General features: G+C 73.0%; 35 protein-coding genes and 2 pseudogenes. 19 read left to right on the top strand and 18 right to left on the bottom strand.

The features are described from left to right. The first annotated feature begins 296 nt into the window (after window positions 1-296). Window positions 297-4,190 (top strand): type I polyketide synthase, encoded by a 3,894-nt coding sequence (locus tag ACIBJE_RS30690; protein WP_396753769.1) that lies wholly within the window; start codon window positions 297-299, stop codon window positions 4,188-4,190. 209 nt (window positions 4,191-4,399) lie between these two features. On the opposite strand, the gene ACIBJE_RS30685 is transcribed toward ACIBJE_RS30690, so the two are convergent. The 3 genes and pseudogenes from ACIBJE_RS30685 to ACIBJE_RS30675 form a co-directional block, all read right to left on the bottom strand. Beyond that, a complete protein-coding gene (locus ACIBJE_RS30685) occupies window positions 4,400-5,239 on the bottom strand; it encodes a BTAD domain-containing putative transcriptional regulator (RefSeq protein WP_396753771.1) in 840 nt (279 codons plus the stop codon). Window positions 5,240-6,709: 1,470 nt separating this feature from the next. Beyond that, a pseudogene (locus tag ACIBJE_RS30680) lies at window positions 6,710-6,997 on the bottom strand (transposase); the annotation flags it as partial. 208 nt (window positions 6,998-7,205) lie between these two features. Further along, complete coding sequence (locus ACIBJE_RS30675; protein ID WP_396753768.1) at window positions 7,206-7,634, bottom strand: hypothetical protein; 429 nt, start codon at window positions 7,632-7,634, stop codon at window positions 7,206-7,208. Between the two features lie 373 nt (window positions 7,635-8,007). Between ACIBJE_RS30675 and ACIBJE_RS30670 the strand changes: the two genes are divergently transcribed. After that, window positions 8,008-9,546, top strand: coding sequence for a multicopper oxidase family protein (locus ACIBJE_RS30670; protein ID WP_396753767.1), 1,539 nt, complete (start codon window positions 8,008-8,010; stop codon window positions 9,544-9,546). A gap of 141 nt (window positions 9,547-9,687) precedes the next feature. Here the strand turns inward: ACIBJE_RS30670 and ACIBJE_RS30665 are convergent, their stop codons facing one another. Beyond that, window positions 9,688-11,286 carry an FAD-binding oxidoreductase gene (locus ACIBJE_RS30665; protein ID WP_396753766.1) on the bottom strand — a complete coding sequence of 533 codons (1,599 nt, stop codon included), beginning with the start codon at window positions 11,284-11,286 and terminating at the stop codon, window positions 9,688-9,690. 222 nt (window positions 11,287-11,508) lie between these two features. Between ACIBJE_RS30665 and ACIBJE_RS30660 the strand changes: the two genes are divergently transcribed. After that, entirely contained in the window at window positions 11,509-12,498 is a 990-nt protein-coding gene (locus ACIBJE_RS30660) for a pirin family protein (protein WP_396753765.1), read from the top strand. A 60-nt stretch (window positions 12,499-12,558) separates the two neighbouring features. Here ACIBJE_RS30660 and ACIBJE_RS30655 read toward each other — a convergent pair whose 3' ends face one another. Then, window positions 12,559-12,687, bottom strand: a complete 129-nt coding sequence (locus ACIBJE_RS30655; RefSeq protein ID WP_269780459.1) for a hypothetical protein — start codon at window positions 12,685-12,687, stop codon at window positions 12,559-12,561. A gap of 128 nt (window positions 12,688-12,815) precedes the next feature. On the opposite strand from ACIBJE_RS30655, the gene ACIBJE_RS30650 reads away from it, so the two are divergent. After that, window positions 12,816-14,405: a phospholipase D family protein gene (locus ACIBJE_RS30650; RefSeq protein ID WP_396753764.1), complete on the top strand. Its 1,590-nt coding sequence runs from the start codon at window positions 12,816-12,818 to the stop codon at window positions 14,403-14,405. Window positions 14,406-14,734: 329 nt separating this feature from the next. Continuing rightward, window positions 14,735-15,559 (top strand): SigB/SigF/SigG family RNA polymerase sigma factor, encoded by an 825-nt coding sequence (locus tag ACIBJE_RS30645; RefSeq protein WP_396753763.1) that lies wholly within the window; start codon window positions 14,735-14,737, stop codon window positions 15,557-15,559. Between the two features lie 223 nt (window positions 15,560-15,782). Here the strand turns inward: ACIBJE_RS30645 and ACIBJE_RS30640 are convergent, their stop codons facing one another. Continuing rightward, entirely contained in the window at window positions 15,783-17,318 is a 1,536-nt protein-coding gene (locus ACIBJE_RS30640; RefSeq protein ID WP_396753762.1) for an APC family permease, read from the bottom strand. A gap of 36 nt (window positions 17,319-17,354) precedes the next feature. Next, the gene (locus ACIBJE_RS30635; RefSeq protein WP_396753770.1) at window positions 17,355-17,975 is read right to left on the bottom strand and encodes a GPP34 family phosphoprotein; all 621 of its coding nucleotides are present in this window, start codon (window positions 17,973-17,975) and stop codon (window positions 17,355-17,357) included. 141 nt (window positions 17,976-18,116) lie between these two features. Between ACIBJE_RS30635 and ACIBJE_RS30630 the strand changes: the two genes are divergently transcribed. The 3 genes from ACIBJE_RS30630 to hrpB are packed head-to-tail and all read left to right on the top strand — an operon-like array spanning window position 18,117 to window position 21,780. Further along, the gene (locus ACIBJE_RS30630; protein ID WP_396753761.1) at window positions 18,117-18,959 is read left to right on the top strand and encodes a helix-turn-helix domain-containing protein; all 843 of its coding nucleotides are present in this window, start codon (window positions 18,117-18,119) and stop codon (window positions 18,957-18,959) included. Window positions 18,960-18,996: 37 nt separating this feature from the next. After that, the gene (locus tag ACIBJE_RS30625; RefSeq protein WP_396753760.1) at window positions 18,997-19,191 is read left to right on the top strand and encodes a DUF397 domain-containing protein; all 195 of its coding nucleotides are present in this window, start codon (window positions 18,997-18,999) and stop codon (window positions 19,189-19,191) included. Window positions 19,192-19,242: 51 nt separating this feature from the next. Further along, on the top strand, window positions 19,243-21,780 hold the full coding sequence (gene hrpB, locus ACIBJE_RS30620; RefSeq protein WP_396753759.1) for an ATP-dependent helicase HrpB: 2,538 nt from the start codon (window positions 19,243-19,245) through the stop codon (window positions 21,778-21,780). A 34-nt stretch (window positions 21,781-21,814) separates the two neighbouring features. On the opposite strand, the gene ACIBJE_RS30615 is transcribed toward hrpB, so the two are convergent. Further along, window positions 21,815-22,543 (bottom strand): PP2C family protein-serine/threonine phosphatase, encoded by a 729-nt coding sequence (locus tag ACIBJE_RS30615; RefSeq protein WP_396753758.1) that lies wholly within the window; start codon window positions 22,541-22,543, stop codon window positions 21,815-21,817. 211 nt (window positions 22,544-22,754) lie between these two features. Between ACIBJE_RS30615 and ACIBJE_RS30610 the strand changes: the two genes are divergently transcribed. The 3 genes and pseudogenes from ACIBJE_RS30610 (at window position 22,755) to ACIBJE_RS30600 (ending at window position 26,506) form a co-directional block, all read left to right on the top strand. Then, complete coding sequence (locus ACIBJE_RS30610; protein WP_396753757.1) at window positions 22,755-25,370, top strand: glycoside hydrolase family 9 protein; 2,616 nt, start codon at window positions 22,755-22,757, stop codon at window positions 25,368-25,370. Between the two features lie 128 nt (window positions 25,371-25,498). Beyond that, window positions 25,499-25,744 (top strand): annotated as a pseudogene (locus tag ACIBJE_RS30605) (helix-turn-helix domain-containing protein); the annotation flags it as partial. Window positions 25,745-26,332: 588 nt separating this feature from the next. Next, window positions 26,333-26,506, top strand: coding sequence for a hypothetical protein (locus ACIBJE_RS30600; RefSeq protein WP_396753756.1), 174 nt, complete (start codon window positions 26,333-26,335; stop codon window positions 26,504-26,506). 195 nt (window positions 26,507-26,701) lie between these two features. Here the strand turns inward: ACIBJE_RS30600 and ACIBJE_RS30595 are convergent, their stop codons facing one another. The 4 genes from ACIBJE_RS30595 to ACIBJE_RS30580 all read right to left on the bottom strand — a co-directional run bounded on the left by ACIBJE_RS30595 (window position 26,702) and on the right by ACIBJE_RS30580 (window position 31,038). Then, entirely contained in the window at window positions 26,702-27,904 is a 1,203-nt protein-coding gene (locus ACIBJE_RS30595) for a snapalysin family zinc-dependent metalloprotease (RefSeq protein WP_396753755.1), read from the bottom strand. 413 nt (window positions 27,905-28,317) lie between these two features. Then, window positions 28,318-29,280 (bottom strand): TIGR03885 family FMN-dependent LLM class oxidoreductase, encoded by a 963-nt coding sequence (locus tag ACIBJE_RS30590; protein WP_396753754.1) that lies wholly within the window; start codon window positions 29,278-29,280, stop codon window positions 28,318-28,320. A 69-nt stretch (window positions 29,281-29,349) separates the two neighbouring features. After that, entirely contained in the window at window positions 29,350-30,762 is a 1,413-nt protein-coding gene (locus tag ACIBJE_RS30585) for an NADP-dependent succinic semialdehyde dehydrogenase (protein WP_396753753.1), read from the bottom strand. Window positions 30,763-30,774: 12 nt separating this feature from the next. After that, window positions 30,775-31,038 carry a DUF6343 family protein gene (locus ACIBJE_RS30580; RefSeq protein WP_396753752.1) on the bottom strand — a complete coding sequence of 88 codons (264 nt, stop codon included), beginning with the start codon at window positions 31,036-31,038 and terminating at the stop codon, window positions 30,775-30,777. A 183-nt stretch (window positions 31,039-31,221) separates the two neighbouring features. On the opposite strand from ACIBJE_RS30580, the gene ACIBJE_RS30575 reads away from it, so the two are divergent. Beyond that, the gene (locus ACIBJE_RS30575; protein ID WP_396753751.1) at window positions 31,222-32,085 is read left to right on the top strand and encodes a GDSL-type esterase/lipase family protein; all 864 of its coding nucleotides are present in this window, start codon (window positions 31,222-31,224) and stop codon (window positions 32,083-32,085) included. A 33-nt stretch (window positions 32,086-32,118) separates the two neighbouring features. On the opposite strand, the gene ACIBJE_RS30570 is transcribed toward ACIBJE_RS30575, so the two are convergent. The 3 genes from ACIBJE_RS30570 to ACIBJE_RS30560 all read right to left on the bottom strand — a co-directional run bounded on the left by ACIBJE_RS30570 (window position 32,119) and on the right by ACIBJE_RS30560 (window position 33,946). Continuing rightward, window positions 32,119-32,880, bottom strand: a complete 762-nt coding sequence (locus ACIBJE_RS30570; RefSeq protein ID WP_396753750.1) for an EcsC family protein — start codon at window positions 32,878-32,880, stop codon at window positions 32,119-32,121. Between the two features lie 44 nt (window positions 32,881-32,924). Continuing rightward, entirely contained in the window at window positions 32,925-33,071 is a 147-nt protein-coding gene (locus ACIBJE_RS30565) for a hypothetical protein (protein ID WP_396753749.1), read from the bottom strand. Window positions 33,072-33,133: 62 nt separating this feature from the next. Beyond that, window positions 33,134-33,946 carry a peptidase M23 gene (locus ACIBJE_RS30560; protein WP_396753748.1) on the bottom strand — a complete coding sequence of 271 codons (813 nt, stop codon included), beginning with the start codon at window positions 33,944-33,946 and terminating at the stop codon, window positions 33,134-33,136. Window positions 33,947-34,461: 515 nt separating this feature from the next. On the opposite strand from ACIBJE_RS30560, the gene ACIBJE_RS30555 reads away from it, so the two are divergent. The 4 genes from ACIBJE_RS30555 to ACIBJE_RS30540 all read left to right on the top strand — a co-directional run bounded on the left by ACIBJE_RS30555 (window position 34,462) and on the right by ACIBJE_RS30540 (window position 37,627). Next, window positions 34,462-35,382, top strand: coding sequence for a proteasome assembly chaperone family protein (locus ACIBJE_RS30555; protein WP_396753747.1), 921 nt, complete (start codon window positions 34,462-34,464; stop codon window positions 35,380-35,382). 245 nt (window positions 35,383-35,627) lie between these two features. After that, window positions 35,628-36,425, top strand: a complete 798-nt coding sequence (locus ACIBJE_RS30550; protein WP_396753746.1) for an exodeoxyribonuclease III — start codon at window positions 35,628-35,630, stop codon at window positions 36,423-36,425. A gap of 25 nt (window positions 36,426-36,450) precedes the next feature. After that, the gene (locus tag ACIBJE_RS30545; RefSeq protein WP_396753745.1) at window positions 36,451-36,771 is read left to right on the top strand and encodes an antibiotic biosynthesis monooxygenase family protein; all 321 of its coding nucleotides are present in this window, start codon (window positions 36,451-36,453) and stop codon (window positions 36,769-36,771) included. A 193-nt stretch (window positions 36,772-36,964) separates the two neighbouring features. Next, window positions 36,965-37,627 (top strand): maleylpyruvate isomerase family mycothiol-dependent enzyme, encoded by a 663-nt coding sequence (locus tag ACIBJE_RS30540; RefSeq protein ID WP_396753744.1) that lies wholly within the window; start codon window positions 36,965-36,967, stop codon window positions 37,625-37,627. 116 nt (window positions 37,628-37,743) lie between these two features. Here the strand turns inward: ACIBJE_RS30540 and ACIBJE_RS30535 are convergent, their stop codons facing one another. Beyond that, the gene (locus tag ACIBJE_RS30535; protein WP_396753743.1) at window positions 37,744-38,421 is read right to left on the bottom strand and encodes a class F sortase; all 678 of its coding nucleotides are present in this window, start codon (window positions 38,419-38,421) and stop codon (window positions 37,744-37,746) included. Between the two features lie 9 nt (window positions 38,422-38,430). Continuing rightward, window positions 38,431-38,976: a hypothetical protein gene (locus tag ACIBJE_RS30530; RefSeq protein ID WP_396753742.1), complete on the bottom strand. Its 546-nt coding sequence runs from the start codon at window positions 38,974-38,976 to the stop codon at window positions 38,431-38,433. 128 nt (window positions 38,977-39,104) lie between these two features. Here ACIBJE_RS30530 and trmB point away from each other — a divergent pair, with 128 nt between their 5' ends. Next, window positions 39,105-39,827 carry a tRNA (guanosine(46)-N7)-methyltransferase TrmB gene (trmB, locus tag ACIBJE_RS30525; protein ID WP_396753741.1) on the top strand — a complete coding sequence of 241 codons (723 nt, stop codon included), beginning with the start codon at window positions 39,105-39,107 and terminating at the stop codon, window positions 39,825-39,827. A gap of 91 nt (window positions 39,828-39,918) precedes the next feature. After that, window positions 39,919-42,426, top strand: coding sequence for a DEAD/DEAH box helicase (locus ACIBJE_RS30520; protein ID WP_396753740.1), 2,508 nt, complete (start codon window positions 39,919-39,921; stop codon window positions 42,424-42,426). Between the two features lie 32 nt (window positions 42,427-42,458). On the opposite strand, the gene ACIBJE_RS30515 is transcribed toward ACIBJE_RS30520, so the two are convergent. Then, window positions 42,459-43,502 carry a P1 family peptidase gene (locus tag ACIBJE_RS30515; RefSeq protein WP_396753739.1) on the bottom strand — a complete coding sequence of 348 codons (1,044 nt, stop codon included), beginning with the start codon at window positions 43,500-43,502 and terminating at the stop codon, window positions 42,459-42,461. A 165-nt stretch (window positions 43,503-43,667) separates the two neighbouring features. On the opposite strand from ACIBJE_RS30515, the gene ACIBJE_RS30510 reads away from it, so the two are divergent. Next, window positions 43,668-44,312, top strand: a complete 645-nt coding sequence (locus ACIBJE_RS30510; protein ID WP_396753738.1) for a hypothetical protein — start codon at window positions 43,668-43,670, stop codon at window positions 44,310-44,312. Window positions 44,313-44,431: the final 119 nt, after the last annotated feature.

Raw genomic sequence — 44,431 nt, 5'->3', positions numbered from 1 at the left:
GCCCACCGTGTTCACGGGCGCGGGGGGGGGGGGGGCAGGGCGGCACGGCTGCCCCGCGCCGCCCGCCCCGCCGCGGGGGGGGCGGGGGGGGCGGCCGGCCGCCCCCGGCTTGGTTGCAGGGGCCCCCTGCTACCGCCTGGTGATGAGCAGGGGGCCCCTGCAACCACCCCATCCCGGCTCGGCGCGGCGTCGACACCGCGACGTACGCAGTGCGGTCGGCGCTGCGTACGTCGCCGTGCGCGGCCACGCGCGCAGCGCCGCCCCGCACACCGCCACCGCGTTCCGGAAGGCAGACCGTGAGCGAACCGCAGACCACCGAGGCAGCCGTGGGGCACCGGGAGCCCATAGCGATCATCGGTATCGCCTGCCGCCTCCCGAAGGCACCCGACCCGGATGCCTTCTGGGAGCTGCTGCGTGCCGGGGTGGAGGCGGTCGGCGAGCCGTCGGCGGGCCGGTGGCGTGACGTGGGTGAGCCGTCGATGCCGGTACGCCGAGCCGGTTTCCTCGACCGGGTCGACACCTTCGACGCGGCCTTCTTCGGTGTCAGTCCCCGGGCGGCCACGGCGATGGACCCTCAGCAACGGCTGATGTTGGAGCTGAGCTGGGAGGTGTTCGAGGAGGCCCGGATCGTTCCCGCGTCCGTCCGGAACAGCCGTACCGGGGTCTTCGTCGGCGCGATCTGGGACGACTACGCGACACTGTCCTATCGGGGCGGGGTGGAGACGATCTCCCCGTACACGGTGACCGGGCTCCAGCGGGGCATCCTCGCCAACCGGGTCTCCTACCACTTCGGCCTGACCGGACCGAGCATGACCGTCGACACCGGACAGTCCTCTTCGTTGGTGTCCGTGCAGTTGGCCTGCGAGAGTCTGCGCCGGGGCGAGTCCACCCTGGCCATCGCGGCCGGCGTCAACCTGATCATGGTGCCGGAGAGCACCGCGGGCATGGCCCGGGCCGGGGCGCTCTCACCCGACGGCCGCTGCCACACCTTCGACGCCCGCGCCAACGGCTACGCCCGGGGCGAGGGCGGCGCGGCGGTGCTGCTCAAGCCCCTCGCCCGGGCGATGGCCGACGGCGACCGGGTGCACGCGGTCATCCTCGGCGGCGCGGTCAACAACGACGGGGTGGCCGAGGGGCTCACCGTCCCGAGCCGGGCGGCGCAGGAGGAGGTGCTGCGGCTGGCGTGCGCCGACGCCGGCGTCGACCCGCTGGACGTGCAGTACGTCGAGCTGCACGGCACCGGTACGCGGGTCGGCGACCCGGTCGAGGCGGGCGCGCTCGGGCGCGCGCTCGGTGCGGGCCGACCGGCCGACGCGCCGCTGCTGGTCGGTGCCGCCAAGACCAACGTGGGTCATCTGGAGGGAGCGGCCGGTGTCGTCGGCCTGCTCAAGACGGTGCTCGCCCTGCGCCACCGCTACCTGCCGGCCAGCCTGAACTTCACCCGCGCCAACCCGGCCATTCCCCTCGACGCCCTGCGCCTGCGGGTGCAGCAGCGGGCGGGGGGCTGGCCCCGGCCGGACGTGCCCCTGCTCGCCGGGGTCTCCTCGTTCGGTATCGGTGGCACCAACTGCCACCTGGTGCTGACCACCGCCCCGGAGCAGCCGCCCGGGAGGGACCCGGCGACCGGGCCTGCCGAGGTGACCGCCTGGCCGCTCTCGGCACGCGGCGAGCGCGCGCTGCGGGACCAGGCGGCCAACCTGCTCCGGTACCTCGACGCCCGTCCCGATCTCGACCCGGCCGTGGTCGCGCACAGCCTCGCCACCACCCGGACCCGGTTCGACCACCGCGCCGTGGTGGTCGCCGGAGACCTCGCCGAGGCCCGGGCGGCGCTGACCGCGCTGCGTCGGGGGCAGCCCGACCGGGGTCTGGTCACCGGCACCCCGACCCCGGGGAAGGTGGTCTTCGTGTTCCCCGGCCAGGGATCGCAGTGGGGCGCGATGGCCCTCGGCCTGCTCGACCGGCACCCGGTCTTCACCGCGCGACTGCACCGCTGCGCCGAGGCACTCGCCCCGTACACCGACTGGAACCTGGTCGACGTGCTGCGCGGTGAGCCGGACGCTCCGCCGCTGGACCGGGTGGACGTGCTCCAGCCGGCGCTCTGGGCGATGATCGTCTCGCTCGCCGAGACCTGGCGGGCGCACGGCGTCGAGCCGGACGCGGTGATCGGCCACAGCCAGGGCGAGATCGCCGCCGCGTACGTCGCCGGGGCACTCACCCTGGACGAGTCGGCGCGGATCGTCGCCCGGCGCGCCCAGGCGATCACCGCCATCGCCGGCACCGGGGGCATGGTGTCCGTCCCGCTCCCACCGGGTCAGGTCGACCTGACCCGGTGGGCGGGCCGGCTGCACGTCGGCGCTCTGGACGGACCGTACTCCACGGTGGTCTCGGGCGACCTGGACGCCCTCGACGAGGTCATCGCGACGCACGCGGAGCGGGGGATCACCTGTCACCGGGTGAGCATCGACCACGCCGCGCACACCCACCACGTGGAGCCGCTGCGTGAGCGGTGGGACGAGATGCTCGGCGAGCTTCGGCCGACCGCCACGCGGATCCCGTTCTGGTCGACGGTGGCCGCCGGGCCGGTCGACGGCACCGCGCTGACGACGGACTACTGGTACGCGAACCTGCGTAACCCGGTCCGCCTGGACGAGACCGTGCGCGAGTTGGCGGCGGCCGGACACACCCACTTCATCGAACCCAGTCCTCACCCGGTGCTCGTTGCCGGCATCCAGGACACCCTGCACACCACCGACCGCCCGGGCACCACCACCGGCACCCTCAGGCGCGCTGACGGCGGGCTTCGCCGGCTGCTGCTGTCACTCGCGGCCACACACGCCCGCACCGGACGGACGCCGATCCTCGCCGTCGACCCGCACCGCCTCCCGGACCGCACGGTCGACCTGCCCACGTACCCGTTCCAGCGGGAGTCGTACTGGATCACCACGCCCGGCGGGACGACGCCGGTCCGCGACGGACGGCACCGGTTCCTGGGGACCGGGATCGACCTGGCCGGCGGCGGAATGCTGTTCTCCGGCCGGCTCTCCCGGCGTACGCACCCCTGGCTGGCCGACCACGCGGTGAGCGACACCGTGCTGCTTCCCCCCACCGCCCTGGTCGACCTGGCCTCGTACGCCGCCGACCGGGCCGGCTGCGGCGTGGTCGACGACCTGGTCCTGGAGGCGCCACTGGTGCTGCCGGCCACCGGCGGGGTCGAGCTCCAGGTGGCCGTCTCCCCCGGCGACGCCCCGCAGCGGCGGACGCTGAGCGTCCATTCCCGACCCGACGCGGCGCCCGGAACCGACCGGAGCTGGGTACGGCACGCCACCGGCACCGGCACCGTGGCCGGGCCGGGCGGCGGGCCGCGCCTGGACCAGTGGCCCCCGGAAGGGGCCGAGCCGTGGGACCTCACGGACGTCTACTCCCGCCTGGCCGACGCGGGCCACCGGTACGGGCCGACGTTCCAGGGCCTGCGGCGGGCCTGGCACGACGGCGACGACCTCTACGCCGAGGTGCGACTCGTCGACGCCCAACCGGTCACCGGCTTCCACGTACACCCGGCGCTGCTCGACGCCGCACTGCACCCGCTGACGCTGAGCCTGCTCGACGCGGACCCCCGGGCCGGGGTCGCCCTGCCGTACGCCTGGAGCGGGGTACGGGTGCACGCCGTCGCGGCGACCGCCCTGCGGGTGCACGTCCGGCGTACCGGCCCATGGAGTGCGGGGTTGACGGTGACCGACGAGTCCGGCTCGCCGGTGGCCGAGGTGGCGTCGTTGACCATTCGAACCGTCACCACGGGCCGGCTCGCCGTCACCGGCGCACACGGCGGGATGCCCCGTGGCCTCGTCCGGCAGCCCGGACGGCGGGTGGTCGGGCAGGTGGCGGGTGACGGCGGCTCGACCTTCCCCTGGGCCGACCAGCTCACCCGGTTGCCGGCGGAGCGCCGGCACGACGCCATGGTCCGGCTGTTGAGCACCGAGGTCGCGGCGGTGCTGGGCAGGATCGGCGGGATCGACCGCGGGCAGACGTTCCGCGACCTCAACTTCGACTCGCTCGCCTCGGTGGAGTTGCGCAGCCGGCTACGCACCGCCACCGGTCTCCGGTTGCCCGCCGGAGTGCTGGTGGAGTACCCCCGGGTGGTCGAGCTGGCGGAGCTCCTCCTCGACCGGCTGCTCGGGGCGGGAGAGACGTGACCACGCCGGTGCCCTGTCCCGCCGGACGCCCCGTCCGGTCCCCTGTGCCGCGCGCACGACGGGACCGTCCGGGTGCCGGTCGACCGCGCACGGTGCGCGGGACCGGCCACTCGAACGGCCCGTCGTCGCGGCGGGAGCCGAGGGTCCGTCGGCGGCCGCCGAGGGCGGGGGTGAGCCGCCGAGGGCGGGGGTGAGCCGCCGAGGGCGTCCTACCGCACTACTGCACCGCGCCGACCCGTCGGTGCTCCAGACACCGCTGCCGAGGGGATCGACATCGCCAGGGACTCCAGCCCGATCGACAGCGAACCGGTCTCGCTCAGGCCCGGGTCGCCCTCGAGGATGGCCCGATGCAGGCGCTGCAGGTCGCCCGAGGGGTCCACGCCCAGTTCGGCCACCAGGGCCTTGCGGGCTCCCTGGTAGACACCGAGCGCCTCGGAGCGGCGCCCGGCCCGGTAGAGCGCGAGCATCAGCTTGGCCTGGAATCCCTCGTGCGTGGGCTGCCGCGCGGAGAGTCCCACCAGCTCGCTGAGGAGTTCGTGGTGGCGTCCCAGCAGCAGGTCCGCCTCGATGCGCAACTCCAGGGCGCTCTTGCTCATCTCTTCGAGCCGCAGTACCTCCACCTGGAGGATCGGACCCGGCGTGACGTCGACCAGCGCCGGCCCCCGCCAGAGGGCCAGCGCCTCCCGGAGGATCCGGGCAGCGGCCTCCGTGCAGCCGGACTCCAGTGCCGCACGACCCTGGGCGACGAGTTGCTCGAAGCGCAGCGAGTCGAGCGCCTCGGGAGCCAGCGAGAGCATGTACCCGCCCGCGAACGTCCGCAACGTCGACGTCGACACCGCGCCCGCTCCGGCGTACGCCGGCTGTGGGGCGAGTGCCCGTTGCAGATGTTTGCGGAGTTGGTAGACGTAGGTCTGCAGGGTGGTGGTGACGCTGGTGGGCGGACTGTTCTCCCACAGCTCTTCGATGATCTGCTCGTTACGGACGACGCGATTGGCACAAATTGCGAGAAGCGCAAGCACCCGACGCGGTTTTGGCGCCGTTGGCGTCATATCCATTTGGCCGACATGAACCGACAAGGGACCGAGCACGTTGATCTGCAATGCTGTCACATCCTTCTCTACGCCCTTGGGCCCCGGCCCGAATGATGTCAGCGCAATTCCTGAACGCAATCAGGATCACGTCATCGCCAGGCAATCCCCAATTCAACAACCAGCCTGGCGGATTCATGAGCGCGACAATTCGTGAGCCGTGCGCTACCACACGTAGCGCTGGGCACCGATACGCACAGTGGAATTCGCAGCGACGGGGCGCCCCCCAGCTGCCGCCTCTTGCTATCACTACTCAGTGAGACATGGAGGTAACTCAAGGTGACACTAGCAGCCCCCCAGCTCCGACGGTCAACCATTGACTGAATCATCGATTGTCGAATCAAATATTTCCCGGTGCGGCAACACCGGCCACCCTGATCAACTAATCGATGCATGCCTCTGTTCATCACTATGCCCCACTACAGGTTGCCGCACAAGCATGCACAGAAACCAAGGAGCTTTCGAGCGGGCTTCGAGGCACCCATGCATTGTTGGGGCAAGCTTCACAGGATGTAGTGAAATTGTGCGCGGCAACTCAGGACGGAGCAACCTCAATTACACCTGTCGGCGAGGCAACGCGTCCATCACCAATCAGTCACCGAGGGAGCGTTTGCGCTGATCATGAGGGCACGCCGGGAGTTGCACCGGAGGCGCCCGACACACCCGGGTGAGCCGCCGGCTCCACCGGCGACGAGCAACCGGTCCGTTCCTGGGCGTATACGATCGGTAGTGTTCGATCCTGGCGGCCACGACCCATAGATCATGTATCGGGAAGATAAAGCTGTCAGCTGGCCGACACTGGAACGGCCTCCACCTATCGGAGCGCCCACCGCCCGGAGCGACATACCGCCCGGCAGCCTCGGCCGCGGCCACCCGGAAACCGCAGAGCATCTGGCGATAGCAGGATCTTAAGGCCCAAAAAGTACATCGAACTACATACAAGGCGGCGGAGGTGGGACCGCTCCGGACCGCCGCCCCAGCCTCCTCGCTTCCGCCCGAGGAGTCACCCCGCCGGACGGGTGACACCGCAGACCCACCGGCTCGAAGTGACCCGCCGTCGGCACCGACCCGACTCAGCCGACCGGGGCACCCCCAGCCGTACGGCACCAGACCCAGGCATGGCCGAGCATCTACTCCACGAATGGGAATTCCTGGAAGACCTCTGGACGCTTTCTGAACGCGCGCCGGTGAGCGGAACGTAAGCAGTCAAACACGGATCCGCGCCGCCAGCGGAAAGAACGGAACGGCGGGCTCCACGCCTGTCGTCCAACACGGAGCCCACCGACACACCACACCGGACGGTGAGCCACGGCCAACCGCGACCAGCCGTCGGTCCATAGTCCAAACAGGATAGTGCTAACGGGATGGTCGTGGCGGGGATCGACAACCCAGTGGTCACAGGAGGCGACGCTGCTGGTCCAGTTGTGAGGCGAAGAAGGCACTGGCCGCCGTCAGTATCTCGTTCACCCGGCGGAGTTCGGCGTTCTCGGTCCGGAGTCGGTGCAACTCCTCCGCCTCGGTCTCCGACAAGCGCTCGGCACGAGGGTCGGGGCGCTCACCACGCTCGATCTCGTCCTGCCGAATCCAGGTCCGCAACGCCTCCGGATGGACGTCGAGGTCCCTGGCGAGCTGCACGATCGGGGGTCGCGGGTCGGATCCCCGCCACCGCTCCACCGCGCGGATCCGCAGCTCGTCCGGATACTTCTTGGGCGGTGCCATGAGCATCCCTCCTTCTCGTGCTTCCTGCGGCTCCGCACCGCGCCCGCCTGCAGACCCCCCGTGAGCGGTCCGACCGCTTCCCGGTTGGACCGCCTGCGACGCGGATCATCGGGGTGAACCGCGTGCGACTGACTGACCATGTGCTGTGACCGGATCCTCCGGCCGTGACCCGGCGGATCACGGCCGGAACCCACGGCGGCCGTCGTCGTCAGACCCCGACGAGCACGAGAGTCGACATCTTCGCGGCGACCGCCTCGGGGACGTCGACCGTGGCGGCGGTGCTGCTACCGATCGGCGCGCCGCCGAGCTCGGCCCGGAGCCCCTCGCCATCGGCCGCGTCGACGGCGTCAATGATCTTGCCGACGCCGTCGGCCGAACCGTCGGCGGCCGGGACGCCGTCGACCGGGACGCCGTCGACCGGGACGTCCAGCGCGACGATGGCGTACCCGACGGTGCCCGGCAGGGAGAAGTCGTTGCGGTGGTCACTGCCCACGGCCTGGGTCACGACGGTGACGCCGGCCAGCACGAGCACCCAGAGCACGACCGCGAACCAGCGACGCCGGTACGCCCAGCCGCCCAGCCGATCGAAGACACTCGGGCGCCGCGTCGGCGGGGCTGCGGTGGTTGATCTGGTCATCAGCGCTCGGCCTCCTGGGACCACACCCAGATACATAGGTTGCCTACTTGTAGGTACGCCACCTTAACAGGGAGATCCGTAGCCGCACTACAGCTCCGGTCGCAGGGCCCACGATCCCGCCATTCCAGGCCCAGGATTCCGGGATGACCGGGCACCGGGACAGGACCGCGCTCAGGGCCACCGCATCCCGCCGCCGACCTGGGCCAAATCCTCCGTTCCGGCACCCGGCCCTGACCTGATGCCCGGCGGTCCCCGCCCCGGCTCAGGGTGAACCCTGCGTTTCCCCTGGAGTTGTCGGGGACAGGTGGACACTCCTGCGGATATGCAGCCAGGCTACGTGTACCAACCCCTTGAGACCTGGAGGTAGTTGCCCATGCGCCCGCTCCGGCGAGTGCTGATCGCCGCCACGATCGCCGTCGTGCTCCTCTGCGCGGCCGGCGTGGCGGGAGTGGTCTGGACGTTCGACTCCAGGGCCGTATCCACTGCTGGCACGATCGAGTTCGTCCACGCGCTGCCGGTGCCGCCACTGGCCCCCTCCACGGTGGACGGAGAGGGGCGGCGGGTCTTCGAGCTGCGGGCCCGGACCGGACGGCACGACTTCGGCGACCGCACCGCCGACACCTGGGGCTTCAACGGGGCTTACCTGGGCCCGACCCTGCGGGCCGCCCGTGGTGAGCAGGTGCTGGTGAACGTGCACAACGAGCTGGACGAGGAGACCACCGTGCACTGGCACGGCATGCACCTGCCGGCCCGGATGGACGGCGGCCCGCACCAGATGGTGCCGGCCGGCAGGAGCTGGCACCCCACCTGGACAGTGGACCAGCCGGCCGCCACGCTCTGGTACCACCCGCACCCGCACGGGGAGACTGCCCGGCACGTCTACCGGGGGCTTGCCGGAATGTTCATCGTGGACGATCCGACGAGTTCGGTCGCCGGACTGCCCAACCGTTACGGCGTGGACGACGTACCGGTCATCGTGCAGGACAAGCGGTTCTCCCGGAACGGGAACCTGAACGAGCGCACGCCGCTGTTCAGCGGCGTCGGCCTGATCGGCGACACGATCGTGGTCAACGGCGCGACCGCGCCGTACCTGGACGTCACCACCGAACGGGTCCGGCTCCGGGTGCTCAACGCCTCCAACGCGCGGGTCTTCGACTTCGGGTTCGCCGACGACCGCGAGTTCGCCCTGGTCGGCACGGACGGCGGCCTGCTCGACCAGCCGTACCGGATGAAGCGGCTCATGCTCTCGCCGGGCGAGCGCGCGGAGATCGTGGTCGACGTCCGTCCGGGCGAACGGACGGTCCTGCGCAGCTTCCCACCGGACCTCGGAGCGGACGCCTGGAGCGAGCGGTTCAACGGCGGCGAGGACACCTTCGACGTCCTCCAGCTCCGCGCCGCCGAACGGCTCGAGGAAAGCCCCGAGCTGCCGTCCCGGCTGGTCGACACGCCTCGGCTCGACCCCCGGGAGGCGGCCCGGACCCGGCAGTTCACGCTGACCGGCACCCGGATCAACGGCGACGCCATGGACATGGACCGGATCGACCTCACGGTCACCAAGGACACGACGGAGGTGTGGGAGGTGACGAGCCGGGAGGCTCTCCAGCACAACTTCCACATCCACGACGTCCAGTTCCAGGTGATCGACGTGGGTGGGGCCACGCCACCGCCGCACCTCAGCGGCTGGAAGGACACGGTGTTCCTGCACCCGAACACCACGTTCCGGATCATCGCCCGGTTCGCCGACCACGCCGACCCGGACATGCCGTACATGTACCACTGCCACATCCTGTTCCACGAGGACGAGGGGATGATGGGCCAGTTCGTGGTGGTCGAGCCCGGCCAGAAGGCCGGCACGCCGCCTAGCAGCGGCCACGACGGCGGGCACGGTGGCGGCCAGGAGGGACACGGCTGACCACCCGCCGCCGGCACGTGAACCGGACGCCGACCCTCCCCCGTCGGAGGGTCGGCGTCGGTCGTCGTGGGCACGGTCGCCGGGGCGTCGCGGGCCCGGCGTCGGCCGGTCCGCCCCGGCACGCGTCGGCAGCGACCGGCCTCAGGGCCCCGGCGGGATGTTGTGGTTGCGGTGGAAGATGTTCTCCGGGTCGTAGACGCGTTTGAGGGCGGCCAGCCGGCCCAGGTCCGCCGGGCGGTAGGCCGCCATGGTCCGGCTCGGGTCGCTGAGGAAGTTGAGCAGCACCCCGCCGGTCGCGTACGGACGCAGCCGCCGGGCGAAGGCCGCCATGTGCCCCCGCGCGACGGGGAGTTCGGCGGCACGCAGGTGCGGGGCAACCGCGATCAGCGCGTACGTCGCGTCCCGGTGACCGGACGGCCCGCCGTCGGCCAGCGGCCGGCCCAACGCCCCTCCCACGTGCCGCAGCTCGATGACCGAGATCGGGGAACGGGTCGTCCCGGAGCCGCCGATCTCGGCGAGCAGCACCTCGATCAACTCGTCGCTCAGCCCCCGGAACAGGTCGGTGTGTTCCCGGACGAGCTGCGGGCCGGGCTGCGGGTCCTTCAGGGCGGCGGTCTCCGGCCAGGTCATCGGCGCGTACCCGCCGAACAGGGGTGCGCCGGCCACGGCCAGCAGGGGGGCCAGTGCCCGCCGGCCGTGGGCCACCGGGCCGGTGTGGCAGACACGCACCGCCACCACCGTCCGGTCGCGCAACGGCTCCGGGACACCCGGCGCGTCCGGCAGCCGCAGCAGGGTCAGCGCGGTGGTCAGCTCGTCGGGCAGGTCGGCGGCGTGGTCGCGGTGGCAGGCGAGGATCTCGTCGGCCCGTTCGCCCGGGAAGTACGCCACCCCGCCGTAGACCTCGCGGACCGGGTAGAGGCGGAGCAGGAGTTCGGTGACGACGCCGAAGTTCCCACCACCGCCGCGCAGCGCCCACCACAGGTCGGCGTCGTCGTCCGGGCCGGCGACCAGCCGGTTGCCGGCGGCGGTCACCACCTCGGCACGGAGCAGGCTGTCGGCGGCGAAACCGTGCCGGCGGGACAGCCAGCCCACCCCGCCGCCCAGGGTGTAGCCGGCCACCCCCAGCGCCGACGAGGTGCCGGAGATGGGCGCCAGCCCGAACCGGGCAGCCGCCCTGACCACGTCCCCCCAGCGGGCGCCGCCACCGACCCGGGCGGTGGCCCGGACCGGGTCGACGTCGACGTACGCCATCCGGGAGAGGTTGAGCAGCACCCCGTCGTCGGTGGGGCGTACGGTGCCGTGGCCGGTCGCCTGCACCCCGACCGGTACGTCGAACTCGCGCGCGGTGAGGACGGCCTGCGCCACGTCGGCCGCGTCGGCCACCTCGGCGACGAGGAGCGGCTGCTGGTCGAGGTCCCGCCGCCAGGCCAACCGGCCGGCGTCGTAGCCGATCGCGCCGGGCAGGTGGAGCCGGCCGTCGAACTGTTGGCGCAGCCGCCGGGCCACGGCCTCCGCGCTGCGCGGCCCGGGACAACCGTCCGGCGGGCCGTCGAGCAACCGGTCGATCCCGGTCGACGGCAGGTGAAGTTTGCCCGGCGAGACGGTCGGGACGGGGAGGTAACCGTCGAACGGCACGGCCTCCTCCGGGGGCACCGGACGTCGCCCGGCTCCGGAGCGCATGGCGCGGGCGCAGGGAAACACGAGTTCCGTCCCCACTCGGCCGGTCCTGCGTCGCTTCATGGAACGCACCCCTCGTCGTGTACCGCACCTTGCGTCACCAGATCATGACAGAAGGTGAAAGAGATCGGAATCGCGAGTCACTGGAGCTTGTGTGGACAACCACCACAGGAAGGTGCCGGCAACCCGGTGCCGCCGCCATCCCACATCCCCGCCTGGCGGATGATCCGGAGCTCACACCGGTGAAAGGGGCGACCCGACCCGGCGGTGGCTACATTTGGTGCCATGCCCGCCATCTCCGTCGAGGACGTACTCGTCCTGCCCCGACTTCCCCGGTTGGACGAGTCGACGACCGTGTTCCGGCCGGTCCGTCGCATGATCACCGCTCCCAGCGGCTTCGAGGGCGAGGGTTTCCCGGTCCGCCGGGCCTTCGCCGGCGTTCCCGTGCACGAACTGGACCCCTTCCTCCACCTGGACCAGATGGGCGAGGTGGATTATGCGCCCGGTGAGCCGAAGGGCACGGCCTGGCATCCCCACCGCGGCTTCGAGACGGTGACCTACATCATCGACGGCGTCTTCGACCACCAGGACTCCCACGGCGGTGGGGGCACCATCACCAACGGCGACACCCAGTGGATGACCGCCGGGAGCGGGCTCCTGCACATCGAGGCCCCGCCGGAGCACCTGGTCGTCAGCGGTGGCCTCTTCCACGGCCTCCAGCTCTGGGTCAACCTGCCCCGGGTGGCGAAGATGAGCCCACCGCGCTACCAGGACATCCGGGGCCGCGAGTCGGCGCTGCTGACCACCCCCGACGGCGGCGCGCTGCTGCGGGTCATCGCCGGTGAGATCGCCGGGCACCAGGGCCCCGGGTCGACCCACACCCCGATCACCATCACCCACGTGACGGTGCAGCCGGGCGCGGAGGTGGACCTGCCGTGGCGGCCGGACTTCAACGCGCTCGTCTACGTGCTCGGTGGGCGCGGCACGGTCGGCACCGACCGCCGGCCGATCCACACCGGCCAACTCGCGGTGCACGGGCCGGGCGACGCGTTGCGTTTCGCCGCGGACCCGCACCAGGAGAGCCGGACCCCGGTGATGGACCTGTACATCATGGGCGGGCAGCCGATCCGGGAACCGGTGGCGCAGTACGGCCCGTTCGTGATGAACAGCCGCGACGAACTCGTCCAGGCGTTCGAGGATTACCAGGCCGGTCGCCTCGGGGTCATCCCGACCGACCGTGTGCCGCACACCGACGGCGCGACGGACCGCCCCTGATCCGACGACGGGCGCTACCGGTCACGACCGGTGGCGCCCGTACCGTCTCCCCGTCCGCCGTCAGGAGACGGCGAAGATCCCGGCGACCCCGAGGATCACCATGAGCAGCACCGCGACCAGCGCGCCCCGCTCGCTCTCCACCGCCTGGGGGTGCTGCTCGGGCTGGGCGTTGGGTGTTTCGACCGGCATGGTGCGTGTCCTCCTCGGTGTCCGTCTGCTCCGGGCGTGGTCGGCGGCGGGCGAGGATCGCCCACGCCGTGCAGGCCAACGGTGCTCGTCCTACCGTGAGGGCATCGTCGACCTCGGGAGGCTGGAACGTGACCGTGCGGGAGTGGTTCCTGACCACGGGGGAACGCGCCAACCAGGTCTCAGAGTTACCCGTCTGGACCGACGGAAACCTTGCCGAGCCGTTAATTCACGGCGCGGCGTACTTCGATCGGCTGGTCGACGAGGTCGAGGCGCTCGGAGCCGGCGACCATCTCTTCTTCACGGACTGGCGGGGCGATCCGGACGAGCGGATGCGGCCGGACGGCCCCACGGTGGCCCAGCTCTTCGCCCGGGCGGCGCAGCGGGGCGTGGTGGTGAAGGGCCTTCTCTGGCGCTCCCACCTCGACGTGCTGGCCTACAGCGAGGAGGAGAACCGCAGCCTCGGCGAGGCGATCTCCGCCGCCGGTGGTGAGGTGCTGCTCGACCAGCGGGTCCGCCGGGGCGGGTCGCACCACCAGAAACTGGTGGTGCTGCGTCACCCGGGCCGACCGGAGCGCGACGTGGCGTTCGTCGGCGGGATCGACCTGTGCCACAGCCGCCGCGACGACGCGGCGCACCTCGGCGATCCGCAGGCGGTCCAGATGTCCCCCCGCTACGGCCCCCGTCCGCCCTGGCACGACGTGCAGCTCGCGGTGCGCGGGCCGGTGGTCGGCGCGCTGGACACCGTCTTCCGCGAGCGCTGGACCGACCCGATGCCGCTGGACTCGGAGAATCCGCTCGCGTACCTGCGGGACCGGCTGCGCCGGGCCGACCTGCGCCCGGATCCGCTGCCCGCCCGACCCCCGGATCCGGCGCCCTGCGGCCCGCACCACGTGCAGGTGCTGCGGACCTATCCGGCGGTGCGCCCCCGCTACTCCTTCGCCCCGGACGGGGAGCGCACCGTGGCGCTCGGCTACACCAAGGCGGTACGCCGGGCCCGCCGGCTGATCTACCTGGAGGACCAGTACCTCTGGTCGAGGGAGATCGCCGAGCTGTTCGCGGACGCGCTGCGGGAGAACCCGGACCTCCACCTGGTCGCGGTGGTCCCCCGCTTCCCGGACGTGGACGGACGGCTCGCGCTGCCGCCCAACACGGTCGGCCGGGAACAGGCGTTGTCCCTCTGCCAGGAGGCCGCCGCCGACCGGGTGCACGTCTTCGACGTGGAGAATCACGACGGCGGCCCGGTGTACGTGCACGCCAAGGTGTGTGTGGTCGACGACGTGTGGGCCAGCGTGGGCAGCGACAACTTCAACCGCCGTTCCTGGACCCACGACAGCGAACTCTCCTGCGCCGTGCTGGACGGGACCCGGGACGAACGTGCGCCGGCCGACCCGGCCGGTCTCGGCGACGGGGCCCGCCACTTCGCCCGGGAGCTGCGACTGCGCCTGCTGCGCGAGCACCTGGACCGGCCCGGGGACGGCAGCGGGGACGCCGACCTGCTGGACCCGGCGGACGCGGTGGCTGCGGTCACCGCTTCCGCCGACGCGCTCCAGCGGTGGTACGACGCGGGACGGGTCGGCATCCGGCCACCGGGCCGGCTCCGCCCGCACCGGCCGGAGCGGCTGCCCTGGTACACCCGGCTCTGGGCGCTGCCGGCGTACCGGCTGGTCTACGACCCGGACGGGCGCCCACTGCGGGCCCGGCTCGCCGGCACCTGGTGAAGACCCTCCCGGGCGTGACATGGAGCACTCGCCACCGGACCAGCGACGGTGACGGAAGGTCACGACCTTCGGCCCCTCCGCGACGGAGAGCGCGATCCTGCGGGGCGCACGGTGACGGGAGTGTGACGGACGTAGCACTGCCTCCCCGCCAACGCCAGCGTTCGGGGCGTTTTGCCCTCCTTGATGCGAACATGAGGCTTAAGTACATCGTACTTTCGGCTAGCTTTTGACGGCACCATCAGGTTAAGGTAACTCTCGAACGGCCTATCTGAAGCTAAACCAAAAGCCTTACGTCTTTATCTGCGGACGAGGTGCAGGGAGGACCACCCATGACCGCGCCAACGATCACGAAGCCGGCGACCACCACGCCCGCCGCCACCGAGAAGCTCGACCCGCGCGCCCTCACCGACAGTGCCGCCGAGTTGCTCAACGCCATGGCCGCACTGCCCGCCGACCACCCGTCGCGGGCCGCCCTGCGCGACCGGGCCATCGAGGCGTGGCTCCCGCTCGCCAACCACCTCGCCCACCGGTACAGCGGTCGCGGCGAGCCCACCGACGACCTGGCGCAGACCGCCGCCGTCGGCCTGATCAAGGCGATCGACAAGTTCGACCCCAGTCGCGGCGTCGACTTCGCCGGCTACGCCATCCCCACCATCATCGGCGAGCTGAAGCGGCACTTCCGCGACCGCACCTGGGACATCCGGGTTCCGCGTCGCCTCCAGGAGCTGCGGCTGGCCATCTCCGACGCCAACAGCTCGCTGCTCCAGACGCTGGGCCGCTCGCCGACGGTCGCGGACATCGCCGCCCACCTCAAGCTCACCGAGGAGGAGGTGCTGGAGGGCCTGGAGGGCGCCCGCGCGTACAACGCGGTGTCGCTGTCCACCCCGACCGGCGACGGCGACCGCGCCACCGAGCTGGGCGACATGCTCGGCGGCGAGGACAACGAGTTCGAGCTGGCCGAGCTGCGGGTGGCGCTCGGTCCGGCCCTGGCCACGCTCGACGAGCGTGAGCAGAAGATCCTCACCCTCCGGTTCTACGGCAACCTCACCCAGTCGCAGATCGCCGAGCAGATCGGTGTGTCGCAGATGCACGTCTCCCGGCTGCTGGCCCGGGCGTTGACCAAGCTGCGCGGCCAACTCGACGGCACCTACTGAGCACGTCGGCCTCGACGGCACCCACCGAGCACACCCGGCGGGGGGGGGGGCCCCCCCCCGGGGGGGGCGCCGCCCCCGGGGGGGGGGCCCCCCCCCCCCCCCCCCCCCCCCCCCCCCCCGCGGGCCCCCCCCCCCCCCCCCCCCCCCCCCCCCCACCCCCCCCCCCCCCCGGGGGGGGGCCCCCCCCCCCCCGGGTGTGCTCCGCCCCGCCGGGCGTCCGCTCCTATCCGCCGGGCGGCGGACCCGGCAGGTCGGCGGCGGCGCTCTCCGGGCCGAGGCCGATCCGCGCGTACGCCCGGGGACGACGTGATCGCAACAGCACCGCCCAGAGCGTGCCCGCCAGCGCGGTCAGCGGGAAGACCGCCGGAACCGCCCAGCGCAGCGGGGAGTCCGGTCCGACCCCGAGAAGCGCGGCGACGTCGGCCAGCGCCAGCACGACCACCGCCACCAGGGCGACGGCGGCCAGGCCGGGGGCGACCGCCCGCCGCCAGAGTTTCTCGTCGGTGGTCTCGCGGGCGAAGAAGGCGAGCACCGCGAACGAGGTCGCCGCGGTCAGCAGCAGCATCCCCAGGGCACCGGTCACGGTGGCCCCGTAGAAGAGGTGACGCACCGGCTCCAGCCCGGCCGACGCGCACCCGGCGATCACCAGGAAGCCGAGGAGGCTCTGCGCGACCGACGCGAACCGGGGGGCCGCGGTGCGCGGCGAGGCCTCGCCGAACGGCGCGGGAAGCAACCGTTCCCGGCCCAGGGCGAAGGCGTACCGGGCGGTGGTGTGGTGCAGCGAGACCAGGGCGGCCAGCACCGACGTCACCAGCAGCGCCCGGCCGATCCCGACCGCGGTCGCCCCGAGCTGGTCACCGGCCAGGGTGAACAGCAGGCCCACCCCCTGTTCTCCGGCGACCGCCGCGACCCGGTCCGGCCCGGTGGCCACGGTCAGCGTCCAGGCGGAGAACGCCAGGACCGCGCCGACGAGCCCCACCGCGAGATACGTGGCGGCGGGCACCGCCCGGGGGTGGCGGCTCTCCTCGCGGAGCAGCACGGCGGACTCGAAGCCGACGAAGCCGACGGCGGCGACGACGAGCAGCGACCCGGCCCCGGGGGTGAGCAGGTGCACCGGGGAGAGGGTGGTCACGTCGACCGTGCCGTCGGCGGCGTGCCGCAGGTGCCCGACGCCGAACACGACCAGCACCGCGACCTCGGCCAGCAGCAGGGCGGCCAGGACGGTCCGGTCGACGGTCACCCCGGCCACGCCCAGCACGGCGACCAGCGACCAGGCGGCCAGCGCCAGCAGCCACCAGGCCGGCGTGCCGCCGGACCAGCGGGCGACCAGCGGGGCGGTGGCCGCGCCGACCACGCCGTAGAGCCCGACCTGCAGGGCGTTGTGCACGATCAGGGCCACCCAGGCCGCGCCCACCCCGGCCGGTCGGCCGAGGCCCCGGGCGACGTACGCGTGGAACGCGCCGACGTGGGTCATCCGCCGGGACATCGCCAGGTAGCCCACCGAGAAGAGGCAGAGCACCACCGCGACCACGAGGACGGCCGCGCCCAGCGCGCCCGCCCCGGTCACCGCGTGGGCGGTCGGGAACACCCCGGCCACCACGGTCAGGGGCGCCGCCGCGGAGAGCGTGAAGAGCAGCACCCCGGGCACCCCGCGTCCGCCCCGGGTCAGCGCCACGGGGACGCCGGGGCGATCCAGGGTCACGGGGACGCCGGCGGGGCGGTCCAGGTTCACGGGCGGGGGCGTCGGCGCAACGGGCATGGCCACTTCCGGTCGAAAGGGGGCGGCGGAGGCGGGTCAGCCGCGCAGCACGGCCGCGCCGACCGCGGCCTCGGTGTGGGCGACCAGTTCCCGCAGCGGCAGCGGTAGCGCCGGCAGGAGCACGCCGAAGCGGTGCTGGGCGCGGGAGTCGGCGTGCCAGAGCACGTCCCGCGTGAGCCCGGTGGCCGAGACCAACCCGCACAGCAGGGCGTCCGGGACGGCCGGCGGATGGGGGCGGTCCAGCAGCGCCAGCAGCCGGGTCGTCGGCCAGGCGAGCGCGTTGAGGTCGGTGGCCACGTAGTCGACCGTGGTACGTAACAACCGGCGCTTCTCCTGCCGACGTACCACACCCGACCGGCTCAGCCGCTCCCCCACCGCGTCCGCGGCGGTCCCGGCGAGCAGGCCCAGCCAGGTGCGGACAGCCCGGTGCTGCCGCTGGCCGAGCAGGTGGGCCAGGACACCCCCGGCCAGTGCGTCGGTCGGGGGCTCACCGTCCAGGACGGACACCTGACCACCGGTCACGGTGATCCGTCCACCCAGGACCAGTTCGCCGAGGAGCGCGGCGGCGAGGCCGAGGCCGGTGGCTGTCGGGTTCAGCCGAGCCCGGCCGCGGCTGTCGCCGTGGGCGATGAGGAAGAACTCGTCCGCGATGAGCAACGAACCCTCCCAGTCGTCCACTGTGCTCGTAACCGGGACAAAGGATGCCCTCACGATCGATCCAATGCAACTCCCGGATCCCGGTTGTTGCATACGCGGGGCCCACCACCTGCGGATAGTGCCCGTGGCAGACTCGGCCGCGTGACCGCCAGCCCCACCGTCCGCCGCCGTCGCATCGCCCGGGAACTCCGGCAGCTGAGGGAGCGCGCCGGGATGACCCTCGACGTCGCCGCGCGGCAGCTCGACATGTCCAAGAGCAACCTCTCCCGGATCGAGAACGCGCAGATCGGCATCAAGCCCCGCGACGTACGCGCCGCCCTGGCGCTGTACCAGGTGACCGGGGCGGACGCCGAGGCGCTGGTCGAGATCGCCCGAGGAGCGCAGCAGCGCGGGTGGTGGCAGAACTACAGCGACGTGCTGCCGGAGTGGTTCGAGTTCTACGTCGGGCTGGAGGCGGAGGCGGCGACGCTGCGGACGTACGAGGCCGAGGCGGTGCCCGGCCTGCTCCAGACCGAGGCGTACGCCCGGGAGATCTACCGGCTGACCGCCGGCGAGGAGGGGCTGGAACGGAAGGTCGCCGCCCGGCTGCACCGGCAGAGCGTCCTGCGTCGGGACTCGCCGGTGCAGATGTCGGTGGTGCTCAACGAGGCGGTGCTGCTGCGTCCGGTCGGCACCCCGGCCGTGATGGCCGACCAGTTGGCCCACGTCACCCGAGTGGCCCAACTACCCAACGTGACCATTCAGATACTTCCATTCATGGCTGGCGGCCATCCCGCCATGAGCACGCCGTACGTCGTGCTGCACTTTGCCGACGCCGCCGACAACGCCGTGGTTTACCTGGACAACCTCACGATGGGACTGGCGCTGGAGGGCGCCGAACACGTGCGGGGGTATACCCTGGTGCACGAGAGGCTGTGCCGGATGGCGCTCACTCCAGCGGACTCACTGACCCGACTTGAGGACGCTTCTCGTTACTTTGCGTGATCATCACATGCTCCTGTGCAGACGAGGGGTACCCACCATGACCGTTCTCGACCTGACCCGTGCGGAGTGGCGAACCAGCACGCACAGCAGCGGCAACGGCAACTGCCTGGAGGTCGCCGGCGTCGACGGTCGGGTGGCCGTCCGGGACAGCAAGGACCGGCCCGGTCCGGTACTGGTCTTCCCGCACGCGTCGTGGCGGCACTTCGTCGCGGGCATCGAAGCGCTGGGCTGACCGACCCGGCACACCGACCGGTGCCGCCGGGCGGCGGTGCGAGACTGGGGCGTGCTCCGCGACGTACCCCTCGAACTGCCGGTCCGGCCGGTCCTGGCCACGCTGACCACGGCCCTGCGCGCGGCGGGCACCGCCGTCCTGGTCGCGCCGCCCGGCACCGGGAAGACCACCCTGACGCCGCTGGCGGTCGCCGACGAGGTCGACGGCCGGGTGCTGATCGCCCAGCCGCGCCGGGTGGCTGCCCGGGCGGCGGCGCACCGGATGGCGGCGCTGCTCGGCGAGCGGGTCGGCGACCGCGTCGGGTACGCCGTGCGCGGCGACCGGCGCACCGGCCCGGCCACCCGGATCGAGGTGGTCACCACCGGGCTGCTGGTCCGGCGGCTGCACCACGACCCGGAACTGCCCGGCGTCTCGGCGGTGCTGCTCGACGAGTGCCACGAGCGGCACCTCGACGCCGACCTGGCGCTCGCCTTCACCGTGGAGGCCCGGACCGCGCTCCGTCCCGACCTGTGGCTGCTGGCCATGTCGGCGACCGCCGAGGCGGACCGGTTCGCCGACCTGCTCGGTGGGGCGGCCCCCGCGCCGGTGGTGCGGGCCGAGGCGGCACTGCACCCGGTGGCCCGGATCTGGGCGCCGCCGCCCCGTCCGGCCGCCGGATACCGGGGCAACCGGGTGGATCCCGCGCTGCTCGACCACGTGGCCGCGACGGTCCGCCGGGCCCTGTCCGAACAGGACGGCGACGTCCTGGTCTTCCTGCCGGGCGCCGGGGAGATCACCGGGGTCACCGTCCGGCTGGCGGACCTGCGCGACCGGGTCGCCCTGGTGCCGCTGCACGGCCGGCAGCGGGGCACCGAGCAGGACGCCGCGCTGCGCCCGGCCGACCGGCGACGGGTGGTGCTGGCCACCGCCGTCGCGGAGAGCAGCCTCACCGTGCCCGGCGTCCGGACGGTGGTCGACGCCGGGCTGAGCCGGGTCGCCCGGACCGACCTGGCCCGGGGCCTGGGCGCGCTGGTCACCGTGCCGGTCTCCCGCGCCGCCGCGACCCAGCGGGCCGGTCGGGCCGGTCGGGAGGCTCCGGGGCACGTCTACCGCTGCTGGTCCCCGGCCGTCCACGAGCGGCTCGCCGCCCAGCCGGAACCGGAGATCGCCACCGCCGACCTGACCGGGTTCGCCCTGGAGCTGGCCGCCTGGGGGCAGCCGGACGGCACCGGCCTCGCGCTGCCCGACCCGCCCCCGGCGGCGGCGATGGCGGTGGCCCGGCAGACCCTCGGCACGCTCGGCGCGGTCGACGCCGAGGGCCGGATCACCGGACGGGGCCGGGCGATCACGGCGACCGGCGTCCATCCCCGGCTGGGTCGGGCGCTGCTCGACGGGGCGGCCCGGGTGGGTGCGGACCGCGCCGCCGAGGTGGTGGCCCTGCTCAGCGAGGAGACCGGGCCGGGCGACGACCTGGTGGCGAACTGGCGGCGGCTGCGCGCCGGCACCGACCCCGCCGCCACCGCGCGATGGCGGACCGAGGTACGCCGGCTGCGCACCGCCCTGCCGCCGGACCCGGAGCCCGCGCGACGGGGGACACGGCACGGCGCGCGGCCGGCGACGCGGTCGGTCCCGGACGACCTGGCCGTCGGGCTGCTGGTCGGACTGGCCCACCCCGAGCGGCTGGCCCGGGTCCGGCGGCCGGGCGGCCCGGCGTACCTGATGGCCGGCGGGACCGCTGCGGAGCTGGCGCCCGGGTCGGCGCTGGCCGGCTGCGACTGGCTCGCCGTGGCGGTCGCGGACCGCTCCCCCGGCGCCCCGGCCGCCCGGATCCGCGCCGCCGCCGCGCTCGACGAGGCGACCGCCCGCGAGGCGGGCGCGGCACTGCTACGCGAGGAGCGTCAGGTCGCCTGGGCGGGCGGGGACGTGCTGGCCCGGGAGCTGACCCGGCTCGGCGCGATCGAGCTGACCGAGCGGCCGTTGCCCCGACCCGACCCGGAGGCGGTGGGCGCGGCACTCCTGGCCGGCCTGCGTCGGGACGGGCTCGCCCTGCTCGATTGGACCCCGGCGGCCCGGTCGCTACGGGACCGGCTGGCGTTCTGCCGGCAGGCGCTCGGCGGGGACTGGCCGGCGGTCGACGACGACGCCCTGCTCGCCACCGCGCCGGAGTGGCTCGGATCGGAGCTGGCCCGGGCGCGCCGACGCGCCGACCTGGCCCGGATCGACGTGGCCGGGGCGCTGCGCCGGCTGCTCCCCTGGCCGCAGGCCGCCCGCCTGGACGAGCTGGCTCCCGAGCGGATCACCGTGCCCAGCGGCACCCGGGCCCGCGTCGGGTACGCCGACCCGGCCGCCCCGGTGCTCGCGGTGAAGCTCCAGGAGACCTTCGGCTGGCAGCGGGTGCCCCGGATCGCCGACGGGCGGGTGCCGGTGCTGCTGCACCTGCTCTCCCCCGCCGGCCGACCGGTGGCGGTCACCGCGGACCTGGAGTCGTTCTGGCGCGTCGGCTACCCGCAGGTACGGGCGGAGCTGCGCGGACGCTACCCGCGCCACCCCTGGCCGGAGGATCCCACCACCGCACCGCCGACCCGGCACGCCACCCCGCGCCGCCGGTGACGCTCCGCCCGCCGAAGGCCCGCAGCGACGGCGGTCAGCCCTCGGCGACCACGTCGGCGACCACCACGGTGACGTTGTCCGGGCCGCCCGCGCGCAGGGCCAGGTCGATCAGCCGGCGGGCGCACTCCTCGCGGTCGGAGTGGCCGGCGAGCACCTCGGCGAGGGTATCCGCGCGGACCACGTTGGAGAGCCCGTCGCTGCACAGCAGCCAGCGGTCCCCGGCCCGGGGCACCATGGTGGCGTAGGCCGGCGAGACCTCGCCGCCCTGGAGGGCCTGGGTCACCACCGCCCGGCGCGGGTGGCTGCTGGCCTGCTCCGGTGTGATGAGCCCCTGGTCGATGAGCATCTGCACGAAGGTGTCGTCCCGGGTGATCTGCTTGAGCACCCCCTCGCGGAGCAGGTAGGCACGGGAGTCGCCGACGTGGGCCAGGGCCAGGCAGCTTCCGGTCCGCGCGAACAGCAGCGCGGTCAGCGTCGTGCCCATGCCCTGCCGCTCCGGGTCCTCCTCGACGGCCCGGCGGATCCGCCCGCTGGCCAGCTCGATGCCACCGCGCAACGCCGCCACCAACGCGTCCTCCGGTGTCTCCAGGTCCAGCGGCGCGATGGCCTGCATGGCGATGGAACTGGCGAGGTCGCCGGCCGCCATCCCGCCCATGCCGTCGGCGACGGCGACGAGCCAGGTGCCGGCGTGGAAGGCGTCCTGATTGCCGCTCCGGATCAAGCCACGGTCGGTTGCCCCCGTGGAACGCAGCTTCAGGGTCATGGGACGCAGCCTGCCAGGAGGAGGGCGGGTTGTCTCTAGTAGATCACCGTCGGCGGGGCGTGGCGCGGTGAATCTCACTCTCCGCACCCGGATCGGGACCCGGCAACCGGAACATCTAGTCCGGTCGATTGACAGGCCGGTCACACCCTGGAAACATCGACCGATACTTGGGAGCGCTCCCAGCTTTCGACCGTCCCCGGAAGGAACCGTCGTGACGTCACCCCCACGCCGTCGACGCCGCCTCGCGCTGCTCGCCGCGGCGACCTCCCTCGCCCTGACCGGCACCCTGTCCCCGGCCGCCCACGCCGCCGGCGACGAGGAGCCTCCGGAGCAGATCCGCAACGGCGACTTCGCCACCGGCACCTCCCCCTGGTTCTCCTTCGGCACCGGGGACCTGACCAACCCCGACGGGCGGCTCTGCACCACCGTCGCCGGCGGGCTGGCCAACCCGTGGGACGCCGGCATCGGGCAGGACGGCATCCCGCTGCTCGCCGGCTCGTCCTACACCCTCGCCTTCGACGCCAGCGCCACCCCCGGGGCCAACCTGAAGGCGGTGCTCCAGCTCGGCAGCGCGCCGTACACCACGTACGCCAGCGTGGACGCGACGGCGGGCGGAACCCCGCAGCGCACCGAGCACACCTTCACCGCACCGGCCGACGACTCCCGGGCGCAGATCATCTTCCAGGTCGGGGGCAGCCCGGCCGACCAGACCTTCTGCCTGGACAACGTCTCGTTGCGCGGCGGCGAGCCGGTCCCGCCGTACGAGCCGGACACCGGCCCGAGAGTCCGGGTCAACCAGGTCGGCTACCTGCCCGCCGGGCCGAAGAACGCCACCGTGGTCACCACCGCCACCGACCCGCTGCCCTGGCAGCTGCGAACCGCCGACGGCACGGTGGTGGCCAGCGGCACCAGCACCCCGCGTGGCGTGGACGAGGCCTCCGGGCAGAACACGCACACCATCGGCTTCTCGTCGTACCGTGCGCCGGGCGCCGGACTGACCCTGGTCGCGGACGGGGAGACCAGCCACCCGTTCAGCATCTCCGGCGACCTCTACGACCAGCTCCGGTCGGACTCGTTGCAGTTCTTCTACGCCCAGCGCAGCGGCATCGCCATCGACGGCGACCTGATCGGCGCGGAGTACGCCCGTCCCGCCGGGCACCTCGACGTCGCCCCGAACAAGGGCGACACCGACGTGCCCTGCCAGCCCGGCGTCTGCGACTACTCCCTCGACGTGCGCGGCGGCTGGTACGACGCGGGCGACCACGGCAAGTACGTGGTCAACGGCGGCCTCGCCACCTACCAGCTGCTGAACACCTTCGAGCGGACCAAGACCGCGGCCACCGCCGACGGCGGCGCGGCACTGGGCGACAGCACCCTGCGGGTGCCCGAACGGGGCAACGGTGTGCCCGACGTCCTCGACGAGGCCCGCTGGGAGCTGGAGTTCCTGCTGCGCATGCAGGTGCCGGCCGGTGAGCCGCTCGCCGGAATGGCCCACCACAAGATCCACGACCGGAACTGGACCGGCCTGCCGCTGCTGCCGCACGAGGACCCGGAACAGCGTGAGCTGCACCCGCCGTCCACCGCGGCCACGCTCAACCTGGCCGCCGTCGCCGCGCAGTGCGCGCGGCTGTTCGCCCCGTACGACGCGGCCTTCGCCCGCCGCTGCGGCACCGCCGCGAAGACCGCCTACACGGCGGCGAAGGCCAACCCCACGCGGTACGCCAGCCCGACCGACGCCACCGGCGGCGGGGCGTACGACGACACCACGGTCACCGACGAGTTCTACTGGGCGGCGGCGGAGCTGTACCTGACCACCGGCGAGCGGGCGTACCTGACCGACCTGACCGCCTCGCCGCACCACACCGCCGACGTGTTCGAGCCGCGCGGCTTCAGCTGGCAGGGGGTGGCCGCGCTGGGCCGCCTCGACCTGGCCACCGTGCCGAGCGGGCTGCCGGCCGCCGAGCGCACCCGGATCCGTGCCTCGGTGACCGCCGCCGCCGACCGGTATCTGGCCGAGATCGCCCGGCAGGCGTACGGGCTGCCGATGCCCGGTGACCCGGGCAGCTACTTCTGGGGCGGCAACGGCAACCTGATCAACAACGCGGTCGTGCTCGCCACCGCCTTCGACCTGACCGGCGACGTGAAGTACCGGGACGGGGCGGTGCAGACGATGGACTACGTCCTCGGCCGCAACGCGCTGAACATCTCGTACGTGACCGGGTGGGGCGACCACGCGGCGGAGAACCAGCACAGCCGGATCTTCGGCAACCAGCTGAACCCGGACCTGCCGAAGCCGCCCGCCGGCTCGATCGCGGGCGGGCCGAACGCGGCCCTCCAGGACCCGTTCGTCGAGCAGTTGCTCGCCGGCTGCAAGCCGATGTTCTGCTACGTCGACGACATCCAGTCGTACTCCACCAACGAGGTGGCGATCAACTGGAACTCGGCGCTGGCCTGGATCTCCTCCTTCCTGGCCGACCAGGGTGAGGCCGGGGCGGTCCCCCCGTCGGGCTGCGCGGTCCAGTACGTCAACCACGGCTCCTGGTCCGGTGGCTTCACCGCCCAGGTGACGATCCGCAACACCAGCCCGAAGACGATCGACGGCTGGACCGCCCGTTTCGCGTTCACCGGCGACCAGCAGGTGCGCGACGCGTGGCTGGCGACGGTGACCCAGTCCGGGGCCACGGTCACCGCGAGGAACGAGTCGTACAACGCCAGGATCACGCCGGGCGGCACGGTGACCTTCGGGTTCAACGCGTCGACCGGCGGTAACGCCAATCCCGCACCGGGTCTGGTCGCGGTCAACGGAGTGGCCTGCGCGCTCTCCTGACCCGTCGATCCCCGGTCCGGCAGGGGCCTCCCCACGCACGGGGAGGCCCCTGTTCGGCGCGTCACCACACCGCCGCCCTCCGCCACGCCAGGGTCCCGGCTCAGGTCCGACGAATCCGGGAGGTGGGCATGAACGACGTGCTGCGGACGGCGATGCGGGAACGCGGCGAGACCATCGAGTCGCTGGCCCGCCGGGTCGGGGTGGACCCGAAGACCACCGGCCGCTGGGCCAGCCGGGGCGCGACGCCCCAACCGCGCCACCGGGCCGCCGTCGCGCAGACCCTGGGCCGGGAGATCGCCGACCTGCGGCCGGACGCGGTACGCCCCCGCCAGCCGCTCTGGTTCCGGCCGTGGGCCGAGATCGAGACGGAGGCGGGACCCTCACCTTCGCCCCCGTCGCCTGGCGCGCCTTCGTCGGCGCGCTCCGCCAGCGCAGCTGACCACGCCCGCCACCGTCTGTTCCGGACGCTCGTCCGACCGGCCCCGAAGGCAGCCCTGTCCGGCGGTCACCCGATCCGGTCCGGGGCCGGTCCTCCGGCCGGCCCGGCGGTGTTCTGTTTGGACGGTCACCCGATCGGACCGAAGGTGGTCACCGGTCGGCCATTGTCATGTGCGCATAGGCGGGAGCCGGGACTAGAAAGGCCGCATGGCCCGACGAACTCACCGTGCCGCTGCTGCCCTGTGCCTCCATCGACACCGTTGCCGACTTCTACCGCGTCCTCGGATTCCAGGTCACCCACCGGCAGACCCGAACCAACCCCTATGTCGCTCTCCAGCGGGAGGACCTGTACCTGCACTTCTTCGGCCTTCCGGACTTCGACCCGGCGACCTCGTACGGCAGCTGCCTGGTGATCGTCCCCGACGTCGCGGCCCTGCACGCCGCCTTCGCCGAGGGCATGCGGGCCGCGTACGGCCGGGTGCTGGTGGCCGGCATCCCTCGGATGACGCGACCCCGGCCTGGCCGTGGAGGCGCTGGTCTACCGGGCCGAGATCGCGATGGCGCTCGACGACCCGGACACGGCCCGGACGGCGCTGGACCGGGCCCGACGCGTCCCCCTGTCCGACCTGCAACACGACCGGGCGGCCGACACCCTCCGGCACGCCGCCGAGCTGAGCGCCGGCGTACCGCCCGCGTAGCCCGAGCTCACCACGTCGCACCCCCCACTGCCGCACCGCCCACTGCCGCACCGCCCAGCGCAGTGTCGCGCTGGGCGGTGGTTGCAGGCGCTGGACGGTGGTTGCAGGCGCTGGACGGTGGTTGCAGGGCTGGACGGTGGTTGCAGGGGTCCCCTGCTCGGCAGAAAGCGGTAACAGGGAACCCCTCCTACCACCTCAGACCGGCAGGCCGCCGACCTGGGTGTTGATCCAGCTACGGATCGAGGGCAGGTCGCCGTAGATGGACGGACCGGTGGCGCAGGTCGGGTTGAGGTTGCCGGCGCGGCTGGTCGCACCGATCAGGTTCCACACGCCGTTGATCTTGCGCACCTGCGGGCCGCCCGAGTCGCCGTAGCAGGCGCCCGCGTTGCCGTTGGTGTTGTCGGTGCAGATCTCGTACGGAGCGTTGATGCCCCGGCAGCGGGTGTCCGTGACGATCGAGGTGTCCAGCTCGTGGGCGACTGTCGGAGCCGAACCGCAGCCCCGGGTCGGGCAGGTCTGGCCCCAGCCGATGATCCGGGTGGCGGTGCCGACCGCGCCGGAGGTGGTGGGGATGACCGCCGGGGCGTAGCTGACCGAACTGGAGAGCTGGAACAGCTTCACGTCGATGGTCGGGTGGCTGACCGCCCGGCTCACGCCGACCACCGTCCCGCCGCTGGTGCGGTTGATGCTGCCGACCCGGACGGAGGACGGCGTCGGGCAGTGGTCCGCGGTAACCACCCAGTTCGCCTTGATCAGGGTGCCGGTGCAGCCGGAGGTGTAGACCATCCACGGGTAGTTCTCGGTGGCCGGCCGGCCGTTGACGACCAGCGGCGAGATCTCGTCCGCCTCCGGCCAGGTGTAGGTGCCGGCGGCCTCGCTGTCGGCGGTGCGGCTGCCGGCGAAGAGCGAGTTGACGCGGGCGGCCTCGGTGGCGTTCGGGTAGGCGTTGGTGCAGGAGACCGGGGCGCTGCTGCCGGACATCAGGTCCGCGCAGAGACCGGTACGCTTGTCGGGCAGGCCGAGGATGTGGCCGAACTCGTGGGTGGCGATCCGGGTCCGGTTGTAGCCCTCGTTGACCGCCTGCCAGCCCATGTAGATGGTGCCCCGGCCCAGGCCGGCGACGTAGGCGCGGGGCCAGCCGTTGTCCACCCGGATGGTGACGGCGGCCGGCGTGCCGGCCTGGAGCCGGACGTTGCTGACACTGCTGTTCCAGATCGCGGCAGCCTGGTCGAAGTTGGTGCGGAACTCACCGGCCCGGCTGGCGTCGTAGAGGACGGTGCGCACGGCAGTCCCGGGGTCGGCGGAGGCCGGCGTACCGCCGACGGCCTGGACACCGGCGAGGGACAGCGCGAGCGCGAGCGCGGCACCAGCCGCGCGGGACAGTTTCCGTCGGAACATCAACCACTCCCTTGTCCGCGGTGGCGGCACCACCGCAATCGAAGTCAGTCGATTTTACGGCGAGTGGTACACCCGGCACGAATAGTGGTTGGGTCATACGTTCCGGGCCATCCCGATGTGGCCCACCGCCAGGCCGGTGCGGCTACGCCGCAGCGAGGTGCTCCCGGGCCAGGGCGACGAGGGTCCGGGGGTCGTCACCCCGGGGCGCTGCTGCGTACGACGTTCGCCGAGATCCTGCCGCTGGACGACGCCCGGCGGGTCGACGGTCGGGCTGTTGGCGGTGGTGGAGGGGGCTCGGCGTCCACCTGCTCGGCGGCCACCACCCGCCGGAGACCGCGCTGCGCGTCCTCGACGCCCACCTCGACCTGATCTTCACCGGCTGACGCCGTCGGTTGGGTCGACGGGCCGGGGAATCAGCGACCCCGCAGCTTCGGCAGCACCTCGCTGCCGAACGTGTCGACGAACGGGCCCAGCTCCTGCCCGACGTGGTGCAGGAAGATCCGGTCGAAGCCGAGGTCGAGGTACTCCTCCAGCCATCCGGTGTGCCGGCCGAGGTCGGCGGAGATGTTCACCACCTGGCGCAGCCGCTCCATCGGCACCTGCGCGGAGATCACGTCGAAGTGCTCCACCGTCTCCAGGTCCCAGCAGACCGGCGGGGCGAAGACGTTGCTGCGCCACTGGTCGTACGCGATCCGCTCGGCCTCGTCCTCCTCCGGCGCCCAGCTCAGGTGCACCTGGAGACTCAACGGTCCCCGGCCACCGGCGTCCCGGTAGGCGTCGATCATGGCCCGCAGGTGCGGCACCGGAGCGTTGACGGTGATCAGGCCGTCGGCCCACTCGGCGCACCAGCGGGCCGTTGCCACGCTGACCGCCGCGCCCACCAGGGCCGGAGGCTGCTCCGGCCGGGTCCACAGCTTCGCCCGGTCCACCCGGACCAGGCCGTCGTGGCTGACCTCCTCCCCGGCCAGCAGCGCGCGGATCACGTCCACGCACTCCCGCAGCCGTGCGTTGCGGACGTCCTTGCGCGGCCAGGGGTCGCCGGTGATGTGCTCGTTGGCCGCCTCACCGGTGCCGAGCGCGGCCCAGAACCGGCCCGGGTACATCGCGCCGAGGGTGCCGATGGCCTGCGCGATGATCGCCGGGTGGTAGCGCTGGCCGGGAGCGTTGACCACGCCCAGCGGCAGGCTGGTGGCCTGGAGGGCGGCACCGAGCCAGGACCAGGCGAACGCGGACTGCCCCTGACGCTCGCTCCACGGAGCGAAGTGGTCCGAGCACATGGCCGCGTCGAAGCCCGCCCGCTCGGCGTGGACCACCGACTCCAGCAGCGCGGTGGGGTGGATCTGCTCATGGGAGGCGTGCACGCCGAACACCGTCATGCCCCGCACCCCTACCCAGAACGGCCGCCCGGCAATCGGCGCCTCAACCGCCTACCACCTGAGCCCGCGTCACTCGGCGTGGGCGCCGACCCCGGCGGAGGGTGCGCCCTCGCCGACCCAGACCGTCTTGACGTTGCAGAACTCGCGCATGCCCAGCGCCGACAGTTCCCGTCCGTAGCCGGAGTTCCGTACGCCACCGAAGGGCAGTTGCGGGTAGGAGGTGGTCATCCCGTTGACGAAGACGCTGCCGGCGTCCAGGTCGGTGGCGAAGCGCTCCTGCTCCTCCGGGTCCCGGGTCCAGGCGTTCGCGCCGAGGCCGAAGCTGGTGCCGTTGGCGACCTCGACCGCCTCGTCGTACGACGACACCCGGTAGAGGCCGGCGACCGGGCCGAAGACCTCCTCGCCCCACATCCGCATGTCGGGGGTCAGGTCGGTGACCACGGTCGGCGGATACCACCAGCCGGGCCGGTCGGGCACCTCGCCGCCGCAGAGCACCCGGGCACCCTGTCCGGCCGCGTCGCGGACCTGGGCGGCCACCTCGTCCCGGCCCCGCTCGCTGGCCAGCGGTCCGACGTCGGTCCGCTCGTCCATCGGGTCGCCGACGCGCAGCGCCGACATCCGGTCGACGAACCGCTCGGTGAACGCGTCGAAGACGTCGGTGTGCACGATGAACCGTTTCGCGGCGATGCAGGACTGGCCGTTGTTCTGGCAGCGCGCGGTGGTGGCGACCTCGGCAGCCCGGTCCAGGTCGGCCGAGGGCATCACCACGAACGGGTCACTGCCGCCGAGTTCGAGCACGGTCTTCTTCAACTCGCGGCCGGCGATCGCGGCGATGGACCGGCCGGCCGGCTCGCTGCCGGTCAGCGTCGCCGCGCGGACCCGGGGGTCGGTGAGGATCCGCTCGACGGCGGACGAGCCGACCAGCAGCGTGGTGAAGGCGCCTTCGGGGAAACCGGCCCGGCCGAACAGTTCCCCCAGCCAGAGCGCGGTCTGCGGCACGTTCGAGGCGTGCTTGAGCAGGCCGGGGTTGCCGGCCGTCAGGGCCGGCGCGGCGAACCGGACCACCTGCCAGAGCGGAAAGTTCCACGGCATCACCGCGAGTACCGGCCCGATCGGCTGGTAACGGACGAAGGCCCGCCTCGCGCCCACCGCCGCCGCGTCGGCCGGCTCGTCGGCGAGGAAGCGCTCCGCGTTGTCGGCGTAGAACCGGCAGGCGGCGGCGCACTTGGCCGCCTCGGCCTTCGCCGCCGCGTACGTCTTGCCCATCTCCGTGGTCATCACCCGCGCGATGTCGTCGCGTTCGGCGTCGAGCAGGTCGGCCGCCGCGGTCAGCCACCGGGCCCGTTGCGCGACCGAGGTGCCGCGCAGGGCCGCGAACCCCCGGGCCGCAGCGGCGATGGCGGCGTCGACCCGGTCGGGCGGCATCTCGTCGTACGTCCTGAGCACCTCACCGGTGGCGGGGTTGGTGGTGGCGATGGACATGTCGTACTCCTGTCACTCGAAGAGCGAGTGGCGCACACCCGGCTCCTCCCGACGGCGGGCGGCCCGACGGCGCTGGACGACGACCAGGTCGACCACCGCCACCACGGCGAGGACGCCACAGACGACGGCCAGCCAGGTCAGGTCGGCGCGGGCGGCCAGGACGGCGAAGACCACCATGGTGACGAGCCCGAAGGAGGCCAGGGCCAGCCGCAGGTTCAACGCGCTGTAGGCGTGGCCGACGGTGCCCCGGGCACCTCGGGGCTGCGATCGCGTCATTCCGGCGAACTACCCGGTGCTCTGCGGGGCTAACCTGCCGCACCGGCCATGGACCGTCATCTACCACACTGACGCCCGGTACCGGACGGTTGTGCCGGATGTCCGACACCGAGCGACCCCGGACGGACGGTGGACGCGTAAGGTGACCCCGCTGTCGCACCGCGCTCCAGAACGGGATGGGTCATGCCTCGACGTTGGGTCGCCGCCGTGGCCAGCCTGTCGGCGCTGGTGGCGCTGGCCTGCGAGAGCGGGAGCGGAGGCGGTGGCGACGGCACGCCCCGTCCACCGCGGGACACCCCGCGCCCCGGCATGCCGGTGGCGATGGCCGCGATCGGCGACTCGATCACCACCGGGTTCGGCACCTGTCTGGTGCTCGCGTCCTGCGAGCGCAACTCCTGGTCGACGGGGGACGGCCGGCGGGTGGAGAGCCACTACCGGCGGCTGGTCGACCTCAATCCGGCGATCCGGGGCAGGGCGTACAACCACGCGAAGGCGGGAGCCCGCGCGTCGGCCCTGCCCGACCAGGCCACCCGGGCGGTGCGCGACCGGGCCGACTACGTCACCGTGCTGATCGGCGCGAACGACGCCTGCCGCGCCGACATCGACCAGATGACCCCGGTCAAGACCTTCCGCCAGCAGGTCGACCGGGCGCTGCGGACGCTGCGCGAGGGGCGGCCCAAGGCCCGGGTGCTCGTGGTGAGCATCCCAGACCTGTACCGACTCTGGGAGGTCGGGCACACCGACGAGCAGGCCCTGCGGTCCTGGCGGCGGGGTGTCTGCCCCGCCCTGCTCGCCAACCCGACCTCGACGGCGGCGGCCGACCGGGAGCGCCGCCGGACATTCCAGGAGCGAATCGACGCCTACAACGACCAGTTGGCCGCCGCGTGCCGGGCGTACGGGTCACGTTGCCGGCACGACCGCGGGGCCGCGCACCGCGTGCGGTTCACCCTCGACGACGTCAACACCATCGACCACTTCCACCCGAACAACGCCGGCCAGGAACGGCTCGCCAAGGTGACCTGGTCCGCCGCCGGCTTCGCCGACTGACCGTCGGCGGTGCCCCCGACCGGCGGCGACCGGTCAGGGGTGGCGCGGAGGCGGGACCAAGCCGGTGCGGTGCTGGGCGTAGAGCGCCCGGGACCGGTTGGCGAGGTCCTTGGTGGCCGAGGAGTTGGCCCAGGTGCCGAGGATGATCGCCGCGCCCGGCACCACCTTGGCGAACATCCGCTTGGCCGCACGCACCCCGGCCATCTGGGCCAGCCGAACCCCGAGCTTGAGCATCACCCGTCCGAGGGCGGGCTGGGAACCACCGCCGAAGAGCGCCCCGGCCCGCTCCCGGCCGGCGGCGACGCCGAGGGCGAGCCGGGCCGTCTCGGCCACCTTGTGCACCTTCTGCAGGACCAGCAGGTCGGTCGCCCGGTCGGTGTGCTGCGGCTCGACCCCGTAGGCCGCGGCGATGTGCAGCACCATCCGGGCCTGGGTCCAGGCGAGCACCCCCACGTCGATCACCGCGCCGGGCAGGCCCGCGGCACCGGAGACCGCGCCGGAGAGCCGGGCCCGGTTGACGAAGCGGCGTACCGCCTGGTCGGCGAGGGCGTCGGCGGAGATGCCGGGCTGCTCGGCCCGGGCCCGGTCGGCCCAGCGGGCCGCCTCCGGCCCGAGCCGGCGAACCGCCTCCAGGGCGAGGTGTTCCGGTGCGTACTGCGGGTCGTCCCGCATCCGGTCCCAGAGCCGGGCCGGGGGCGCCTCGGGGGCGTCCACCGGCTCGGCGGGCTCGGCGGGGGTCGCCGGTGGACGGGGTGCGGGCACGGGCTGGCCGTCGACGGGGGTCGAGTCGGTCACGGGATGGCTCCGGGGGTCAGCGGGACGAGGTACGACGGGAGAGGTCAGCGTCGCTTGCCGAACTTGGCCGCCAGGCCCCGCAGCTTCTGCTGGGTGGCCGGCTTGGCCAGTTCCCGGCGACCACGGTCGACCAGCTGCTGTCCCTTCGGGGAACGAAGGAAACGGCTGAGCTTCTGCATGAGCGGTGACATGGTGTCCTCCTGTCGTGGCCGTACCACTCATGTGTACCCCGAAGGAGCAACCGGCACGCCGACTACGTCGCGGGAGCCACGATCGCGTTGACGATCACCGTCGCCCGGGGCTCGTGCTTCGCGTACGCCTCGGGGAAGCCCGACACCTGTACGGCCTGGGCCGCCTCGGTCAGCCGCATCTGCTGCCAGCCGGGCACGGTCAGCAGGGTGGTGAGGAACTTGCGGGTCGCGTACGCCGGGTCCATCAGCTGCGCGACCGTCCCCCAGCCCATGCTGGAGCGCTGCTGGAACAGGCCGACGGAGTCGTGGTCCCAGCCGAGGCCCTGGTTCGCGTGGTTCTGCGACTCGGGGAGCGCGCCGCTGGCGAGGTTGTAGAGGTTGCTCTCCTGCATCGCGGTAGCCACCGCGATGACCAGCGCGCGTCGGGGCACACCCATGGAGTGGCCGGTCCGCACGATCTTCTTGGCGTTGTTCATCTGGGCGACGGTCAGGCCGGCCACCGGGGCGGGGTCGACCGGCTTGCGCGGGGTGGGCTTCTTCGTCGGGGTGGTCTTCTTGGGGGTGGGTTTGGGAGCGGGGGCGGTCGACGCGCTGGGCGAGGGGGTCGTGGGCGGGGCGGACGGCGTCCGGGCCAGTCCGCGCGAGGCGCTTTCCTGCTCGGCCCGCCGGAGCAGTTCGGCGCTGGCCGCGGAGCTGTCGGTGCCGGACCGCTCGCCCGCCGTCCGCAGCTCGACGACGGTGACCAGGCCGAGGCAGCAGGCGGCGGCGGAGGCGAGGGCGATCGTCGCCCGGCCGGGCCGCACGGAACCGGGCCGGAGGGTGAGGGCTTGCCGCAGCTTCCGGCGGAGCCCGGAACGCTCACCCTCAGCGATCACCGTCCCAGGCGATGCACCATCAACCTTTCGGCCATCTGCACTGGTGGAAGCGGGTCGATAGTGGATCTTGTCATCGTCACGCATCCGCCGAGGCTAAGCAGAGAACGGGGGTCGACCACCCTTAGTGATCTATGGTCCTGCCCACATTTTTCATCACCAAACCCACTAGATCGCCATCTGTTGTCTCCTATATCGCCAAAGCCGGCGAGACGGGCATTTCCCTCGGACAGCTCGGGCCGTTCTCCGACGGGTGGGAAACTCCCCGTCCGGAGGTCGACCGGCGGCACCGACGGCCGCTCCACCGTCCGGTGACCTCACACCGACCGAAGGGACGACTCCGGGGGGCGCTCGCCCCGGCAGCGGCCCCGGGCGGCGACGGGTCGGCCGGGAATGGGAGGGAACCGCCCCCTCCACCGCGCCACGACGGAATGCACGAAGATGGCGAATGCGTTTCCCGTACCGGGTGCCGTTGCCCCACGGCCGCCCGTCCGCACCACTCAGGGAGGTCCAGACCGGTGCTCGACCCACAGGAGCTGTACCAGCTCACCGACGACCTGCCCGACCTCGGTCAGCCGGTGCTCATCCAGGCGCTGACCGGCTTCGTCGACGCCGGCAACGCCACCCGGCTGGCCCGGGAACAGCTGCTCTCCAGCCTCGAGGCCCGGACGGTCGCCACCTTCGACGTCGACCAGGTCTTCGACTACCGCTCCCGGCGCCCGGTGATGACCTTCGTCGAGGACCACTGGGAGCAGTACGACGAGCCCAAGCTGGAGCTGCACCTGCTCCACGACGACGACGAGACCCCCTTCCTCCTGCTCACCGGCCCCGAACCGGACCTGCAGTGGGAACGCTTCGTGGCCGCCGTCGGCGACCTCGCCACCCGGCTGGACGTCCGGCTCACCGTGGGGCTCAACGCGATCCCGATGGCCGTGCCGCACACCCGGCCGACCGGGGTGACCGCGCATGCCACCCGACGCGAGCTGATCGCCGGCTACGAGCCGTGGTTGCAGCGGGTGCAGGTGCCCGGCAGCGTGGGCTACCTGCTGGAGTACCGGCTCGGCCAACAGGGACGGGACGCCCTCGGCTTCGCCGCCCACGTGCCGCACTACGTCGCGCAGACCGAATACCCGGCAGCCGCCGAGGTGCTGCTCGCCTCGGTGTCCCGCAGCACCGGCCTGCTGCTGCCCAACGACGGACTCCGCTCGGCCGCCGAGGTGGTCCGGGTGGAGATCGACCGACAGGTCGCCCAGACCGAGGACGCCGCCACCCTGGTCCAGGCCCTCGAGGAGCAGTACGACGCGTTCGCCCGGGGGCGGGGCGGGAAGAACCTCCTCGCCGCGGAGACCGGTCCGTTGCCCACCGCCGACGAACTCGGCGCTGAGCTGGAGCGCTTCCTGGCCGAGCAGAGCCGGCCGGGCGACAATCCGGGCAGCTGACCCGGTCCGCGCCAGGTCGAAGCACGGGCCCGCGCCGGTCGCGGTCGGCGGTTGGCGCGGATCGCCGACGCCGGGCGGCGATCCGGGGTGGGTGGCCCACGCCGGACAGCAGCCGGGCGGGCCCCACGTCGAGCGGCGGCCGGGCCGGCTGGCCCGGGGGCGGCCGGGGCCGGTGTCCGGAGGCGGTCTGGGTGGTGGCGGCGGGCCGGCGGGCGGGCGGCTCCCGGATCAGGCAGGCTGGAAGCATGCGCCTGGCGACCTGGAACGTGAACTCGGTGAAGGCCCGGCTGCCCCGGCTGCTCGACTGGCTCGCCGGCACCGCGCCGGACGTGGTCTGCCTCCAGGAGACCAAGTGCCCGGACGGCGCGTTCCCGGTGCCGGAGGTGGGCGAGCTGGGCTACACCGTGGCCAGCCACAGCGACGGGCGGTGGAACGGGGTGGCCATCCTCTCCCGGGTGGGCCTGACCGACGTCACGGTCGGCTTTCCCGGCGAGCCGGGTTTTCCCGAGCCGGAGGCGCGGGCGATCTCGGCCACCTGTGACGGGGTGCGGGTCTGGTCGGTCTACGTACCGAACGGGCGCACGCCCGACGATCCGCACTACGCGTACAAGCTGGCCTGGTTCGCCGCGCTGCGGGACGCGCTCGCCACCGAACTGCGCGGCGGGTCGCCGCTGGCGGTCTGCGGGGACTTCAACGTCGCCCCCACCGACGACGACGTCTGGGACCCCACCGTCTTCGTGAACTCGACCCACGTGACGCCGGCCGAGCGGGCGGCCCTGGCCGCCCTGCGCGACCTCGGGCTGACCGACGTGGTGCCCACTCCGATGAAGGGCCCACACCCGTTCACCTACTGGGACTACCGCGCCGGGATGTTCCACCAGAACAAGGGCATGCGGATCGACCTGGTGTACGCCTCCGCGCAGGTCGCGCACAACGTCCGCGCGGCGTACGTCGACCGGGAGGCGCGCAAGGGCAAGGGCCCGTCCGACCACGCCCCGATCGTGGTCGACATCGACCTGGAGCCGGCCGTCGAACCCCTCTGACCGGTGGCGGCCGTAAGGTGGTGCCATGGCAGTCGTGAAGATCAACGCGATCGACGTCCCACCCGGTGCCGGCGAGGAGCTGGAGCGGCGGTTCGCCGCCCGCAGCGGCGCGGTGGAGGGCTCCCCCGGCTTCCTCGGCTTCGAGTTGCTCCGCCCGGTGGCCGGCGAGACCCGCTACTTCGTGTACACGAAGTGGGATTCGGAAGAGGCGTACCAGGCGTGGGCGTCCGGGCCGGCACGGGCCGCGCACGGCGGCGGCGAGGGCGGCCAGCAGCGCAAGCCGGTCGCCACCGGGGCGAACCTGCTGGAGTTCGAGGTGGTGCAGGAGGTCTCCGGCACGCGGTGACCCCGCCAGTCGGTGCGGCGACCGCCTGGCGCAACCTCGGCATCCGACCGGCCTGCCGGCGGCCTGGCCGGCCCGCAGGCCCCACCACATTTCTCGCGGACGGGCGACGATTGCGGGGCGGGGCGACGGTCTCCACTCGTGACAGCCGGAACCAGCACGGATCCGGTGCGCACCAGCAGGGAGACCGATCGACATGACCGACCAGCACGGCAGCAGCACCCTCGCCGACCGCAGGAGCGACACCTGGGCGCGCATTCACGCCGAGCGCGCCGCCCTGGCGGCCGACCTCACCGGCCTACCGGTGCAGCGGTTCGCGACGCCGTCACTGTGCGCCGGGCTCACCGTACGCGAGGTGCTCGCCCATCTCACCGCAGCCGCCAGCCTGAACGGCTGGCGGTGGCTCGTTGGCGTCGTGCGCTGCCGGTTCGACTTCGACAAGCAGGTGACGTTGCGCCTCAACGAGCAGTTGGGCGCCGACCCGGCCGAGACGCTGGAGCGGTTCCGCGCCGTCGTCACGAGCCACACCAAGCCGCCGCTGCCGTTGCCGGCGATGCTCGGCGAGACGATCGTCCACGGGGAGGACATCCGCCGGCCCTTGGGGCTGCGTCACGCGTACCCGATCGAGACGGTCACCAGGGTCGCCGAGTACTACCGGGGAACCGACCAGGTCGTCGTGGCGAAAGGAAGAATCGGTGGGCTGCGGCTCGTCGCCACCGATGGCCCGTTCGCCTACGGCACCGGCCCACTGGTGTCGGGCACCACCCTCGCGTTGACGATGGCGATGACCGGGCGTGCCACGTACTGCGACGAACTCTCCGGTGCCGGCGTCTCGATCCTGCGGAAACGGATGGGGTGAGGTGGGCCGGCTGCCACGGACAACCGGGCCCGCGTCCCGGCCCGGTGGCCACGACCGGCGTCGGGCACGGGCGAACGCCTCGGCCGCCAACCCACCTACCCCGCCGCCACGGCCGGTCAGGGGTCGCGGGATCCGACCAGCGTGGCGAAGGCGATCACGTTGTCGGCGTAGCCGATGCTTCCGCCGACGAACCGGCCGCCGCAGGTGATCAGGCGCAGCCCGGAGCCCCGGTGGTCGCCGTACACCCGGTCACCGGGCAGGGCGTTCTTGTCGAAGCGCTCCACCGAGGTCACCTCGAAGACGGCCACCGACCGGTCGTGGCGGGTCACCTCGATCCGGTCCCCCGGCCGGAGCCGGCGCAGCTCGTGGAAGACCGACGGGCCCTCCGTGGTGTCCGCGTGCCCGACGATGACCGCCGGTCCGTTCTCCCCCGGGGTGGGACCGCCGTCGTACCAGCCGGTCTCCAGGTGCCGTTCCAGCGGGGGCACCGCGATGGTGCCGTCCGGGGCGAGCCCGACCGGGGCCACCGGGGCGGTCACCCGGATCGCCGGCACACTCAGGCTCACCGGGCGGCTCGCCGGCAACGGGTCGATCGCCCGCCCCGCCCCGGCACCCGCCGCCAGGACGGTGAACGGTCGGCCCGCCGACCGGCCGAGCCCGACCCCGGTGACGAAGACCCCGAGCAGGACGAGCACCACGGCCAGCGGCATCCGCCAACGACGGCCGTCCCGCTGGCGGGACGGCAGCCTGCGGATGTCGACGGCGGGTCGGGGCGTGGCGCGGAGACGGGACATGGCGGCGGATCAGTGGGGGGTCCGTGGTCCCCGGCGACGGGCGGCCAGCATCGCCAGGACCAGTCCGGCGACGGTGATGCCCAGCCCGCCGGGCAGGACCAGCCCACCGAGGTCGGGACCGCCGTCCGCGCCGCCGAACCCGGTCGCCGGTCCCCGGCTGGGGTGCGGCTGCGGCGGCCCGTCCGGCCGGGGCGGTTGGTGACCGCCCGAGGTCACCGTCAGCATCGTCGAGGCGTTCGGGCCCTCCACGCAGAGCAGCTTGACCCGGTACGTGCCCGGCCTGGCGTGCGAGGGGAGGGTCACCGTGCCGGACAGGTACCCGTGCTGGGGGTGGACGGTGACGATGCCGAACGCCTCCGACTCGACACTGGCCGCCTCGCGGGTGGACCGGCAGCTCGCCCGGATGCCGACCAACTCGCCGGGGCCCGCGCGGCTCGGCGTGACCTGCACGTACACGTCGGCGGCACGGGCCGGCCCGGCGGCTACCAGCACGGCGAAGGCGGCGAGGAGAAGCCCCATCAGCAGCACCACGCTCCGGCGCGTGACTGACACCATGACCCCTCCCGGCCCGTCGGCCGGACCGGGCAGGGAACACCCGGCCTGCCGTATGAGATGACCCGTCCTCGCGGACGGCGTACGCCGCGTCCGGTCCGTCGGTGGTCCTCGCGTAGGCTCGGGTCGCTGTGAGCCCCATCGACCACGACCCGGCCGCCCCGGCACCGTCCCGGGTACGCGCCACCGTCCGCACCTTCCACCCGCGCCGGGGCCGGCTCAGCAGCCGCCACCTCGACGCGTTGGACCGTCTCTGGCCGGTGTACGGGCTCGCGGTGCCGGACGGGGCCGGACCCCCGGTCGACCTCACCGACCTGTTCGGCCGCCGGGCACCGGTGGTGCTGGAGATCGGTTCCGGGATGGGCGACGCGACCGCCGCGATGGCCGCCGCCGACCCGGAACGAGACTATCTCGCGGTCGAGGTGCACACCCCGGGAATCGCCAACCTCCTCGCGTTGGTGGAGCGGCACGGGCTGGGCAACGTCCGCATCGCCGACGGCGACGCGTTGGAGCTGGTCCGACGGCAGCCGGAGGCGACGCTGGACGCGGTGCACGTCTTCTTTCCCGACCCCTGGCCGAAGGCGCGGCACCACAAGCGCCGGCTGATCCAGCCCGCCCACGTGGCGCTGCTGCGCTCCCGGCTGGTGCCGGGAGGCACGCTGCACTGCGCCACCGACTGGGCCGAGTACGCCGCCGCGATGCGCGAGACCCTGGACGCCGACCCGGAACTCGCCGACACCCGACCGGGTGACACCTCCCGCCCGGCACACCGACCGGTCACCAAGTTCGAGCGCCGGGCCCTGCTCGCCGGCCGCCCGGTCACCGACCTGATCTACCACCGCCGCCCCCACTGAGGCGGTGGCAGGGGTCCCCGGTCACCTGTTTCTGTCGTGCAGGGGGCCCCTGCTACCACCGGAGCGTCGCGGCGGGCAGGATGGGACGGTTATGACGCTCACCGCCGCGCTGCCGGACAGCGCCGACCCCGATGCCCTGTACGACGCGTTCGCCGGTTGGGCGAAGGAGCGCGGCCTCGACCTCTACCCCCACCAGGAGGAGGCGGTCATCGAGATCGTCTCCGGGGCCAACGTGATCATGAACACCCCGACCGGCTCGGGCAAGAGCCTGGTCGCGATCGCGGCGCACTTCGCCGCCCTGGCCGACGACCGGACGACCTTCTACACCGCCCCGATCAAGGCGCTGGTGTCGGAGAAGTTCTTCGCGCTCTGCGAGGTCTTCGGGGCCGACAACGTCGGCATGCTGACCGGCGACGCGAGCGTCAACGCGGACGCCCCGATCATCTGCTGCACCGCCGAGATCCTGGCCAACCTGGCGCTGCGCGAGGGCACCCGGGCCGACGTCGGCCAGGTGATCATGGACGAGTTCCACTTCTACGCCGAGCCGGACCGGGGCTGGGCCTGGCAGGTGCCGCTGATCGAGCTGCCCCAGGCGCAGTTCGTGCTGATGTCCGCCACCCTCGGCGACACCACCCGCTTCGTCGACGACCTGGCCCGGCGCACCGGACGGCCGACCGCCGTCGTGCGCTCGGCCGAGCGGCCGGTCCCGCTGCTCTTCTCGTACGTGACCACGCCGTTGCACGAGACCCTGGAGGAACTGCTCACCACGAAGCAGGCCCCGGTCTACGTGGTGCACTTCACCCAGGCCGCCGCGCTCGAACGGGCCCAGGCGCTGATGAGCGTCAACGTCGCCACCCGGGCCGAGAAGGACATGATCGCTCAGGCCATCGGCCGGTTCCGGTTCACCTCCGGGTTCGGCAAGACCCTGTCGAGGCTGGTCCGGCACGGCATCGGGGTGCACCACGCGGGCCTGCTGCCCAAGTACCGCCGGCTGGTGGAGACCCTGGCGCAGGCCGGCCTACTCAAGGTCATCTGCGGCACCGACACCCTCGGCGTCGGCATCAACGTGCCGATCCGCACCGTGCTCTTCACCGGCCTGAGCAAGTACGACGGCACCCGTACCCGGCTGCTCAAGGCGCGCGAGTTCCACCAGATCGCCGGCCGGGCCGGGCGGGCCGGGTTCGACACCATCGGCCGGGTGGTGGTCCAGGCCCCCGAGCACGTGATCGAGAACGAGAAGGCCCTCGCCAAGGCCGGTGACGACCCGAAGAAGCGCCGCAAGGTGGTGAAGAAGAAGCCGCCGGAGGGCTCGATCGGCTGGGGCGAGCCGACCTTCCAGCGGCTGGTCGACTCCGAGCCGGAGCCGTTGACGTCCAGCTTCCAGGTCAGCCACTCGATGCTGCTCAACGTCATCGGCCGCCCCGGGGACGCGTTCGCCGCGATGCGGCACCTGCTCACCGACAACCACGAGGACCGGGCCGCCCAGCGCCGGCACATCCGCCGGGCCATCGCGATCTACCGTGCGCTGCTCGCCGGGGGCGTGGTCGAGCAGCTCGACGAGCCTGACGAGACCGGCCGGCGGGTACGGCTCACCGTCGACCTCCAGCTCGACTTCGCGCTCAACCAGCCGCTCTCCCCGCTCGCCCTGGCCACCGTCGAGCTGCTGGACCGGGAGTCCCCCTCGTACGCCCTGGACGTGCTGAGCGTCATCGAGTCCATCCTGGACGACCCGCGTCAGGTGCTCTCCGCGCAGCAGTTCAAGGCGCGCGGCGAGGCGGTCGCCGCGATGAAGGCCGAGGGCATCGAGTACGAGGCCCGCCTCGAACTGCTCGACGAGGTGACCTGGCCGAAGCCCCTCGCCGAGCTGCTGGACGCCGCGTACGAGATGTACCGGCGCGGGCATCCGTGGGTCGCCGACCACCAGCTCTCGCCGAAGTCCGTGGTCCGCGACATGTACGAGCGGGCGATGACGTTCACCGAGTACGTGCAGTTCTACGGGCTGTCCCGCTCCGAGGGGCTGGTGCTGCGCTACCTCGCGGACGCGTACAAGACGCTGCGGCAGACCGTTCCCGAGGACGCCAAGACCGAGGAACTGGTCGACCTGATCGAGTGGCTGGGCGAACTGGTCCGGCAGGTCGACTCCAGCCTGATCGACGAGTGGGAGCGGCTGCGCAACCCGTCGGACGCGACCGAGGCCGCCGAGGCCCTGGACGACCGGGTGCCGGCGGTGACCCGCAACGCCCGCGCGTTCCGGGTGCTGGTGCGCAACGCGCTGTTCCGCCGGGTGGAGCTGGCCGCCCTACGCCGCTGGGATCTACTCGGCGAACTCGACGCGGCGGACGGCTGGAACGCCGACGCCTGGGCCGACGCGCTGGAGCCCTACTTCGACACGTACCCGGAGATCGGCACCGGGCCGAACGCCCGCGGCCCGGCGCTGCTGATGATCGACCAGACGTCGTCGCAGCGGTGGACGGTGCGGCAGATCCTGGACGACCCGGAGGGCGACCACGACTGGGGGATCAGCGCCGAGATCGACCTGGCCGCCTCGGACGAGGTCGGCGCGGCCGTCGTCCGGATCACCGACGTCGGCCAGCTCTGACAGGAGGCGGCCGGTCGCGCTTCGCCGATCGATCAGGATCGTGACGCCAGCCGACCGGCCGCCGACAGCCGCCGGATCACCGCGTCGTGCGGGACGGCGTGACTGGTCCGGCCGCCCACACCGGTGGTGGTGACGGCGGTCAGCAGCGAGTTGAGCAACGCCTCCTCGACCGCGTCCAGGACGGCGGCGAAGACCGGGTCGATGTCCCCGTCCCGGATCGGCGGCTCGTCCGCTCCCGCCGTGCTGAACGCGATCGCGTAGTCGCCGCTGCCGTGGCTGTAGGACGCCCCGACCCGGCCCATCGCGAAGACCGCCCGCCGGGCGACCCGGCCGAGCTGTCGGGCGTCCAGCGGCAGGTCGGTGGCCACCACGATCATGCACGAGTTGCCCGGCGGGGTGGCGCGGTCGGCGTCCGGGACCAGCTCGTCGACCGGCAGCGGAACGCCGAGGACGGTCAGCACCCCGCCGAAGTTGGACTGGACGAGGACGCCGACCGTCGCCGGCCGCTCGGCCACCCGGACCGTCCTGGACGAGGTACCGATGCCGGCCTTGTAACCCAGGGCCGTGGTGCCGGTGCCGGCCCCGACGCAGCCCTCCGCCGGGGGCCCGGCCGACGCCCCGGCGAGCGCGGCCCGGACGTGGGCCTCGCCGATCGGACGGCGACGGATGTCCGAGAGGTGGCCGTCGTTGGTCTCGCCGACCAGGGGGTTGAACGACACGCCGTCCGGCCGCCGGTCCATGAGGTGTCCCAGCAGCGCGTCCGCGACCCGGAACACCGACAGCGTGGCGGTCAGGAGGATCGGTGACTCCAGGACGCCGAGTTCGTCGACCTGGGTCGACCCGACGAGTTTGCCGTAGCCGTTGCCGCAGTACACGGCGGCCGGCAGGGTCCACCGCCCGGGGCCGAGCCCGCTCGGCACGACCGCGGTGACGCCGGTCCGCACGTCGGCGCCGTCGTCGATGGTGGTGTGCCCGACCAGGACCCCGGGCACGTCGGTGATCGCGTTGTGCCGCCCGGTGGGCAGTGCCCCCACGACGATCCCGAGGTCGCGGGCACGCCGGCTCAACTCGTGCATGGTGCTCCTGTCGTCGGGCCCGACGTGCCCTGTCCCGGGCGGGCGGCCAGTGTGCCACAGCGGTTCCGAGGCGGACACGTTCCGTGGCCGCCAACCCTGTTCGATGTCGTACCCGTCGATTAGAATGTATGTACTAATCTCGGCACTGACCTGGGAGGACGCCCCGTGTCCGCACCTCTCGCCACCACGCTTCCGCCGTACGCCACCCTGCTCGGTTTCACCCGCTACGTCGACCGCACCGGCCCGACCAAGGCGACCTTCGTCGGCGGGCTGCGCAGGCAGCGGGCGAGCCGTTCCGGCTTCAACCCACACGGTCAGTTCGTCAAGGCCCTCAAGGCCGACATCGCCTTCCACACCGGGGGCACCCACCTGGCCGGCGTGGCCGACGTGGTCAAGCCCCGCTGGCGCCCGCTCTACGAGGCCCTCACGCCGGGTGCGACGCGCTGGCTGCACTCCCTCGGCGAGCCGGGGCAGGTCGATCTGGCCCAGACCCGGGACGCGCTCGCCATGCTCGGCGACCTTCCTGTGAAGATCAACCCGCACTTCGGCGTGCGGTACGCCGACGGCCGCGCCGAGGCGGTCCGGCTGCACTTCGACGAGGCCGCGCCGAGCACGGAGGCGGCCCTCGCCACCCTGCACCTGATGCGCCGACACATGGATGCCGTGCTTCCGCACGCCGAGCCGGTCCTGGTGGACGTCCGCCGGGGCGAGGCGCACCGGACGCCCGAAGGGGTCAAGCCGGAGCAGGTCGAGCAGTGGCTCGCCGGTGAGGCCGCGGCCTTCCGGGCCATCTGGTCCACCGCCGCCTGACCGACACCGGCAACCGCCCCGGTGCACGCGGACGGGCCGGTCCCCTGGTGGGGGCCGGCCCGTTCGGTGTGGGTGTGTGTCAGGCGGAGTAGCCGCGGGTGGCGGTCCAGTCGGCGAGG

The organism is Micromonospora sp. NPDC050187, assembly GCF_044459745.1.
Classification (GTDB): Bacteria; Actinomycetota; Actinomycetes; order Mycobacteriales; family Micromonosporaceae; genus Micromonospora.
This window is presented reverse-complemented; position numbering and strand designations above follow the sequence as displayed.

Bases quoted from the DNA above. Each gene is read 5' to 3' on its own strand.
- ACIBJE_RS30685 (WP_396753771.1), bottom strand. From the start codon at position 5,239: ATGACGCCAACGGCGCCAAAACCGCGTCGGGTGCTTGCGCTTCTCGCA.
- ACIBJE_RS30675 (WP_396753768.1), bottom strand. From the start codon at position 7,634: ATGACCAGATCAACCACCGCAGCCCCGCCGACGCGGCGCCCGAGTGTC.
- ACIBJE_RS30670 (WP_396753767.1), top strand. From the start codon at position 8,008: ATGCGCCCGCTCCGGCGAGTGCTGATCGCCGCCACGATCGCCGTCGTG.
- ACIBJE_RS30665 (WP_396753766.1), bottom strand. From the start codon at position 11,286: ATGAAGCGACGCAGGACCGGCCGAGTGGGGACGGAACTCGTGTTTCCC.
- ACIBJE_RS30660 (WP_396753765.1), top strand. From the start codon at position 11,509: ATGCCCGCCATCTCCGTCGAGGACGTACTCGTCCTGCCCCGACTTCCC.
- ACIBJE_RS30655 (WP_269780459.1), bottom strand. From the start codon at position 12,687: ATGCCGGTCGAAACACCCAACGCCCAGCCCGAGCAGCACCCCCAGGCG.
- ACIBJE_RS30645 (WP_396753763.1), top strand. From the start codon at position 14,735: ATGACCGCGCCAACGATCACGAAGCCGGCGACCACCACGCCCGCCGCC.
- ACIBJE_RS30640 (WP_396753762.1), bottom strand. From the start codon at position 17,318: ATGCCCGTTGCGCCGACGCCCCCGCCCGTGAACCTGGACCGCCCCGCC.
- ACIBJE_RS30625 (WP_396753760.1), top strand. From the start codon at position 18,997: ATGACCGTTCTCGACCTGACCCGTGCGGAGTGGCGAACCAGCACGCAC.
- ACIBJE_RS30615 (WP_396753758.1), bottom strand. From the start codon at position 22,543: ATGACCCTGAAGCTGCGTTCCACGGGGGCAACCGACCGTGGCTTGATC.
- ACIBJE_RS30595 (WP_396753755.1), bottom strand. From the start codon at position 27,904: ATGTTCCGACGGAAACTGTCCCGCGCGGCTGGTGCCGCGCTCGCGCTC.
- ACIBJE_RS30590 (WP_396753754.1), bottom strand. From the start codon at position 29,280: ATGACGGTGTTCGGCGTGCACGCCTCCCATGAGCAGATCCACCCCACC.
- ACIBJE_RS30585 (WP_396753753.1), bottom strand. From the start codon at position 30,762: ATGTCCATCGCCACCACCAACCCCGCCACCGGTGAGGTGCTCAGGACG.
- ACIBJE_RS30580 (WP_396753752.1), bottom strand. From the start codon at position 31,038: ATGACGCGATCGCAGCCCCGAGGTGCCCGGGGCACCGTCGGCCACGCC.
- ACIBJE_RS30575 (WP_396753751.1), top strand. From the start codon at position 31,222: ATGCCTCGACGTTGGGTCGCCGCCGTGGCCAGCCTGTCGGCGCTGGTG.
- ACIBJE_RS30565 (WP_396753749.1), bottom strand. From the start codon at position 33,071: ATGTCACCGCTCATGCAGAAGCTCAGCCGTTTCCTTCGTTCCCCGAAG.
- ACIBJE_RS30550 (WP_396753746.1), top strand. From the start codon at position 35,628: ATGCGCCTGGCGACCTGGAACGTGAACTCGGTGAAGGCCCGGCTGCCC.
- ACIBJE_RS30545 (WP_396753745.1), top strand. From the start codon at position 36,451: ATGGCAGTCGTGAAGATCAACGCGATCGACGTCCCACCCGGTGCCGGC.
- ACIBJE_RS30540 (WP_396753744.1), top strand. From the start codon at position 36,965: ATGACCGACCAGCACGGCAGCAGCACCCTCGCCGACCGCAGGAGCGAC.
- ACIBJE_RS30535 (WP_396753743.1), bottom strand. From the start codon at position 38,421: ATGTCCCGTCTCCGCGCCACGCCCCGACCCGCCGTCGACATCCGCAGG.
- ACIBJE_RS30530 (WP_396753742.1), bottom strand. From the start codon at position 38,976: ATGGTGTCAGTCACGCGCCGGAGCGTGGTGCTGCTGATGGGGCTTCTC.
- ACIBJE_RS30520 (WP_396753740.1), top strand. From the start codon at position 39,919: ATGACGCTCACCGCCGCGCTGCCGGACAGCGCCGACCCCGATGCCCTG.
- ACIBJE_RS30515 (WP_396753739.1), bottom strand. From the start codon at position 43,502: ATGCACGAGTTGAGCCGGCGTGCCCGCGACCTCGGGATCGTCGTGGGG.